This is a genomic window from Paenarthrobacter sp. NCHU4564 (assembly GCF_052156435.1).
Lineage (GTDB): Bacteria > Actinomycetota > Actinomycetes > Actinomycetales > Micrococcaceae > Arthrobacter.
In genome coordinates, this window is sequence record NZ_JBQLIS010000010.1 from 115,343 (window position 1) to 159,106 (window position 43,764).

General features: G+C 61.6%; 39 protein-coding genes (1 of these 39 running past the window's edge). 24 read left to right on the forward strand and 15 right to left on the reverse strand.

Annotated features, from left to right (window positions below):
- From ACSVIE_RS12230 to ACSVIE_RS12270, 9 genes are all read left to right on the forward strand, one after another.
- Window positions 1-1,773: the 3' portion of a PD-(D/E)XK nuclease family protein gene (locus ACSVIE_RS12230; protein ID WP_442424006.1), read on the forward strand. It extends 870 nt beyond the left edge of the window; only the last 1,773 of its 2,643 coding nucleotides appear in the window; its start codon lies off the left edge, out of view; the stop codon is at window positions 1,771-1,773.
- Window positions 1,770-4,961: a UvrD-helicase domain-containing protein gene (locus ACSVIE_RS12235; protein ID WP_442424007.1), complete on the forward strand. Its 3,192-nt coding sequence runs from the start codon at window positions 1,770-1,772 to the stop codon at window positions 4,959-4,961. The genes ACSVIE_RS12230 and ACSVIE_RS12235 overlap by 4 nt, the downstream gene beginning before the upstream one ends.
- Before the next feature lie 5 nt (window positions 4,962-4,966).
- Entirely contained in the window at window positions 4,967-6,655 is a 1,689-nt protein-coding gene (locus ACSVIE_RS12240) for an NERD domain-containing protein (RefSeq protein ID WP_442424008.1), read from the forward strand.
- A gap of 52 nt (window positions 6,656-6,707) precedes the next feature.
- On the forward strand, window positions 6,708-7,397 hold the full coding sequence (locus ACSVIE_RS12245) for a DUF6308 family protein (RefSeq protein ID WP_442424009.1): 690 nt from the start codon (window positions 6,708-6,710) through the stop codon (window positions 7,395-7,397).
- Window positions 7,398-7,487: 90 nt separating this feature from the next.
- Window positions 7,488-8,054 (forward strand): hypothetical protein, encoded by a 567-nt coding sequence (locus ACSVIE_RS12250; protein ID WP_442424010.1) that lies wholly within the window; start codon window positions 7,488-7,490, stop codon window positions 8,052-8,054.
- 68 nt (window positions 8,055-8,122) lie between these two features.
- Entirely contained in the window at window positions 8,123-9,289 is a 1,167-nt protein-coding gene (locus ACSVIE_RS12255) for an ATP/GTP-binding protein (protein ID WP_442424011.1), read from the forward strand.
- Window positions 9,286-9,654, forward strand: coding sequence for a hypothetical protein (locus ACSVIE_RS12260; RefSeq protein ID WP_442424012.1), 369 nt, complete (start codon window positions 9,286-9,288; stop codon window positions 9,652-9,654). The genes ACSVIE_RS12255 and ACSVIE_RS12260 overlap by 4 nt, the downstream gene beginning before the upstream one ends.
- A gap of 341 nt (window positions 9,655-9,995) precedes the next feature.
- Entirely contained in the window at window positions 9,996-10,691 is a 696-nt protein-coding gene (locus ACSVIE_RS12265; protein WP_442424013.1) for a hypothetical protein, read from the forward strand.
- A gap of 388 nt (window positions 10,692-11,079) precedes the next feature.
- Entirely contained in the window at window positions 11,080-12,252 is a 1,173-nt protein-coding gene (locus ACSVIE_RS12270; protein WP_442424014.1) for a serine hydrolase domain-containing protein, read from the forward strand.
- A 28-nt stretch (window positions 12,253-12,280) separates the two neighbouring features.
- On the opposite strand, the gene ACSVIE_RS12275 is transcribed toward ACSVIE_RS12270, so the two are convergent.
- Window positions 12,281-13,606, reverse strand: coding sequence for an NYN domain-containing protein (locus ACSVIE_RS12275; protein WP_442424015.1), 1,326 nt, complete (start codon window positions 13,604-13,606; stop codon window positions 12,281-12,283).
- Window positions 13,607-13,959: 353 nt separating this feature from the next.
- Here ACSVIE_RS12275 and ACSVIE_RS12280 point away from each other — a divergent pair, with 353 nt between their 5' ends.
- The 3 genes from ACSVIE_RS12280 to ACSVIE_RS12290 all read left to right on the forward strand — a co-directional run bounded on the left by ACSVIE_RS12280 (window position 13,960) and on the right by ACSVIE_RS12290 (window position 16,322).
- On the forward strand, window positions 13,960-15,147 hold the full coding sequence (locus ACSVIE_RS12280) for a TerC family protein (RefSeq protein ID WP_442424016.1): 1,188 nt from the start codon (window positions 13,960-13,962) through the stop codon (window positions 15,145-15,147).
- A gap of 106 nt (window positions 15,148-15,253) precedes the next feature.
- A complete protein-coding gene (locus ACSVIE_RS12285; RefSeq protein ID WP_442424017.1) occupies window positions 15,254-16,003 on the forward strand; it encodes a DUF1648 domain-containing protein in 750 nt (249 codons plus the stop codon).
- A gap of 82 nt (window positions 16,004-16,085) precedes the next feature.
- Window positions 16,086-16,322 carry a hypothetical protein gene (locus ACSVIE_RS12290; protein WP_442424018.1) on the forward strand — a complete coding sequence of 79 codons (237 nt, stop codon included), beginning with the start codon at window positions 16,086-16,088 and terminating at the stop codon, window positions 16,320-16,322.
- A gap of 17 nt (window positions 16,323-16,339) precedes the next feature.
- Here ACSVIE_RS12290 and ACSVIE_RS12295 read toward each other — a convergent pair whose 3' ends face one another.
- Both ACSVIE_RS12295 and ACSVIE_RS12300 read right to left on the reverse strand, forming a co-directional pair.
- Complete coding sequence (locus ACSVIE_RS12295) at window positions 16,340-17,056, reverse strand: hypothetical protein (RefSeq protein WP_426006331.1); 717 nt, start codon at window positions 17,054-17,056, stop codon at window positions 16,340-16,342.
- A 64-nt stretch (window positions 17,057-17,120) separates the two neighbouring features.
- Window positions 17,121-18,485, reverse strand: coding sequence for an MFS transporter (locus ACSVIE_RS12300; RefSeq protein ID WP_442424019.1), 1,365 nt, complete (start codon window positions 18,483-18,485; stop codon window positions 17,121-17,123).
- Window positions 18,486-18,655: 170 nt separating this feature from the next.
- Between ACSVIE_RS12300 and phnD the strand changes: the two genes are divergently transcribed.
- The 5 genes from phnD to ACSVIE_RS12325 are packed head-to-tail and all read left to right on the forward strand — an operon-like array spanning window position 18,656 to window position 22,560.
- A complete protein-coding gene (gene phnD, locus ACSVIE_RS12305; protein ID WP_442424020.1) occupies window positions 18,656-19,555 on the forward strand; it encodes a phosphate/phosphite/phosphonate ABC transporter substrate-binding protein in 900 nt (299 codons plus the stop codon).
- The gene (gene phnC / locus ACSVIE_RS12310; RefSeq protein WP_442424021.1) at window positions 19,552-20,361 is read left to right on the forward strand and encodes a phosphonate ABC transporter ATP-binding protein; all 810 of its coding nucleotides are present in this window, start codon (window positions 19,552-19,554) and stop codon (window positions 20,359-20,361) included. Before phnD ends, phnC begins: the two co-directional genes overlap by 4 nt.
- On the forward strand, window positions 20,330-21,178 hold the full coding sequence (phnE, locus tag ACSVIE_RS12315) for a phosphonate ABC transporter, permease protein PhnE (RefSeq protein ID WP_442424022.1): 849 nt from the start codon (window positions 20,330-20,332) through the stop codon (window positions 21,176-21,178). Before phnC ends, phnE begins: the two co-directional genes overlap by 32 nt.
- A 10-nt stretch (window positions 21,179-21,188) precedes the next feature.
- Window positions 21,189-21,956 carry a tyrosine-protein phosphatase gene (locus tag ACSVIE_RS12320; RefSeq protein ID WP_442424023.1) on the forward strand — a complete coding sequence of 256 codons (768 nt, stop codon included), beginning with the start codon at window positions 21,189-21,191 and terminating at the stop codon, window positions 21,954-21,956.
- A complete protein-coding gene (locus ACSVIE_RS12325; RefSeq protein ID WP_442424024.1) occupies window positions 21,949-22,560 on the forward strand; it encodes a TetR/AcrR family transcriptional regulator in 612 nt (203 codons plus the stop codon). The genes ACSVIE_RS12320 and ACSVIE_RS12325 overlap by 8 nt, the downstream gene beginning before the upstream one ends.
- 96 nt (window positions 22,561-22,656) lie before the next feature.
- On the opposite strand, the gene ACSVIE_RS12330 is transcribed toward ACSVIE_RS12325, so the two are convergent.
- The gene (locus tag ACSVIE_RS12330) at window positions 22,657-23,418 is read right to left on the reverse strand and encodes a hypothetical protein (RefSeq protein WP_442424025.1); all 762 of its coding nucleotides are present in this window, start codon (window positions 23,416-23,418) and stop codon (window positions 22,657-22,659) included.
- A gap of 497 nt (window positions 23,419-23,915) precedes the next feature.
- Here ACSVIE_RS12330 and ACSVIE_RS12335 point away from each other — a divergent pair, with 497 nt between their 5' ends.
- A complete protein-coding gene (locus ACSVIE_RS12335; RefSeq protein WP_442424026.1) occupies window positions 23,916-24,521 on the forward strand; it encodes a hypothetical protein in 606 nt (201 codons plus the stop codon).
- A 92-nt stretch (window positions 24,522-24,613) separates the two neighbouring features.
- Here the strand turns inward: ACSVIE_RS12335 and ACSVIE_RS12340 are convergent, their stop codons facing one another.
- Window positions 24,614-25,351: an ANTAR domain-containing protein gene (locus ACSVIE_RS12340; protein WP_426006328.1), complete on the reverse strand. Its 738-nt coding sequence runs from the start codon at window positions 25,349-25,351 to the stop codon at window positions 24,614-24,616.
- A gap of 259 nt (window positions 25,352-25,610) precedes the next feature.
- On the opposite strand from ACSVIE_RS12340, the gene ACSVIE_RS12345 reads away from it, so the two are divergent.
- On the forward strand, window positions 25,611-26,051 hold the full coding sequence (locus tag ACSVIE_RS12345; protein ID WP_426006326.1) for a hypothetical protein: 441 nt from the start codon (window positions 25,611-25,613) through the stop codon (window positions 26,049-26,051).
- A gap of 65 nt (window positions 26,052-26,116) precedes the next feature.
- On the opposite strand, the gene ACSVIE_RS12350 is transcribed toward ACSVIE_RS12345, so the two are convergent.
- The 4 genes from ACSVIE_RS12350 to ACSVIE_RS12365 are packed head-to-tail and all read right to left on the reverse strand — an operon-like array spanning window position 26,117 to window position 30,018.
- Entirely contained in the window at window positions 26,117-27,139 is a 1,023-nt protein-coding gene (locus ACSVIE_RS12350) for a LacI family DNA-binding transcriptional regulator (protein ID WP_442424027.1), read from the reverse strand.
- Between the two features lie 22 nt (window positions 27,140-27,161).
- Window positions 27,162-27,908, reverse strand: a complete 747-nt coding sequence (locus ACSVIE_RS12355) for a cupin domain-containing protein (protein ID WP_442424028.1) — start codon at window positions 27,906-27,908, stop codon at window positions 27,162-27,164.
- On the reverse strand, window positions 27,908-28,888 hold the full coding sequence (locus ACSVIE_RS12360) for a PmoA family protein (protein WP_442424029.1): 981 nt from the start codon (window positions 28,886-28,888) through the stop codon (window positions 27,908-27,910). The genes ACSVIE_RS12355 and ACSVIE_RS12360 overlap by 1 nt, the downstream gene beginning before the upstream one ends.
- 23 nt (window positions 28,889-28,911) lie before the next feature.
- Window positions 28,912-30,018 carry a Gfo/Idh/MocA family protein gene (locus ACSVIE_RS12365; RefSeq protein WP_442424030.1) on the reverse strand — a complete coding sequence of 369 codons (1,107 nt, stop codon included), beginning with the start codon at window positions 30,016-30,018 and terminating at the stop codon, window positions 28,912-28,914.
- Window positions 30,019-30,228: 210 nt separating this feature from the next.
- Here ACSVIE_RS12365 and ACSVIE_RS12370 point away from each other — a divergent pair, with 210 nt between their 5' ends.
- Complete coding sequence (locus ACSVIE_RS12370) at window positions 30,229-32,571, forward strand: glycoside hydrolase family 3 N-terminal domain-containing protein (RefSeq protein WP_442424031.1); 2,343 nt, start codon at window positions 30,229-30,231, stop codon at window positions 32,569-32,571.
- A 7-nt stretch (window positions 32,572-32,578) separates the two neighbouring features.
- On the opposite strand, the gene ACSVIE_RS12375 is transcribed toward ACSVIE_RS12370, so the two are convergent.
- Window positions 32,579-33,268, reverse strand: a complete 690-nt coding sequence (locus ACSVIE_RS12375; RefSeq protein WP_442424040.1) for a hypothetical protein — start codon at window positions 33,266-33,268, stop codon at window positions 32,579-32,581.
- A 184-nt stretch (window positions 33,269-33,452) separates the two neighbouring features.
- Between ACSVIE_RS12375 and ACSVIE_RS12380 the strand changes: the two genes are divergently transcribed.
- The 3 genes from ACSVIE_RS12380 (at window position 33,453) to ACSVIE_RS12390 (ending at window position 36,181) form a co-directional block, all read left to right on the forward strand.
- Window positions 33,453-34,208 (forward strand): SDR family oxidoreductase, encoded by a 756-nt coding sequence (locus tag ACSVIE_RS12380; RefSeq protein WP_442424032.1) that lies wholly within the window; start codon window positions 33,453-33,455, stop codon window positions 34,206-34,208.
- 35 nt (window positions 34,209-34,243) lie between these two features.
- Window positions 34,244-34,675: a VOC family protein gene (locus ACSVIE_RS12385; RefSeq protein WP_442424033.1), complete on the forward strand. Its 432-nt coding sequence runs from the start codon at window positions 34,244-34,246 to the stop codon at window positions 34,673-34,675.
- Window positions 34,676-34,843: 168 nt separating this feature from the next.
- Complete coding sequence (locus tag ACSVIE_RS12390; protein ID WP_442424034.1) at window positions 34,844-36,181, forward strand: amidohydrolase family protein; 1,338 nt, start codon at window positions 34,844-34,846, stop codon at window positions 36,179-36,181.
- Here ACSVIE_RS12390 and ACSVIE_RS12395 read toward each other — a convergent pair.
- The 5 genes from ACSVIE_RS12395 to ACSVIE_RS12415 are packed head-to-tail and all read right to left on the reverse strand — an operon-like array spanning window position 36,178 to window position 42,497.
- Window positions 36,178-36,873 carry a YesL family protein gene (locus ACSVIE_RS12395; protein WP_442424035.1) on the reverse strand — a complete coding sequence of 232 codons (696 nt, stop codon included), beginning with the start codon at window positions 36,871-36,873 and terminating at the stop codon, window positions 36,178-36,180. The genes ACSVIE_RS12390 and ACSVIE_RS12395 overlap by 4 nt on opposite strands.
- A 20-nt stretch (window positions 36,874-36,893) precedes the next feature.
- A complete protein-coding gene (locus ACSVIE_RS12400) occupies window positions 36,894-38,543 on the reverse strand; it encodes an ABC transporter substrate-binding protein (protein ID WP_442424036.1) in 1,650 nt (549 codons plus the stop codon).
- Between the two features lie 5 nt (window positions 38,544-38,548).
- The gene (locus ACSVIE_RS12405) at window positions 38,549-39,418 is read right to left on the reverse strand and encodes a carbohydrate ABC transporter permease (RefSeq protein WP_426007496.1); all 870 of its coding nucleotides are present in this window, start codon (window positions 39,416-39,418) and stop codon (window positions 38,549-38,551) included.
- 41 nt (window positions 39,419-39,459) lie between these two features.
- A complete protein-coding gene (locus tag ACSVIE_RS12410) occupies window positions 39,460-40,434 on the reverse strand; it encodes an ABC transporter permease (RefSeq protein WP_426006311.1) in 975 nt (324 codons plus the stop codon).
- Window positions 40,425-42,497 (reverse strand): beta-galactosidase, encoded by a 2,073-nt coding sequence (locus ACSVIE_RS12415; protein ID WP_442424037.1) that lies wholly within the window; start codon window positions 42,495-42,497, stop codon window positions 40,425-40,427. The genes ACSVIE_RS12410 and ACSVIE_RS12415 overlap by 10 nt, the downstream gene beginning before the upstream one ends.
- A 391-nt stretch (window positions 42,498-42,888) precedes the next feature.
- Between ACSVIE_RS12415 and ACSVIE_RS12420 the strand changes: the two genes are divergently transcribed.
- Window positions 42,889-43,641, forward strand: a complete 753-nt coding sequence (locus ACSVIE_RS12420) for an ArsR/SmtB family transcription factor (RefSeq protein ID WP_442424038.1) — start codon at window positions 42,889-42,891, stop codon at window positions 43,639-43,641.
- Window positions 43,642-43,764 lie beyond the last annotated feature (123 nt).

Here is a 43,764-nt window from a genome sequence, read left to right on the forward strand (position 1 = left end):
TACCTGCTTCAAGCGCTACAGAAGGCTCCGGGCGTCGGCAGCGAGGTGTGGCACGAAGCCTTGAAGAAAATCGCAGATCACAAAGATTTGGGTCCTTCGTGGGCCAGTGATCTCGACAATATGTTCAATGAGCACCTCATCAACGGCGACACAGCACCCGGAACCGTTCTGGTGGAAAAGGCCACATGGCTACTCGGACGGCTTCGTCGCCTTTCAAGGAGTAGGCCAGCGCTGCAAGGGACCGTGGAGCAGCTCCAGCAGATCGCTGGACTTCTATCCCCTCTCCCGGAAGTATCTCAGCGTGATGTGAGACGAATTGTTAGTTCCGTCATCACACCGAAGTCCAGCTCGATAGTCGCCCCAGAAGCGAGTCCATGGCTGCGCTTGACTCACCTCACGGAGCTTTCTGACGACGTCGAGTATGCCGTGTGGTGGGGTTTCAAGAACGCCGCTCTCACGCCCGGACGGCGGTGGGAAGCCCACGATGTATCAACACTGAAGAAGGTCGGAGTCAGTCTGCCTGCTCCAGAGGACACAGCGGCTCTTGCCATCCAGCAAACCACGGCGTCGGCTGCTCACTGTAAGAACCTCATTCTTGTCGAAGTCGAGCAGGCCCACGGCGCACGTACGGAGGGAACGGGTTTGCTCGAAGCCCTTGTTTCCGCGCAGCCCACAACAAGTCCAGAAGATGCAGCCAAGCCGCTGACGGACCGCGCCCGTGAGCTAAGATCCACGCCGGACCAGCTAACTACCGGTGGTGGGCTCTGGGATTTTGCAGGCCGCTCGGCTCAGCTCTTGGCCGCTCCAGAGCTGTCGCCCACTCCCCCCGCTGCAATCTACGACGTCGGCGCAAACCCGTCGTTGAAGCCGGACCAGTTGTCCTTCTCACAGCTCGCGAAGCTGCTGGGTTGTTCTTTCGCTTGGGTGATGGAGCGGAAGTCAAACCTGCAATCGACTAACGCGGCTGCGATTCCCACGGACAACACTCTGCTCGGGACCTTTGCCCATAAAGTGGTCGAGATTCTCCACAGCCAGCTCCGGGACACCGACAGGGCAATTCCAGACGATGCAGAAATCCAACGCTGTATCAATTCACTCATGCCTCAATATGCAGCCGAGTTGTTGCTGCCCGGCCATCAGCGCCGACGCGAAGCTATTGCGGAGATCCTGGTTGAATCTGTTCGCACCTTCTTCCGCCAGCTGTCCAAGGGCGGAATCACCCTTCAAGGGGTTGAACTTGGCTTCGAGAAGGATCTTGAACTAGTTGGTTCACAGGGCGAGTACCGGCTCGCCGTTAGTGGCAGTGCCGACGCTGTCGGCCTCGACAGCGAAGGGCGGACGGTTGTCATCGACCTGAAGTGGTCCAACAAAGAGAAGTACCGGCGCGAAGAAATAGCCAGTGGCACCGCTCTTCAACTTGCGCTCTACCAGTGGGCGCTGCATGAGGGTCCAGACACCGTCGATGATCCCACCGCTTATTACATGCTCAAGCAGGGGTCATTTATCTCGGCGGACTCACTATTCGGCCCATCGATTCAGAGAGCAGTCCAGCCAAACGCTCTTTGGGACAGCGCCAAGAAGGCCGTTGAATTCAGCATCGATGAAGTAGCACAGGGCCGCATCACGGCGACTCAGGTAGCCGACGACAAGCGCTCCGAAGGCGAACCGAGTCGCGAAAGGGCGTGGCAGGACAACGGTCTTCACCACATCAAACCGCCCTGCCGGTTTTGCGAGTTGGGAGTCCTGTGCGGCCTGAAAGGAGACTTTTCATGACTGTCCTCGGCAATGTGACGATGGTTTCGGCAAGCGCCGGGACAGGAAAAACGTATCATTTGACCTCGGAGATCACGGATCGCATCCAGTCCGGATTGAACGCCACTCAAATCATGGCAACAACTTTCACTAAGAAGGCTGCTGCAGAACTCCAGGAACGAATCAACTCCCGCTTGTTGGAACAGGCCGCCGCTGCCGACGATTCGCTCGCCCATTCACTACAACTTGCCGCCCAACAACTTCCCGCAAGTCTCATCGGCACCGTTAATAGTGTGTGTGGTCAACTGCTGCAGGAGTACGCAATAGATGCTGGTTTGTCGCCTGCACTTGAGGTCATCCCGGAAGAACAACTCACAAGCATTTTCCACCTAGCCGTTGATTCTGTTCTCGCTGACCACGCGAGCGGAATTCTGCCGATTGCCCGCCGTATGGGGACCCACGAAGACTCACCCTATGACTCGCAAACCTGGCAGGATACTGTCCGATCCATCGTCGACGCGGCACGGACCAACCTCCTCAGGTCTGATGATCTGGCGTTGTGCGCAGACCGGTCGTGGTCCGGCATGCGTGGACTCCTCGATGAACCTACCGAGGATGAACGTCCAGCTTGGCTGAGAGAGATGCGAGCTGGACGTGGAGAGCTAGAGGAATTGGCCAAGACAGGAATCGACGCCGAAGGCAAGCCGGCAAAAATCGATTCCGGGGTGTTCATCGATCAATATCCCAAGGTCCTTCAGAAGATCGACTCAGCAGTAACTGCAGACGAGACTCCTTGGGAGATATGGCGGGGCTTCGTAGCATCGAAGCCGGCCGCGCCCATCGCTAAAATCTTCCGAGAACTTCAAACTCGGATACGCGAAGATCTGTTGTCAAACCCCGCATTCCATGCCGACATTGAGCAGTACATTCGTAGGATATTTTCCTGCGCTGCCGCCTGCCTGGACACGTACGCGGAATTTAAGCGTCTTCACGGTCTGATGGACTTCGTCGACCAGGAAACCCTCGTTCTCGATTTGGCACGAAGCAGCGTTGCTTTTCGTTCGTCCTTCTCTCAAAGAATCAGCTTTCTTGTGGTGGACGAGTTCCAAGACACGAGTCCCCTCCAGCTTGAGCTTTTCCTCCAACTGAGCAGCTTGGTCAAAGAAGCCGTATGGGTCGGCGATCCCAAACAAGCAATCTACGAGTTCCGCGGCACGGATCCTTCCCTCATGCAAGCTGTGGTCGACCAGGTGCCAAGCAAGCGCCAGCTTTCAGAATCTTGGCGGTCGCACTCAGCCGTCATCGAATTGTCCAACGCAGTCTTTGTGCCCGTCTTCGGAACCCAAGAGCTGTCCGCCGACTCAGTTCGACTGGATATGCCGGCTGCGCATAAGGACTGGTCCAAGGGGAGCTTGGAAGCCTGGGTCCGCACGCAGAAGAACGACGGCGAGCGTCTTCTGGCGACAGCTGCCGGTGTAGCCGACCTCCTCAACCGTCGTAACGACTTGAAGCCCGCTGACATCGCCGTTCTGACGCGCTCCAACAAAGATGTTGACGCAATCTCGGCCGCGTTGGACGACTTGGGCATACGCGCCACGCGCAATCCGCGCCGCCTCAACGATGCCCGGGAAGTTCAGCTCGCACGTGCGGGAATGGCTTTCGTGGCTGACGAAAGAGACACCATTGCACTCGCGGAGTTAGTGGCCTTGCATCCTGGCCACCCTTCCAACCGAACCTGGCAGCAGGAACTGCTATCCGCCGTCGAACCTGAACCCATCCATTCCGAGTGGGCCCAACAGCCCCAGGTCCGTGCTCTTGCCCCTATTCGAGACCTAGCCGCGACGGCAACACCACTTGAGATTTACGAGGCCGTCATTGGCGCGCTCGGGCTGACTAATCTCATAAAGTCCTGGACGTCTCCCGAAACCCGTTTGCGGAATCTCTACGCCATGAGAGGCGCCATCGAAGAATACTACGAGCATTGCCTGGCCCTCCGGGCGCCAGGGACCCTACGAGGCTTCCTGACGTTCTTCGCTTCTGACGATCACCAGTCGGCGGACAACGCCGGCTCGGATGTGGTCAATGTAATGACGTATCACAAGGCAAAGGGGTTGGAATGGCCAGTAGTCGTCATGGAGGCTCTGGATAAAGACCTACGCTTCGCCGCCTTCGGCACGGCAGTCGAGCAGGACGGAGAGCTGGACCTCGAACATCCGCTACGGGATCGATGGATAAGGTTTTGGCCGAGTCCGTTCCCGTACAAAGCTTCGCCCCTGGACACCGCCGGCCAAACAAGCCAGGTCGCTGTGGATGCCGAGCTGAGGGAACGCAACAACATGAGCCGACTCATGTACGTAGGCATGACCCGCGCTAAAGAAACCACCATCCTGACCGCCGCGTCGAATCAGCCCCAGCTTCTCAACCTGATGGGTGTTCCGTCGCTGATGTCCTGGTCAGGAGAGGCCGAAGGTGGATTGCTGAACATTGCGGGAAGCCCTCCGCTTTCTGCTCGGATCATGTCGCTTGACGTGCAAGAAGCCGTGACCGAACAAGCATTGGGTCGGCCCCAGTTCACTGATCCAGAGGACCCACAGCCGCTGCCGGTTTTCTTGGCGTCACGACTCACAGCAAGCTCCGAACTGTCTTCTGGATATGAAGCAAAAGTCCTGTTGGCTTCGGAGCTCGGTCCCAGGCTGGCTGAACACGGGTCTGAAGAGTGGGGGGCAGTGGGTAGCGCTGTCCACGCATACTTGGGCACACAGTATTCTTCCCTTGATAACGGTGCACAGGTGCAACTTGCTGAGACGATCGTTAATCGCTGGGGCGTCCATCAGATCGTTAGCGCAGACCTATTGGTTGAATCCGGACAACGCCTACAAGCCTACTTGGACGCAGAGTACGCCGGGTGGAAGGTTCATCGGGAGGCCGCGATCGGTTGGAGAACCGAGAACCGTGTCATGGAGGGGTGGATCGATCTCTTGATCGAAGGACCTGAGGGATGTGTCCTCGTTGATCACAAGACTTATCCCGGGCGAGAAGCCGAGGAGCACATTCGGGAGTCTTACCTTGGGCAAATGGCGGCCTACAGACAGGCATTGGCAGCTGCCGGGAAAACAGTGATCAAGACACTGATCCACCTGCCAGCGCTGGGGCAAATATATGAAGTAATTCCCAGTCCGAGCTCAATTCACTTTGGGAATGAGGGCTGAAGTAGGTGCGCTGCATACCAGAAGAACCCCTGTTCAACGACGGTCAAAGCGCCGAGCGTTCTGTTTGGGAGGCTCTGAAACGAAGTCTTCCCGACGACGTCGTACTCGCTCACTCAGTTCAGGTGCGGGACGGCCGCGCTGAACATGAAATAGACATCCTGGTCCTCTGGCCCGGCGTTGGTATGGCTGCGATCGAGGTGAAGGGCGGCCGGGTCTCCGTGCAGAACGGCCAGTGGTACCAGTCGGACAGGGGCGGCAACCGCAAGATCCAAAGCCCTGTGGCCCAATCGCAAGGCTCTACGCACGGGTTCAAGAATTGGCTGGGGCGCCAGCTGGGAACCCCGCTGACAAGCCGTTTCGCCTACATGGTCGCGTTTCCCTACACTGCAGTGCCCATGAATTGGGAAATGGCTGGATGCCCACGTGCGCTGGTCCTGGATGAAATCCAGTGTCAAGCGCCGGCGGAACTCATCCGCGACGCAATCGAAAAAGAAGGAAGCGGCGCCACGTCTTTGGCTGCAGCCTTCCTCGAACGCATCGTCCGGCAACTCAGCGGGGATCTCGGAGGTGATTCAGTTGAGGACCCCAACTTCAGGGAAGACGAAGATGCGCAGGACTACCTCACTGAGCGGCAGGCGACTCTCCTTCAGGCGACGCGCTCATTGACCCGTGTGAGATTTACCGGAGGCGCCGGCAGCGGCAAAACCTGGTTGGCGGTGGAGAAGGCAAAGACCCTTAGCAAGCAGGGCAAACGTGTTGGGCTCTTTTGCTACAACAAGGGACTTGGTCAATACCTTCAAGACCGCGTCTCCAGTTGGCGGCAGGCGAAGCCAGCTTTCACCGGCGAATTTCACGAATATGTTCGTGGACTCGGCGTGCCCGACGGCACCGGGCAAGACTATTTCGACGTCGAAATGCCTCGCCTTCTGAAGGCATTGGCGGCCGAGATGAATCCTGACGAGCGACTGGACGCAGTCATCGTCGACGAGGCCCAGGACTTCGCGCCGCTGTGGTGGGAGGCTCTGCTGGCATGCACGGTGGATCCGGACAACAGCGAGGTGTATGCCTTCATGGACGACCGGCAGGACGTCTACCGGAGGTGGGGCGGAGCGACGGCGGACGTCACAATTGGTCCCACTGCCACGTTCGTTCCCATCCACGTCGACGAGAACTTACGCAACACCCGGAAGATCGCGGAAACGTTCAAACCCTTCGCTGGTGAACACTTCACGCCACGAGGCAGTACCGGTCTGCCAGTCCGGAGGGTCCAGTGCACGAGCGACTCAGCCCTTGACGTGGCCGGTGACTGTGTGGATGCCCTCATTGAGGAAGGCTGGGCGAACAACCAGATCGCGCTCCTTACCACGAAGGACCGGCATCCAGTTCATCTGGATTACTTCGAGCGCGGTGCCACCGAGGAGTACTGGCGAGAGTTTCACTCTGGTGAAGGCGAGTTCTACGGGCACGTTCTCGGGTTCAAGGGGTTGGAACGGTCGGTCATCGTGCTTTGCGTCAACGGCTTCAAAGACATGGACCGAGCGGCCGAGCAACTCTATGTTGGCCTATCCAGGGCACGGAGCTTGCTGGTTGTAGTTGGCGATTCGGCCGTGCTTGAAGAAGGTGGTGGGCGGGAGCTAAAGCACTCGTTGGCGCGGGCCCAGGCATGGGATCCGATTTCTGTCGCAGTTCAATAGCACGCTTTCGGGCAGGGCAATACTTCACCAGAGACTCACGAGAGGACACACGATGACGCTTCCGGACATTCTCAAGGCAGATCACACTGGCGAGGCTGCGGCACTCGTCAAGAAGTACTACACGAAGCTCTACCGTCATGATCTCCCGCAAACGGGAAGCCGTTTCGACGACTGGGCAGACGGCGGTGACCGAGCCGACGTTGCAAATTCTCTCACTGCCGACGACGTTCTTGCTGTGTCATTCCTATCCGTTCAGGTCCCTGCCACGGCGGCCATCGGCCTTCTTGAAACGTCCGCCCTAAAGGTGCAGGGGCTTCTGGAGCAGATTCCAACGGATCTCGATCTGGCGTCAGTTTCCTCCGAGGAGTACGCAGCTCTGCTTGGTCCGAACAGCCCAGCTAATGATCTTTGGCGCCTGTTGCGTGGGAGCGAAAGCTACCGTTGTGGCATCGGACCCACTACGGCCAGCAAGATCATGGCCAGAAAACGCCCTCGGCTCATCCCGATATTCGATTCAGTGGTGGGTCCGCTCATGGGCCATCCAAAGGCCAAAGGCCAATGGAAGACATGGCATTCAGTCCTAACCGATGGCTCAGGTCTACCCGCCCGGCTCCGAGCGATCAAGGAAGAGTCAGGAATCGATCAGGCCATCAGCGACCTCCGAACCATGGACGTGGTCCTTTGGATGCATGGCAAAGAATTGGGCATGGAGCCAGCCGATGATTCCTTTTCCGATGATTAGCTTGATGAAATTTTTGACACAAACACGAAAACTTGGATTGGCTTCAGTGGCAACCCTTTAGGCTCAACACAGGACACCTTCACTTTCACAATGGGGAATGGAAAAGATTTGGATCTTCTTAGCGGCGTGGGCCGTGAGTATTTTTATGCCCTCATCTGGGCTGTCACTGCCGCATTCATGGTGGCCGCAACAATCGCTCGACCCGCACGCTTTCACTCCACCGCACTGGCTGGCTCGCTGGTATTTGCAACTCTCAGCGGAGGGGCCGGCCTGTACGTCCTGAACCATTATTCTGATCCCCGGTGGTCACCCGAAGCCGCACGGTTGAGTGCACCTTCCCTTGCCGAGACACCACTGGTTGGGCAGTTCATGGGTCCTTTGGATTCAGCACTCAGCTCCATGGTCAACGGGGTCAATGATTTTCTTGCTTTCAAGGATGCACTCCCAGTAGCTCTGGACTTCTTTGCTAGCGCCGGATGGGCTCTGCTGGTGTCTTTTCCCCTAGGAATCATGGCCGCCATCGTCAACGTTGTCCTGGCTAAGCGCAGGGCGGCAGCCGTGGAAAGGTACCGCATAACCGTGGACCAGCTGAAGGCCGACGTTGAGAGGCTCAAGCTTCAAGTTCAGGCTGGTTCCCCCGAGACCGCTATCCATTGAGCGGGAGCTTCAGCACTACCTCGATTCGAACCATGAATCTTCATCCCACTAACTCCCCTAGGTTGAATATGAAACAGAGCAAGGTTGCTCGCGAGCAACATATCGCCGTCTTCGGTGAGAGCGGCAGTGGAAAGACTGTGCTCCTGTCCTCCTTCTACGGACTGGCCCTGGAACAGGAACTCGCCGGAACAGAGCGGTTCGACATCCTTGCTGCTGATAGCACTCAAGGTCGTAGGCTGCATCAAAATTACCTCGGGATGAAGAAGTCAGCCATACTCCCGATTGGCACCCACTTTTCGTCGACTTCTTACTCATTCACCATCAAACGCAAACCCGGCGTCTCCGCAAAGACCAGGAAAGTCGTTGCCGAGGAGCTTCGGCTGGTGTGGCACGACTATCCTGGGGAGTGGTTTGAAGACGAACCCAGCGGGCCCGAAGAGGAGGAGCGCCGCGTCAGCACGTTTCAGGCGCTTTTGAGCTCCGACGTAGCCATGGTACTCGTGGACGGGCAAAAGCTCCTTGACCACGAGGGCGAGGAAGAGCGCTACCTAAAGTCGCTCCTGACCAATATCAGTACCCAGCTGCTGAAACTGCGTGATGACGTGCTGCAGGATAACCAGCCTCTTGCCCGCTTTCCCCGGATCTGGCTCTTGGCTCTGTCCAAGGCAGATCTGCTGCCCTGTATGGATGTGGCCGGCTTCCGTGACCTCCTCGTAGAAAAGGTGGGAAGGGAAGTGAACAAGCTTCAAGAAGTGGTAAGTACATTCGTCGAGGCACCTGAAGCATTGTCTGTCGGTGAGGATTTCGTTCTGCTCTCTTCAGCAAAATTTGAGCCAGAAAAGATTGAAGTAACCAAGCGCGTGGGGCTGGACTTGATCCTTCCCATTGCCGCCATGCTTCCCCTGTCACGCTTCTTGCCATGGGCACGGGTCATGACGAAGGGAACCGGTGCAGCCAAGCACCTTGTCAACGCGGTATTGCCGCTGGTTGATGGGCTTGGCGGTCCTAAACTAAACGCTCTTATGTCCCGCCTGCCGGCTCCCGTCGCCGCAGCCGCGGCACTACTAAGTCCGGTTCTCTCACAACCTGCCTACGACCTTGCCGGTGGCAAGCTCGAAGACCTCCACATCCGGGCTAAGGAAAAACACGACTTCCTCGCGGAAACCTTGACTGGATTCCAAATGGAACTGGACCGTGGCGACGAGGAGAAGGTCCTGCTCCGAGGTCGCGTATGAAATCGGGAAGCAGCAACCAAGCCACAGAGCTGGCCTTCATCTGGGCTACTCGCGGTAAAACATGGGGCTTTCGATTCCTCCGCACTGCGGGTCAACCAAATCCGTTGGAACTGTATGAGAAGGCGTTCCAAGGCGAGATGGATGCTCCAGAGACCTTCCAAACCAACGCCGATACGATCGCTATCCGAGTCCCAGATCCTGAGGGACGCCGTGACGCAGCCGGTCGCGTGATCCCCCACGAGTTCGTCTTGTTCAAGCCACTTCCTCGTGAAGTCATTTCGGCAGAAGAAGCTTTTCAATTGGTCTGGCCTGAGGTTAAGGAAGATTTTGCACGCGACTGGGACCAGCCAAAACCTAAGCGCTAATCGCTCGCGAACACGAGCGACGCGTCGCCATAACTCTCGCCGGAAAAGTGGTTTGGGTCGTCGAACGGGCCCAGCAACATATGTGTGGGCCGGTACCACGGCTGCCCAGCCTAAATTGTCCGTGCGGAGACCTAGCATGCGGAACAACAAGGTCAACCGAAATCGAATGGGGAAATATGCCTGTCTATCTTGAAGAGCTTGCTCTGAGCGTTGCCAGATGCAATGAAGTGGCTGCGGCAAACGATCCACACTTCGGTGAAAAGCACCCCTGCCACAAGATCGTCAGGTCCCAGGATCGGCATCCTGGCCCCTTTCAGGTGCCCGAAGCCTGGGCAGGAAATTTGGCACAGGCTCGCGTCGTCTTCCTGTCCTCAAACCCTGCCATCAGCGCAGGAGACCCTACAGCGAAACTGCCTGCGAAAAGATTCGCAGAGAAATACCCCACCACGGAATGGCCTGACGCCGAGATCGCCAACTTCATGATCAACCGCTTCAGCCCGGAGCACGTCTGGGTCAGCGACAGACGGCATCGCAAAGTAGATGAGGCGCAGTTGGCCGGTGGACCGGTTTGGGGATCAAAGGAGCGCTACTGGGGCTGGATTGAAAAGCAAACGAATGCCCTCCTGGGTAGCGACGTTCCTTGGTTCGAGGGCGCGGTTATGACCGAGGTTGTGCATTGCAAATCAGGAAACGAGCAAGGCGTCCACGAAGCCGCTGCGCTCTGTTCCACCAAGCACATGGGACGGATCCTGGAAGCGACTCCGGCCAAGCTCGTTGTCGTCGTAGGCGGAAAGGCCGCAAGTGCGCTTCGTGCTGCCTATCCATCGGCCCTTGAGGACAAGCCGCTGTTCGGAAAGCAAGGCGCGAATGGTCTTCCGGATCCTCAGCAGAACATCTTCGAACTCCACATCGGCGGGCAACGCAGGCTCGTGTGCTTCATCAAGCATCCAAGTGCTTTCGGCGGATCAGCCCATCTCACGAGTACCTACCCCACCGACTTTGACCGACTCCAGGCGGCAGCCGCTGCCCGGAGCTGATTGCTACAGGGAATCCAGCGTTCAGGGCGCCTCCGCAAAAAGGGGCCTGAGCCTCACGGAAGTCAAGTCACATCCGTCGACTTCGAAGGGGTGTGGGACCCGCCACCAGCGTGGTCCCACACTCCTCACCGACACGCCTCCCCAACCCCACCGGCATGATCCCCGCTACGACCACCGAAGAATCCGACACCACCCAAGCTGGACACGCCGATGGGCCGTCATGCCCTCGAGGGCATGGGCAATGGCTGGCCTGGCCTGATCGCGCTAATCGATCATTTGCTGGCCAGCGCCAACTAAGTCACTACGTAAAGGAGCCGGATCTTCTCGAGATAGACGCACAATCCGAAGCCCACTGGTATTTCCCCCGCCCTAGGCGTACAACAACGCTATGGGCCATTGGTCGAAGACACCGGCTCGGGTGGTTCCCCTCATCCTCGCGCTCCTGCTCACGGGCTGCACAGGAGACCTTTCCGCACCTGCGCCCACCGCGGTTGCGTCCAGTGCACCGACCGACTCGCTGGAAACCACGCTCAAAGGGTTCATCCAGAGTGGCGTTAGCGCCGTCGTCGTGCAGGCACGGTGGCCGGGCGGTGAGTGGTCCAAGGCCTTCGGGCGGAGGGACCCTAACGAGGGTGAGCCGGCACAGCCAGGCGACCGCTTCTCCATAGGCAGCGTGACCAAGTCGATCGTCGCCGTTGCCGTGCTGCAGCTTGTTGACGAAGGTTCCATAGGCCTCGATGACCCGGTCAACGGCCTTCTGATTAGCTTTCAGCAAACGCTGAGGCCGCCGTCGGACATTACTGTGCGCCAGTTACTGAACCATACTTCGGGAATGCCCGATTTTGTGGCGGCTTTGGAACGCGGAGCGTCACACCGGGACGTGGTGCGCACCAGAGTCAGCATGCAGCGGGCACTCGAACTGGCCGCCACCGAGCCTTGGGACTTGAGGAGCGTGGGCCTCTTCGCGTACTCCAACAGCAACTACATCGCGCTGGGCCAACTGGTCGAGAAGCTTCGTGCCCGGCCTCTCGGGGAGGTTCTGGATGAGAAAATCTTCCAGCCGCTGGGACTGGAACAGACAAGCCTGGGCGAGCCTGACCGGAATGTCCCGGACAACTTGAGAGCCTACATCACGGTCGACACAGAGCAGATCGAGGTGACCCAACCAGAAGTAGTTGTTGGGTCACCAGCGGGCGGCGTGGTGTCTACAACCGAGGACGTCAACGATTTCTACCGTGGCCTGCTGACCGGCAAGTTGCTCTCTTCAGCGTCGCTCGAACGTATGAAAACCGAACTGTCTGGAGACTATGGCCTGGGGATAGTCCGGTTCCCGGACGCGTGCGGTTCTTCGACCTACCGGTATGGTCACCCCGGCTCGATCTACGGCTACCTGACAGTGGCGCTCGCGAGCGATGACGGCAGCCGCCAAGTCACGCTCGGGATGGCCCTGCCTACCATGTCGGCACAAAATCCGGACCCGGTTACGAACCGGCGTACTGACCAATATCGATCCCAGTTGGAATTGGCTGCCCAGAGAGCCCTCGACCAGATGTGTGGCTGACAGAGCTGGGCCTATAAGTCTCTCGCTGCTACCCAGCTTGTCGGGCTTTCTTCAGCAGACCACCGCTGGTCCACGCCCGGAGTTTCGCGACTTCACCCTTATCCAGTTGGAGTCCGGCCACACGGCACATGCCTTCGACGTGCCCGGTCCACGCCTCTGCCAGCTGCGTTTCAGTCAGTTCAGCACTCAGCGCACCCTTGGCATAGGTTAAACCCTGGATCACGTAATTAACTGAGGATCGCGCCACCGGAACATCCGCTGCCAGACATTCATCGCGAACCAATTTCGCCAGCTCGCTGCGAACCGTGGTCTCGTTCAACTTAGCGGCGAGGGAGACCAAGACTTGCCTGTACTGGGCCGACGACAACGCTGGAATGTCCGTGACCCGAGCAATTTGTTTCTCGAATGCTTCCGTAGATTCTGTTTCCGAGGGCAAATCCGTCTGGGAGAAGCGCTCCGAATCCCACACCCATCCCGGGGCTGGAACAGGTGCGAATTCAATTCGGTCGTCTACACGGGTTATCCACGCACCAAACTTGCCGTGTCCGTCCCAGTCAGTGGACAACGACGAGTCGGCCGTCAGCGCACGCTGCGCCACCACGGCAGCCTTGATCGGTCCCGCTGCGGTAGTGACGTAGTCACGGACGACAGCAGCGGCAGTGGAAATCGCCGGGGATTTCTTGGCAGCCGTGCTTGCTTTCTTTGCCGGCAAGCGATTCTGGGCGACAGCGATTGCGGAGTTGTCAGCCCCGCTCAGGAGAGCTAGGAAGTCGTGCGACTGGATGATCGTGTCAGCCATTTGCCGGTAGGCCGCCGCGACGGGACCCGCTACGATTACAGTCGTCCGGCGGTCAGCCGCCCGGAACCGTTGGACCAGGGAAGTGAAGTCAGCATCATCCGAAGCGATGAAGAACTCCTCGATGTGGGCGACCCCGGCGAGCACATCCACCGCATCCAGGACCAAGTTGATGTCGGTGCTGCTCTTGCCTTGTTGCGTCAGGGATGGGCAGTCAATGACCCTAAAGCCCGCGCGGGTCCAGAATGTCCGATATTTGGCATAAACAGTCGGATTGAGATAGCAGTTGCGAATAAGGAACCGGACGTTTTTCCCACCTGATTCATCGGCCTCAGTGATGGCATCAAGCCATTGCCCTGGATCCGTGGCGAAACGCTCCGCAGCACCGGGATCCAACGCTTTGAGACCGATATAGACGTTGTCGAAATCAACGAATATTGCAGCACGAACCCTGCCTCCCTGGTTGGCGGAACCCTGTGAAGATGCGGTCATTGATCCAGTATGCGGTCCACTTTGCTCCGTGGTCAGCAACGACGGAATGGCGTCGCTGACTTTCATAGCAGGCCTTGGAGGTGCGCTGCTGGGTGGTGCCCATTATTGGGCGGCAACTTGAACCCCCGTGTCGGAGCTCTCTGGACAACAGTGACCAGTATCGTGGGGGCAATTTCGCTGTCGTCCGCGTTCTGGGGACGCATAGTCGGGAGGATTGGCGGCTTGAGCATGTGGTCGTCGCGGGAGTAGTGGGCGTCAGCGCGGGGCTGCAGTTGCAGTGATGGGGTTGTTTGTTCAGGCCATTATCCCGGCCCGACCGGGCTCCGATCCGACAGCGGGCCACCCAACCCGGTAAGTTGGTGGAAAGAGTTTTGACCCTCGGTGAGTAACACGCCCCGGCCTCACGAAAGCAGGATCACATGACCGTCTCCCCCCTTATTTGGGGTATCACCATCGTCGTTATTCTTGGGCTGCTGGCCTTCGACTACTTCTTCCACATCCGCAAGGCGCACGTTCCGTCGCTGAAGGAAGCCGCCATTTGGTCCTCCATCTACGTGGGGTTGGCCGTGGTGTTCGGCATCCTGGTGCTGGTTTTCGGCGGGGCCCAGATGGGCTCGGAGTACTTCGCCGGCTACATCACGGAGAAGGCCCTGTCCGTGGACAACCTCTTCGTGTTCCTGATCATCATGGCGAGCTTCCGGGTGCCGCGTGAAGACCAGCAGAAGGTGCTGCTGTTCGGCATCGTGTTCTCCCTGATTGCCCGGACCGGCTTCATCTTCCTGGGTGCTGCGCTGATCAACTCGTTCGCGTGGGTGTTCTACATCTTCGGCCTGATTCTGCTGCTCACGGCAGGCAACCTGCTCAAGCCCGACGGCCATGGTGACGATCAAGCGAACAACTTCATGATCCGGCTCGCCAAAAGGCTCTTCCACACTACGGATAAGTACGACGGCGACAAGCTCTTCACCGTGGTCAACGGCAAGCGTGCCCTGACTCCCATGCTCCTGGTGATGGTGGCTATCGGTGGCACGGACATCCTGTTCGCCCTCGACTCCATCCCGGCGATCTTCGGCCTCACGCAGAACGTATTCATCGTGTTCACTGCAACGGCGTTTTCGCTCATGGGCCTGCGCCAGCTGTACTTCCTGATCGACGGCCTGCTGGACCGCCTCATCTACCTCTCCTACGGCCTGGCCGCGATCCTGGCGTTCATCGGCGTCAAGCTCATCCTCCACGCCCTGCACGAGAACAACCTGCCGTTCGTCAACGGTGGCGAGCACGTCAACGTCATCGAGATCTCCACCGGACTCTCACTCAGCGTGATCTGCGGAACCCTGATCATCACCGTGGTGCTGTCCCTGCTCAGCCCCGCCGGCAAGGCCCAGACCGCCATCAACAACGCACGCCGGCACGCCGTCAACTACCTCGACCTGGACTACACGGCCGATGCCGCAGAACGCGAGCGCATCTACCGTGCCCTGACAGCCGAAGAAGCACAGATCGTCCAGATGCCTCTGAAGTACCGGAACAAGGCCAAGGACGTGGACCTGATCCGCGAGCAGGTGGCGGAGGCCCACCGCCAGCACGAGGAGTTCCTGCGGCGGTAGTCACCTCCCCGGAAAAGGCGGGCGGCGTCCTGTTCCCAGTGGACAGGACGCCGCCCTTCTTTCTGGAAGTTCTCAATGGGCATGCTGCCGGGCTAGGCTGACGATCGTGACTGCTGATGTGGGGGCTCAAATCAATCACCGCCGCGGCCGCTTCTGGCTGCCGCACCTCATAGCGCTCGTGATCATGGCGTTCTGCTTTGTCTTTGGAGCCCTGACCTTTGAGTCGCTCCCCGATACTGTCGCCACCCATTGGGGACCAAGCGGACGCCCCGATGCCTGGGCCCCGAAATCCTTCGAGGCTGTGTTCTCTGCGTTGATGATGGGCGCGGGTCTTTGCGTCCTCCTGTCTCTGGTCACGGCCTTGGTGCCAAAGATGGTCCACGTGGACGACGACGCCAGCGTGTGGGAGCGATATCGCAGAGAAGGAACGATCCGCGGCACTGTGGCGGTTCTGGGCGGCACCTCCGTTCTGATCGCCGCCATCATCGGATTTCTTTCCGTTGCCGGGTGGACGACTCCGGACCATGTTCCCTGGTGGCCTGCGGCTGTAGTCACCGGGCTGTTCCTTGTGGTGATTCCGGTTTCCTATGCGGCGGCTGCACGTTGGGCCCGGCGGACGGCCTCGGCTCACGGAATTCATCCCACAGCAGCAGAGGAGCAGGAAGAAAAGCTGTGGATCGCGGGCGTCCTTTACAACGATCCAAACGACCCACATCTACTGGTCGCCAAACGCGCCGGAACAGGGGTTGGCTTGACGGTGAACGTGGGCAACACCAGAGGACGCGTCGCTGTCGCCGTTTTCCTGGGCCTTTTTGTGGTCCTTCCCGTCATTCTCGGCGTCGTCGCCGCGCTTTAGGGCCAGACCCAAAACCCCGCGTCACGATCCCCACCCTCACCCCACTCATCTGACAAGACCCAGGCAGATAGAGGGATGACTCATGACCGGAACACAAGAAACCGCGGACCCATCGGTGGGGTGGGTGCTGGCCAGTGACTGGACCAAGATCAAGGGCAGGAACGTAGAGGTTTACGATCACGGCGAGCTGATTGACCAAGGCACAGTGGAAAGCGTCGCCCCGGATGGGAACCTGCTGTGGCTCGGGTTCCACGGGAATACGCCGCGGCGGATCGTGGAGCGGCTCCGGGAGACGTGCGTGCGGATCCTGCCGGACTAGTACGTCCGCGCCCGGAGCTATCCCAGCAGGCTGCCGTGGTGCCCTGGCAACGCGGCCACGCTCATCACGGTCTTCCCGCGGCCCTTTCCCCGGATCGCATCAACGCGCCGCACACAGCGTTCCACGGCGGCACGGCCTGCCGCGCTCCCGTCCAGGAGAATGTAGATCCGTGACTCGTGGAGGGTTGCTTTCCCCCGCACGGGTGTCAGCTCCGTTTTCAGGATCTGGCCAATGTCGGCGAGCACGTCCCAGCCGAGAGGGTACGAGTCCCACTCCAGGGCAAGCGTCGCCAACTCCGCGCCGCCCTGCTGGGTCAGCCCATACAGGGACAGGTCCAAGAGCAACTGTTCAAAGTGCGCCAGCGTGGGCAGGCCGGTCCTGGGGTCTACGCAGGCAATCGGCTGGATGCGTTCGCTTTCGAAGGTCCACCCTTCCACGAGGTCGCGCATGGTTTCTTCACAGACGGGCAGCTCGGCAGCGCTGAAGAAGGCGCTCATGTCCACCATGGTTTCCTTGACGCCAACGCCATGGTACGCCCGGGCCGCACCCAAAAGGCGTGCGGCTTCGGGGAGCGCGCGTGCCGCCTGACAGGCCCGGATCACGCCGTCAACTTCGGGGACAAGCCAGTCGCCGGGGTACCGCCAACCAGCTTGCTTGCTGTGTTCCTGCCACCGGTCGCGCAAGAGCACGGGATTACCGCTGCCGCCGCCGGAGATGTGAAGAGGGTTACTCATACCGATACAGTGCCTGACCTCAGGAATCGTGACGCGTTTTTCGAGGAAACTCCCAGCGAGGTTTCTACGCCTCCGCAGGCTTGCGCCAGAGAACGGACAAGACAATCACCAACGCACTCAAACCCAGCATAACCAGCACCATGAGACCCCAGTTGGCCTGGTTCACCCCGGGCCCATAGAACACCCCGATCAGCACGGTGGCCGTGATGGCTCCCAAGTACCGGCAGGTCTGGAAAATACCGGCGGCCACACCCCGTTCCTCGGGACGGGCGGAGACATACAAGCCCTGGTTCGACGCCGTGCTCACCGCCCCGTACGGAACACCCATGACTGCAGTGAGCACCAGCACCAGCGGAGGCCACAGCGAGAGTGTCAGCAACCCCAGCGCCGCCGAAGCACCAGCCAGCACCAGCACCCCGGTGATGAGGACGGACCGCACGCCGAACCGCTCAATCAGGCGAACCGTCAGCGGCGTCACCAAAACCGACATGGATGCAAGGGGCAGCATGAGCAGGCCTACCAGACCGGCGTCGTAATTCCCTGCTTCCTGGAGCAACTGCGGAAGGCCGAAGAACGCAAAATAGTAGACACCGCTAAACACCACAAACACCAGGTACACCAGCAGCAGCGGCCGGTTGCGGCCCAGCAGGCGGAGGTCCAGGAACGGCGGCTTGAAGCGGAGCTCCCGCCACGCGAAAAGAGCACCGACCACCAATGCGGCGCCCAACAGGTACCAGCGATACCCCGGCAGCACGTTGAGCAGCGCCATCATGGCGAGCATCAGTGACACCACAAAGGCGAGGATGCCGGGGATGTCCGAATCGCGGATGAGGGTGCCCAGTGAGCCGGTCTCCCGTCCGACGTCGGCGGGTGCGGTCCGCTGCACGATCAGCAGGGCGAGCAGCGCCAGCGGCACATTGATGACGAACAACGCCTGCCAGTCGAACAAGCTCACCAGCAACCCGCCCACCACAGGGCCGACAGCGGCCGCAGATGTGTTGGCCATCTGGATCCGGCCCAGCGGCCGCGTGGACGGAACCTTGGCCAGCCGGCTCAGTTCGGTGACCATGACGACGGCGGACGGGTACGCCGTCGCGGTTCCCACCGCCATGAGGGCCCGGGCCACGCAGACCAGCGCAAAGTTGTCCAGGAATGGCGCGACCGCACATGTCACCGCCACGAGCGCCATACCGAAAGTGAACAACCGGCGCGGGCCGAAGCGGTCGGCGAGCCTCCCCATCAACGGCTGCCCGGCGGCGGACGCAAGGTAGAAGGCCGTAATGACCCACGTAACCGTGGCGACGTCGAGCGAGAAGTCCTCCCGCAGCACCACCAAAGCCACGGCAATCATGGACGAATTCAGTGGATTCAGCGCGGTGCCGATGCTGAGGGCAGCGATGGCCAGGCCGGGGCGGGATGTGTTGCTCACCTACCCAAGTCTGCTCCATGGTTGCCTCGGGTCACGAACGCGAGCCACCACGACCCGCCCCAACTCTTAACCTTCCGGCAATTTGGAGGACGGGAGTCTCGTAATTCGGATTCAGATACCGGTGGTTTCGTAATTCCTGTCACCCCCAACCCATGACGGAAGGCACCACCATGCACGCACGTGCAGGCATCATCCCCACTTCACTCCTCGGCCTCGTGGCCCTCACCGGCGCACTGGCAGGCTGCTCCGGCGACGCCAACGCGGCCGGCAGCCAGGACAAGAACGAGCTTGTCTTCGCCACTCCCCCGGGCACCGACGACCCCAAAGAACAGGCCATCTTCACCGACCTCGCCGCCATGGTGGGCGAGGCCTCCGGCCGCGAAGTCACCAACCTGCAGCCGGCCGACTACCTCGGCGTGGTGGAAGCAGTCCGCAACGGCTCCGTGGACGTAGCCATCCTCAGCCAGTTCTCCGCGGCACTGGCCTACAAGACCGAGAGCGTCGACCCCCTCCTGGTGTGGGGCGCGAGCACGGAGCCGGCCAGCTTCTGCCTGGCCCGCAAGGACAGCGGCATCCAGTCGCCTGCCGATGTGAAGGGCAAACAGGTTGCCTTCATCGACCCGGGCTCCACCACCGGCTACTTCATGCCCAAGTCCGTGTTCGCCAAGGCCGGACTGGTGGACGGCACCGATTACAAGAGCACCTTCGCCGGTTCCCACGACTCCGCCGTCCTGGCCATGGCCAACGGAAACGTGGACGTCGCCTGCACGGCCCGCCAGCTGTACCCCACCTTCGTGGAGAAGGGCGTCATCAAGGAGGACCAGGTCAGCATCATCGCCAAGTCCGACCCCATTCCCGTGGGCATCTCCGTGGTAGTCCGCAAGGACCTGGACAACGAAGCCCGTGAAGCCCTCAAAGCCAAGCTCCCCGAACTGATGGCAGGCAACGCGGCCATCGCCAAAACCCTTGGACTTTCCGGTGAACCGGTCAAGGACCCGGAGTTCAGCACCTACGCTCCGCTGGTTGACGTCGCCGAGTCCATCGGCGTGGACCTCGAGGACCTCCGATGAGCGTCGCTGCCCTGGTGGAAACCACGACGCCGGCACCCGGCTTGGGCGCGACGCCCACCATCCGTGCGCGGAAGTTGCGGGTCCAATACGGAGAGCAGGTGGCGCTCTCCAGCGTCGACTTGGACGTGTACCCGGGCGAAGTGGTGGCCCTGCTGGGTCACTCCGGCTCGGGAAAGTCCACCTTCATGAAAACCCTCACGGGAATCGCGCCCTTCACCGCGGACACCCTGGAGGTGGCCGGTCGAGCAGTAGCCGGACTCCCGGCGAGCGGCCTTCGGGAGCTGCGGTCCGACGTCGGGTATGTCTTCCAGCACTTCAACCTGGTACCGCGGTTGAGCGCCCTGACCAATGTATTGACCGGTGGCCTGCACTCGGCCGGTCCCCTCAACATCCTGGGCACATTCACCAGGGAACAGCGGGAACGCGCACTGGAACTGCTGGACCGGGTGGGCCTGGCGCACAAGGCCAAGCAACCGTGCCGGAGCCTCAGCGGCGGTGAGCAGCAGCGCGTGGCCATCGCCCGGGCGCTGATGCAGCAACCCCGCCTCATCCTGGCCGACGAGCCAGTGGCTTCACTCGACCCCCGCCTGGCAGGAAACATCCTGGGCCTCCTGCGCGACATCGCCCGCGAAGGGCAGATTCCGGTAGTGGTCAGCCTGCACGTGGTGGGTCTTGCCCGCCGTTATGCCGACCGCGTGATCGGCCTCCACTCGGGTGAACTCGTCTTCGCCGGCCCCGCTACCCACATCACCGAAAAGGAGGTGCACCAGATTTATGGAACAGACACTGAGCTCCTCGAAAACTGAGGCCAAGTCCATCAACACCACCCTTCCCGAGGCCGACCGCCTCTGTCTCTCCCGCCCGTTCAGCCTCCCTACAGCCCGCGGCGCCACGCTGTGGGTGGTCGTCGCCGTCGTGCTTGTGTGGGCAGGCATGGGCGCCGGGTTCAACCCGGACAAGCTGCTCACCGGCGTGCCCAACATGGGCAACTTCCTGGGCCGGCTGTTCCCGCCCACGTTCGACAAGTTCGATGTCATCATCAAGCTCCTGGTGGAGACGCTCCAGATGGCGCTGATCGGTACGGTCCTTGGGGCGCTGGCTTCGCTGCTGCTGAGCTTCGGTGCGGCCAGCAACATCGCCCCGCGCTGGGTGTACACGTCATGCCGGGCGGTCCTGAACGTGCTGAGGTCCATCCCCGAGCTCATCTTCGCCCTGATGTTTGTCTCTGCTGTGGGACTGGGGCCGTTCGCGGGCATCCTCGCGATTGTCCTCGGATCGGTGGGTTCCATCGGTAAGGTGTACGCCGAGGCCATGGAGTCCGTACAGCCCGGTCCGGTGGAGGCACTGACCGCGGTGGGCGCCAACAAGCGCCAGATCATCAGCTACGCGGTGCTCCCCCAGGCCGCTCCCCTGCTGGTCAGTTACACACTGCTGCTTTTCGAAGGAAACGTCCGCGGCGCCACCATCCTGGGGCTTGTGGGCGCCGGAGGCATCGGCCTGGAACTCACCACCGCCATGCGCATGTACGACTATGGACACCTGTGCGCCATCATCATCAGCATCGTCGTCCTGGTCACCATCATCGACCGCGTCAGCGCCTTCATCCGCGCCAAACTCAGCTAGGAACTCCACTGTGAAAACCCTTGACCTTGCCCCTGTCAACCTGCGCGACCTCGGCGGACTGCCGGTGGCCGGCGGTGTGACCCGCCCCGGCGTGCTGCTGCGCAGCGACGACGTCTCCGTGATGCCCGCCGATTTCGCCCGGCAAATGATCGACGACGGCGTGACCTCAGTGATCGACCTCCGCTCCCCTGAGGAGGCGCTGCTGACCGGACGCGGACCGCTGACCGTGCCCGGCGTGAACTACCACCACCTTGCCCTCACGGCCTCCGTCTCCACCCCGGAGGACGTCAGTGCCGAGCTCATGTCGGCCAACACCACACCGTCCCAGGTGGGCACGTGGTACGCCAATCTCGTGGAGTCCCAGGCCAAGCAGCTGGTTGTGGGGCTGACGCTCGTGGCCATGGCCGACGGCGCCACCGTCTTCCACTGCGCAGCCGGCAAGGATCGTACGGGAGTATTCGCCGCCGTCGTGCTTTCCGCCCTGGGCGCGGACGCCGAAACGATCTCGGCCGACTACGCCGTTACGGCCACCCGGCTGCCGCAGCTGTTCCCTCGGCTCCGGGCCATCATGGGCGGTCTCATGCCCGAACGCGCACTGGATGAAGCTGCCGTCGCGGGCATGGGAGCCATGATGGGGGCACACGCAGAATCCATGGAAGCCATGCAGCAGGTGCTGGTCGCGCGGCATGGAAGCGTGCTGGAGCCGGTGCTCCGTGCGGGCCTGTCCGATGCCGTAATCGATCGGCTTCGGGAACGATTGGTGGTGGCCGGTGACTGATACGGTCGCTGTCGCCGAGCGCCGTCCGGGCCGGCCGCGGGATACGTCCCTGGAGTCGACTGTCCTGTCCGCCACCGTCGAGCTGCTTCTGGAAAGGGACACCCGGGACGTCACCATCTCGGCCATCACGGAGCGATCCGGGGTCAGCCGCGCCGCCCTGTACCGGAGGTGGAGCAGCCGCGAGGAACTCCTGGCCGCGGCCCTGGACAGTGTCCGGACCGCTGTGGGCTTGAAGCGCGGAGATACCAGCCTGGACACCATCCTGGCGTCCTACGAGGAAGCATCGCTGGAGGTGGACAGCCGGGTAGGCGCCCTGGTGAAGAAGCGCGTTGCCATGGGCCTGGAATACGACCAGCTCCGCGCCTTGTCCTGGGACCGGCACGTGTCCCGCCGCCGCGAGCCTGTTGCCGAAGAGATCCGGCGCGGCATCCAATCCGGCGAACTGTCCCCGGACGTTGACGTGGAGGCCATGATCGACCTCATCAACGGCGTGTACTACTACCAGATGGTGGTGCGTGGTCCCGAACCGTCCCCTGAGGCTACCCGCGAACGCTTGCGCAACGCCGTGAAGCTCGTGTGGGAGGGTGCGCTGCGACGGAGCTAGGTTTCTGCTGGACCATCGCTAGAGCACTGTGCGGTTCTACCAAGTTGCCAGGGTTCCGCTGCATGTGGCCTCATATGATCCAGCAGGATTAGCTACCTACTGGAGTGCCCAGTAGGTTCGCCGCTGATCCCGAAAAGACCAGTCGTTCTCTAGAAAGATTTTTCCACCTTCAATAGCTCCAGGCGGTACATCCATGCACACCTGATAGGTTGCAGAACCCCCAGCTTCCAAAGTAGGTACATCCATCTCGCCGTTTGTGAGGGAGGCACCGCAGTCGTTGCCGTCATATTGGCGGGCATCAGATCCCACAAAGGTTGGCGACAGGTCAAGCCAGGGGGTGCCCTCCCTCGCCCCCACATATGTGACCGCTATATCCACAAGAACGTACTGCCCTTCCGGAGGGTCGTTATACCTGTTATTCGCCAAGACATCGGCATTGGCATTCAGCTTCACCCCGGTAACTGCGGCTCTGTACTCCCTGCCAAGGAGCGCGACAGTCCCGATTGGATGAGGATGAGATGCAGACCCAGCAGAGACGGATGGTGTGGGAGTCACGCTCGGGGTGGGGCTCGCAGATACGGAGCCAGAGGGGGAAGGCGCAGGGCTTAGAGATGCTGAGCCCCCGGGTTCATTTGCCTTCGCGCTGTCGCTGGGGCTTGAGCCGTAGGAGGAGAAGGTGACAATTGACCCAATAAAGGCACCCCCTCCAATCACGACGGCAGCAATAGCAAGACTCTTCAACGACTGTTCAAGGCGTTTTCCGTTACCCAGGGCGATCACGCCAAGAACAGGGGCCGCCAAGCCCATGAGCAGGGCCAAAATATTGAGAATCGGGATCCAGCAGATCACAAGTGCCACGGCCGCCAGCACAATTGCTGTGACTACCAAAGCTCTGCCGTGTTCGGAAGACCCATGAACCCTACTTGGAACATCAATCCAAAACTGATGGCCGGGGGGCGCCGGACCCCATGCTGGATCGGGGTGCCATCCATCGTGGGGCTGCCAGCCCGGAGGTGGAGTTGGCCAATTCTCGGGTGAGTTGTAGATCTTCAATTTGCCCCTTTAACCTGACTATCAGAGCCCCCCATTCAGGCCCTGCCAAGAGCATATCGGCCTTTAACCGCAAGTCCCCAAAGTTTCACCAGGTAACTACTCCGAGGACTATTGAGTGCTCACTATCACTCCGGCTCCGGGAACTCAACATTTTGATAACTGATGCGGATAAGCCTGCTCTTGGCACGAATCTTTGCTTACACTGAGATCGCCGTTGTTTATGGGGGAAACGAGCTTGACTTTTCCTCTTGAACGCCAGAAAACGGCTACATGACTCGCATCGCATCAGCAAGAGGTAAAACATGAGCGAACCGTATTCCCCTCCCATTGCCCCTGGTCCTGCAGACCACAACTACACCCAGCAATTGAAAGCCAACGGTTTTGGTGTCACTGCACTCGTTCTGGGCATTGTTGCTGCCGTTTTTTCCATCATCCCGATTCTGGGCTTCGTTGCCTTCATCCTGGGGCCCTTGGCCATCATCTTTGGCATCATCGGCCTGACTCGAAAGTTCACCAAGAAGGGAACGTCAATCACTGGGCTCATTTTGGGTGCGATAGCCGTGATTGTTGCGATCATCGTAACTGCCATCGTTGCCGCCGCAGCCAACAGTGTCAGCGAATCCTTGAATGAGGAACACAAGGTCGAATACGTCGTGACCACGACCGGGCCGGCACAGGTGACCTACTGGAATGGGTCCGGCTCTTCAAACGAGGACATCACCGCGGAATGGAAAAAGGAACTTGTGACCACGGGCTATGACTTCACAACGCTCTCGGTGAGTGGCGACTACACCGCCGAGGCTTCCGTCTCGTGTGAAATTCTTATAGATGGCGTTAGCGTATCCAAGAACACAGGTTCGGGCACGGGCGCCCGGGCTTCTTGCTCTGGCTCCAGTGCCAGCAAATAATTCCGACAGGAAACAAACAAGAGCGCCCCGGCAAATTGCCGGGGCGCTCTTGTTTCATTTTACCGGCCTATCATCCCTGTATCGGGAACCGCCTACTCCTCGAAGTGCGTGGTCACTTTCCCGGAGGACACAGCCGCAATGATCGACTGGGCCAGGTGGCGCAGCTTGATGTTGCGGTTGCTGGAGGCGGTCCGGAGGATGGTGAACGCTTCCTCCTGGCTGCAATGGTTCTGCGCCATGATGGCCCCCACTGCCAGGTCAATGACCGTGCGGGACTGCATGGCAGCTGTGAGGTCGTTCTTGGCGTCGCTGAGCTGGGCGATCTTGAGGGCGAGGCGCAGGGACTTGGAAGCGTGCGAGGCAAAGACCTCTGCACGTTCCACGTCCGTGGGGCTGAACGCGTTGGGCCGCTCTGAGTAGAGGTTCAGCGCGGCACGGGTGTCGCCCTCCACCATCAGGGGGACCGTGAGGACCGACCGCAGCCCCTGGTCGGCGGCTGCCTCCACGTACTCAGGCCAGCGGTCTTCGCGGAGGAGGTCCGGCACCATCATGGACGATAGCTCATCCATGGCGGTGAGGCACGGGCCATCGAGGGTGTTCTGGAGTTCATCCAGCACCCGGGCCCGATCGTCACTGCTGGCTGCCGTGGCCGACTTCTTCCGGCGCTGGACGGTGATGCCACAGTAGACGGGAGACTTGGGGTTGGAGAGGCTCTCTGCGGAGAACTGGGCGAGGTCGCTGAGAAAGGCCTCGACGTCTTCGCTGCCCAGGACGAGATCCAGAAAATATCCGTTCTGGAGAGCTTCCTGCTCAGGGCGGGGGTTGACCATGTGTGACGTTCCTACTGACTGAAAAGCGTCCCCAGCAGACAGCAAAGGAGCGAATTTGCCGCCCTCTGCAAAACGGTCTGAAAACACCTTATCGCCCAACGTTCACCGGTACAAAGTGCGGCACGACCTGCGGTTTCATGAACCTCACACGCTGCGATCTGTCAACTCACCGAGGGTGTCACTCCGGACAGAAAGTAAGTAGGCTTACTTTAACAGGCGGGTCCGACACGCGGACCGGTTCTCGGAAAGGAGACATCTGATGGGCGTAGGAGACAGCATCCGCAATGCAGCCGAAAACGCAATGGAAGATCTGGCAGGAACCTCCGACCCGGTGAACAAGGGACGGGTGCCGGAACCGAACGAGAAAGAGGACGATATCCACGTCCATTCCTCCCTCAGCGAAGGGTCCAACGCCAACGACTCCGACACCCCGGAGGAACAGGCCCGGCGGACATCCGGCCACGCCGCATCGGCAGGACCTTCCACCGGCGGCACGGATACCGGAGACACCTTCGCGGGCGACGGCGGCGTGCACACCGACAGCGACGTGAACCAGGACCGAGAAGGGGATGCGAACGTGCCGGCAGCTTCCGGTGACGTCCCCGGCCCGGCAGGCCTTCCCGACGGCGACCCGGACGCCTTGCGCGCGGACCCCTCAGAGGGCGGCGAAGACCCCTCCACCAGCATGGGCCGCGGGTAGCACTCCCGGGCGAGGCTGGATATCGGCTGAGCGGGGGCCGCGACGGACCTGAAGCGCGACGGACCCTAAGAAGGCACCGCCGCCGTGGACCCCCGCTCCACCAATTCCGTGCCAAGTTCGATCCGCTTCGGTAGCTCTTCATCCCCCTCCAAATGCCGGAGCAGCGCACGCATGGCCGTCTCAGCCATCTGGACCACGGGCTGGCGGATGGTGGTCAGTCCGGGCTCGATCCACTCCGCGGCGGGGATGTCGTCGAAGCCGATGATGGACAGGTCCTCCGGGATCCGCAGGCCGGCCGAGCGCGCGGCCCGATAGGCACCCAGGGCCTGGGCGTCGTTGCCGGTGAAGATCGCGGTGGGCCTGTTCTTCAGCGCCAGGAGGGCGCGGGTCCCCTTCTCCCCCGACTCGATGGAGAAGTCACCGGGCACCATCAGGCTCGAATCCACATCCACCCGGGCCCGACGAAGCGCAGCCAAATACCCGTCCTCGCGGGCACCACTGCACTGCAGGTCCTCACGTCCGCCGATCATGCCGATGCGCGTGTGTCCCTGCTTGAGCAAATGCTCCGTGGCTGAAAAGGCTCCATCCCAGTTGGCCGCCCCCACGGTCATCAACTCCGGACCGGGCTGCCCCACGGGATCGATCAGGATAACGGGGATGCCCAGCGACTTGATGCGCTGGATCTGCTTGGGGTCCAGTTCATAAACCGCCAGCAGCACGCCGTCGGACTTCCGCTCTGCAAGGTTCGCCAACCAGGGCCGGATGCGCGAGCCATCCAGGGACAGGCTGCTCACCACGGTGCCGTAGCCGGCTTCCTGGGCAACGCGCTCCACGCCCTCGATGATCTCGCAGGCCCACTCGGACCCCATGCCCGGGAAGACCAGGTCGATCAGCCCGGCCCGTTTCCTGCGCTTGGCCGGCCGCCGGGCGTAGTCGCGCTTGGCAATAATGTCTTCCACTTTGGCACGCGTTGCTGCCGCTACATGGGCATGGCCGTTGAGGACCTTGGACACCGTGGGCACGGACACCCCGGCCTCGCGCGCAATCTCGCCGATGGTTGCCCGTCCCGCGTCCTGCTTGGTTGCCATGAAGCCCCTTTCAGCCGGGGAATCACCTCCCGGCAACAACAGTTTCGGAAAGTTCCCATGCCTGAATCCGACCGCACATGCCGTAAATTCTGCGGGTTTTCCGTTCGCCCATCGTAGTCCTCGCCTCCTGCATGTAGAAAGTTTCCGCTGCGTCCAAGGCTGCCAACTGCTCGGCAGTGGCGCCTGCCTGCCTCGACGCACCGCCAGCCAGGTATCCACGCCAAGCGTCCGTTCGCCCACGCACCAGCCGCGCGGCCGCGGCATGGAAGTCGGCGAGCTCCGCGACTCCGGCCTCCAGCACGGCGGCTTTGAGGTCGAAATACCCTTCCAACGCCAGATCACGACGACGGCGCGCGGCCGCCTCAGCGGTGACGTCACCGCCGTCGGCGTTCTGTGACGGAAGCTGCGCCGCGCGGGCGTAAGCGTCGGAGTCCATCAGATACTCAGGCGGAAATGTCATGACAGCATCGCCGTTTTCGGGCAGGCCGGCGTTCTGCATGACCACCAGGACGCGCAGGTCACCGGAGTCGTTGATGGCGCGGTGAACCGTCCCGGGCGTAAACCACACCACCGCTCCGGGTTCCAACGGCGTGGAGGTGAACCCCCGTGAGTCCAGCGTCTCCAAGCGGCCGTTCCCCTGCTGCACCACGTAAGCCTCCGTTGATGCGGTGTGGAGGTGCGGCGATCCTCCCGCGGCTCCGTCGGCTCCCGGCCAGTCATAGATGCTCACCTCGGAAACTGCGGTGGCGCCCGGAAAGGTGCTGCACACTAGGCCCACGCCTCCAAAGCAACCCGCCCGGCTTCGGCGAGCGCCGCAGCCGAGTCGGCGTCCACGCTGCCGTCCGCAATCACGACGGCGTACCTGTACCTGAGCGGCTCGCCCACCTTGAGCGGGACTTCTTCGCTGAAGAACGGCGCCGAGCCGAGGCAGGCGAACATGGACGAGCGTGCGAACCATTGGTTGGAGGCGCCGGGGTTGGCTTGGTCCTCGACGAAGAGGATGGAGGACTTCCGGCAGGTGTCGTCGTGCTGGCCTGTGAATGCGATCCACGGTGACCGGGTACCCATGAATTCGTCCGCTCCGGAGCCTGTCTCCGAGCGGAATTCGCCGCCCGTGAAGGAACGGGGACCGCGCCAGAACAGCCCGCCGTAACCTGCGTTGTCGCGGCCTTCGGTGGTGGGGCTGCCGATGGTGATTTCAGTACCGGAAACATTCTCCATGGTGGTGTCGAAGAGCAGCACCCATTCCTCGCCTGAGGGCAGGAGCTGGATGGCGAAGCTCCGTTGTTCTGAAATGAGGGGCTTTCCGGGCGGAGCGGGTTCGAAGGATGTGCCGGGTTCCGCAGGCTGTGCCGTCCACACCAGGGATTCAGTGGCGGTGATCCCTTGCGGCGTTTCCTGGATGCGGGCGAACGCTTCGTGGTTCATGGCACCGTTGTTGTCCAGGTTCGCGTAGCCGGTGCTGCGGGTGTAGGTGGCGCCGCCCCAGAAGTTGTGCTCGCCCACGTTGGGAAGTGCCCACGACAAGCCTTTGTGCCAAACGTGGTCCCACGGTCGGTAAATGGTGACTTCGTCTCCCCCCAGGGTGGTGAGCGGATGGAAGAAGGGCCGGGGGCTTTCGTACTGGTCGTCCGCGGGCCGGTAGACATACGTGGCGAGATGCCGTCCGTCGAAACCGAAGGTCAACGAACGTCCGTCATCGAAGTAGCCGATGGTAGTTGTCGGGTCGGTCTGGGCTGCAGTTGTCATGGGAAGGTTCTCCTGATGATGGATTAGACGCGTGCTGTGGCGGCGAGGACGCTGGTGCCGAGTCCCTCGCCGTCCATGCCGCCATAGAAGGGATGTCCGGGAACGATGTCGCCGCGCCTGACGGGCTGGCCGGTGAAGGCTGAGGCGTAAATGGCGGCAGCGAACTCCAGTGTTTGCCGCGCTGAGGCCGCTCCGGCCGGGAGCGGCAATCCGGCGTCGAGCGCGTCATACATGGCCAGGAACTGGGCGGAGTGGCCGCTGCCCCGGTCGAGCGGTTGGGCGTTCCATGCCGTGGAGACGGGTTCCTCGTGGCCGGGCGCGGCGGTGATGGTCCAGTTGTCGGGGCTGTAGCCATAGAGGTGGCTGAGTTCAACGGTGGCGAATTCGCAGTCGATGCGGATATCGGACGTCTCCCGCGGGGACAGCAGTGAGTTGATCACGGTGGCCACTGCTCCGTTCCCAAAGCGGACCAGGGCTGCCGAGACGTCTTCGGTGGATGTTGCCCGTGCCTGCCGGGACGCGAGGGCTGTCACCTCTTCCCATGGGCCCAGGAGATGCAGCAGGAGGTCGAACTGGTGGATGCCGTGGCCCATGGTGGGTCCGCCTCCTTCGGCTTTCCACGTTCCGCGCCAGGGAAGATCGAAGTACTCGTCCGGCCTGTACCAGAGCGTGTCGCAGCGGGCCACCAAGGGACGCCCGAAGTCAGCTCCGCCAATCAGCGTGCGGGCCGCGGCAGAAGCGTCGCCAAAGCGGTGCTGGAACACACAGGAGAACTGGGCGCCACCGCGCGCTTGGGCCGTGGTCAGGCGGTCGAAGTCGGCCAGGCTGAGGGCCGGTGGCTTTTCCGACAGGACATGGGCGCCGGCTTCGAGGCACTCGATGGCCTGGTCGATGTGCAGCATCGGCGGAGTGCAGAGGTGGACGATGTCCGGCTTGGCCTCAGCAAGCAGCTCGCCCAATTGTGTGTAGCGACCGGGGATACCGTGCTCGTCGGCAAAGGACTGGAGCCGGTGGTCGTCCACGTCGCATGCTGCAACCACGTGGGCGCGCCCTTCGGCGCGGGCCAGGTTGGCGGCATGGACGGCAGCGATACCGCCCGTTCCGACGATGGCAACTCTGTAGGTGTTCATGGGAATCTTTCTGCTGAGAGGTCGGAAAGTTTCTGGTTTGGGGACGCGCCCGGAAAGCTCACGCACACAACAGCGGTGACCCCAGGGGCGCGGAGGATCGCTGGCATGTCGGTTGATGCATCTGTAGCCAGTCAACACTTTTGGCTCTGGAAAGTAAACACAACTTTCTGATAGTTTCTAAAAACTTCCTCCCAACCCAAGGAGCACCCAGTGACCAGCGGCGCCGCCGAAAAGCAAGCACTTGCCCGCATCCCCGCCCAGGACGTGGTGGAACATCTCATCCGTGAAATGACGCTCGAAGAAAAGCTCGCCCAATTGGTCGGCGTCTGGGTCAATGCTTCAACGGACGGTGACTCTGTGGCCCCGCTGCAGAACCACATGGCCGGTGACTCAAGAACGTGGGACGAGGTGATCGCCAAGGGCCTGGGCCAGATCACCCGGATGTACGGCACTGTTCCTCTGGAACCCTCCGAGGGCGCGCGACGACTTGCCGCCGCCCAGGAGCAGATCGTTGCTGCGTCCCGGTTCGGCATTCCGGCACAGGTCCACGAAGAATGCCTTGCCGGCTTGGCGGCTTGGAAGGCGACAGCGTTCCCGGTGCCCCTTGCCTGGGGTGCCACATTCAACCCCGAACTGGTGCGGCTTATGGCGTCCCGGATTGGACGGTCCATGCGCTCCCTCGGTGTCCACCAGGGCCTGGCTCCCGTGCTGGATGTGGTCCGTGACCTCCGGTGGGGCCGCGTGGAGGAGACCATCGGCGAGGACCCCTACCTGGTAGGCACCGTGGCCACTGCCTACGTTCAGGGCCTTGAGTCCACGGGCATCGTGGCGACACTCAAGCACTTTGTCGGCTACTCCGCTTCCCGGGCAGGCCGGAACCACGCGCCGGTCTCCATGGGACCGCGCGAGCTCGCCGACGTGATGCTCCCGCCGTTCGAGATGGCCATCCGGCATGGCGCGCCCCGTTCGGTGATGCACGCTTATACCGACGTCGACGGCGTACCTGCCGCCGCGAACCGCGCACTTCTGACGGGGCTGCTTCGTGAGGAGTGGGGCTTCACCGGGACTGTCGTTGCCGACTACTTCGGGGTCGCCTTCCTGGACGTCACCCATGGTGTGGCCGCAGACTCCGGCGACGCTGCCGCGCTGGCCTTGACGGCCGGCGTCGACGTTGAACTTCCAACCGTGAACTGTTTCGGTGGGCCTCTGCTGGCCAAGGTGCGTGAGGGAGTTGTGGACCAAACCACCGTGGACGAAGCCCTGCGAAGGGTGCTGCGGCAGAAAGCCGAGCTGGGGCTTTTGTCCCCGGACTTCCGTGCAGAACCACCCGCCCTGTCCGGACCCGTTGACCTGGATCCTGCAGAAGACCGGGAACTGGCGCGGGAGTTGGCGGCGCAGTCGTTGGTCCTGCTGAGCAACCGGTCCTTCAAGGGACAGCCAGCATTGCCGCTAACCCCCTCCGGCCCGGTGGCCGTTGTTGGCCCCTTGGCTGATGACCCCTTCGCCATGCTCGGGTGCTACTCGTTCGATGCCCACGTGGGTGCATCGCACCCCGACGTACCCATGGGAATCTCCGTCCCCTCGGTGGCAGCTGTGGCAGCCGGCCGGTATGACTCTGTTGCGGTGTCGGTAACCGGAAACTGCGAGTCGGCCACCGGGGAACAGATCGCGGACGCCTGTGCCGCCGCGGCTTCTGCGGACACGTGCGTGATCGTGGTCGGCGACAACGCCGGTTTGTTCGGCCGGGGCACGTCAGGCGAAGGCAACGACGCCGCCGGCCTGCAGCTTCCCGGCGACCAGCACGAGATGCTGGACCGCATTCTGGCGGTGTGCGGCGAAACGGGAACCCGGTCAGTGATCGTGGTCCTCAGCGGCCGGCCCTATGCCTTGGGCGACTTCGTGGATCGCGCCGACGCAATCGTTCAGGGCTTTTTTCCTGGCGAAGAAGGTGCCGCCGCCGTCTGGGACGTGCTGACCGGCGTCGTGAATCCGTCCGGCAAGCTGCCCGTCTCCGTGCCACGCTCCCCCGGCGGCCAGCCCGGCACTTACCTGCATTCGAAGTTGGCCGGCGCCACAGAAGTCAGTGCCTTGGATCCGTCCCCGCTGTTCGTTTTTGGTCACGGCCTCTCCTACACGACCTTTGACCTCTCGGACCATGGTTGCAGCGCCCCCACCATGTCCACGGAGGGAACGCTCACGCTGTCCTGCCGCGTGACCAACACGGGGTCCCTGCCAGGAGCGGAAATCGTGCAGCTCTACCTGGAAGATCCGGTGGGCGAGGTCGTCCGTCCGGTGCGCGAGTTGATCGGTTATGCCCGCATCGAACTGGACGCCGGAGCCTCCGCCATCGTCGAATTCGAGGTACACGCAGACCGTACGTCCTTCACGGGCCTGGATCTGGACCGCGTGGTGACCCCGGGGTTTGTGAAGCTGCACGTCGGGACATCCAGCAGCCACTACGCCGCCACCCACGAGGTCATCCTGGACGGCGCGCGCCGGGTGGTTGGCTTTGACCGTCAGATGCTGACGCCGGCCAGGGTCCGGATGGACTGACTCCGGCTCAGGCCATCCGGGCGTCAGCTTCCGGGTCGCGGCGGGAACTGAGCATGCCGGCGATCTTCTCCTCCAGCGCTGCCACGGTCGCTTCCGGGAGGACGATCAATCCGTCGAGTTCCTTGCGGGCCCGTTTGTAGGCCGTCTGCCGCTCCGCCGGGGTAGCGGCAACGTCCTCGGCGATCCGCAGCAGCTTCCTTGCCGTTGCCAGCCGTTGGCGTTCGGGCCCGGTGAAGTTGCCGTCCTTGATCCGCCGTGCTTCGCGCTCGGCTATGTCAAAGGCAATCTCGTAGCTGTGGACGGCCGCCCGGTATTCCGCCAGCCTGGCCGCCGTGGTGATGTCCGCGGCAGCGGAAGGCCGGACTCCGTCGGCTTCCTTCTTCGCCCGGAGGAACGCTACGGTCAGGGGTTCGCGGACATCCGTCATCAGCGGGAAATCGATGAGCTTTCCGACGTCGAGTTCGTAGTCCAGCCACTTGTGGTTGACGGCATCATGGGCCGCCATAAGCGCTGCGACTTCCGACTGGTTGGCCTGCTCCGCGATGGCCTGCTGGTTCTTGAGCTTGTACAACTCCACCTTGCGGCGGTGGCGCCGTTCGCTGGCCCTTGACCATGACTTGGCCCAGCCGCCGGCCACCCCGCCAAAGACGAACACGAGCCACCAGTAATTACCGACAAAGTCGAAGAAGGGTTCCACAGAGCCATCCTCCCACCGCCGCGGACCGGGCCTCAACGGTGGACCGGTGAAGGTTCGGCGTTCATGGGCTCCGAAGCTCGGCCCCAGCATGACGAATCCTTAGCCTCGGCATATTTTGCCATTAGCGATCCTTTTGACTGGGTATGCTCGTCCGGACCGTTAGTGCTATCCGGAAGGACCTGCCGTGACCACCACGAATGACCACAACGACGTGGCCTCCACCCGCCCCCTGAACATCGTCGTCGCGGGATCCACCAGCGCCGCCGGCCAGGCCGTGGTGACCGCGCTGCTCAAGGCCGGCGCCAAGGTCGCCGCCGTGGATCTCGATGCTGCGAGGCTTGAGGTCCTGGCCGCGTCCCACCCCGGCGTTGCCACCTACACCTGCAACCTGGCGAACCCGGAATCAGTGGCGAAGCTTGCCGCCTCGGTACACAACGACCTCGGCCCCGTGGACGGACTGATTCACCTCGTGGGCGGCTGGAGGGGTGGCGATGGCATCACGGGCCAGAAGGACGAGGACTGGGACGTCCTGCACACCAGCATCATGACCACCCTCCGGAACACCTCGCGCACCTTTTACCCCGACCTTGAAGCCTCACCGCGCGGCAGGTTGGCGATCGTATCGGCCACTACGGCAGCCAAACCCACGGCTTCCGGCGCCGGCTACTCGGCCATCAAGGCTGCATCCGAGGCATGGGTCCTCGGCGTGGCCGACGGCTTCAATGCCGCACAGTCCGGCCACAAAACCGAGCCCAGGGAGCAGACCTCCGCGGCAGTGGTGTTCGTAGTCAAGGCCCTGCTGGATGACGCCATGAAAGACGCTGCACCGCACCGCAAGTTCCCGGGCTACACGCACGTCAACGAACTCGCCGAACACATAGCAGCCCTCTTCACCGCCCCGGCCGCGGACCTGAACGGGACCCGGCAGCACCTGGGCTAGCTGCGCTGTCGCACCCTGTAGCTAGCATGGCTGTCATGGACCAGCGACTGCACTTCATCACCTTTGCCACGCCTGATCTGGACCGGGCCCGCGCCTTCTATCAGGACGGGCTCGGTTGGGATCCACTGATGGACGTTCCGGGCGAGATCATCTTCTTCCAGGTGGCCCCCGGACAAGTACTCGGGCTCTTCGATGCCGACAAGTTCAATCAGGACCTGGGCGGCTCGGCGGCAACCACCGGCGTCAGCGGCGTGACGCTTTCACACAACGTTGGCAGCGAGGCAGCGGTGGCCAGCACCATCGAGCAATTGAAAGCCGCTGGCGGCACCGTCCTCAAACCGGCCCAGGCGGGCGACTTCGGAGGCATCTTCCACGGCCACGTCAAGGACCCCAACGGCATCGTCTGGGAAATTGCGTTCAACCCGGGCTGGCGGATCGACGACGCCGGCACGGTGGTTTTCGGATAAGCACTGCCTTGAGATAAGTCGGGCTTGTGGCATACCAAGAGCATTCTGAGGCTGGCTTAGTGGCTCTATCCTTGCGCAATACCCTGCTGCTAGGGCATTCTGGAATACCAAAAGTTGACGTCTGCCCTGCGGCAGCGCGTCGGCATCCCCTTGCCCAGGAGTACAACGATGTGCCTTCACGACCACACCTCAGCACCTACGCCGAAGGGCGAACTGCCTCGCCGCGGAATCCTCGCCGGAGCCGCCGCGCTGGCCGGAATCTCGGTAGCAGGAATCGCCAGCCAACTCGCAACAGCCCCTGCAGCCAAGGCTGACAACCCCAATTCCGGCCCCAACTACCCCGGCCAGCCGCTCACTGTTCAGGCGGTCATCATCGAGGGCGGAACGGTTGTCGACCCCAAGACCGGCGACGCCGTGGCCGACGGTGTCGTGGTTCTCGACGGCGGTAAGGTGACCGCAGTCGGAAGCCGGGATGAGACGCGCAAGGCTGTTGCCGCCGTCGTGAACCGCGCCCGCGTGCTGAACGCCTCCGGCCGGTGGGTCCTGCCGGGGTTGGTGGATGCCCACGTCCATGCAAATGCGCTGGCAGACGCCCGCCTCCTCCTCCAAGGTGGTGCCACCAGCGTCCGCAGCGGTTCGAGCACGTTCTACCAGGACATTGCCCTGGCCGCCCTGCCGTCGTGGGCACCGGGCGTTTCACCCCGCATGACCCCCGCCGGCCTCTTCATTTCACCGGATCAAGGCGACTCGCTTCTGGCCGATCCGGACCTATCTCCCCTGGCCACCATCAGCGGCGGCATCACCGAAACGCAGGATCTGGCCTACCTCACCCGGGTCAACATCAAGCGCGGGGCAAAGGTCATCAAGACCCGGGCCAATCCGCGCGCAGGCCTGCCCGAACAGGACCCCCGCGAGCTGGTCTATGACGTGGAGCAGATCGGCGCGATCGTGAAGGCCGCCAAGGGCGCCGGCGTCCTGTGCCATGCCTACAGTGCGGAGGGTATCGACGGCGCTGTCCGGGCCGGGGTGAAAAGCATCGAGCACGGCGTTTTCGTATCGGAGCAAACCATCCAGGAGATGGCCCGGCGGGGCACCTTCTTCACCCCCACTATGGATGCCATCACCAGCATGGCCGGGTCCAGCAACCCCGTCCTGGCTGCCCGCGGCAAGGAATACACCCCGATCCTCCAGGCCGCCGTGCGCGCTGCGAAAGATGCCGGCGTCACGATCGTTGCCGGTACCGACTCCTTTGGCACCGACGTCACCCCGATCGGCACAGAGGCGCGGCTCCTGGCCGAAGCAGGCCTGTCACCCCTTGAGGCACTGCAGGCGGCCACAACCAACGCGGCCCGCTTGCTTGGCCGCGGTGACGAGGTGGGCAGGCTGGTTCGCGGCTCAGTTGCCGACGTTGTAGTGGTGGACGCGGACCCGTTGACGGACGGCACCGCCCTGGAGAAGGTCAGCACTGTCATCGCGCAGGGAGCCGTGGTCAGGACGAACCTCTAACTGGCCGGTTGGGGCTCCCGTGCGGTGGTAAACCGGCTCTCAACGAGCCTGAGCAATGGGCGCGAGTTCAAGCACAGGAGATACACCACCAAGCCAACAACAAACAGCATCAGCCAGGCTGTGGTGGACAGCAGCACAAAACCGGTGACGAAGAGTATGCCTGCGTTCCCCAGGGACACGCGTTTGTGGGCACCGAGGCTGTAGACGGCAAGCCGGTGGATGTCCACGGTCCGGAAGGTGAAACGGGACAGCAGCAGGAAGGCATGGGCTGCCGCCGTGCCCACCAGGATGCCGAGTCCCAGGAGGCCCGCCCGGGCAGCAACCGTTTCAGGGTTGCTGCCCGGCAGGCTGAGGAGGTTGGCACAGATGACAGCAAGGACGCCCAGGTAAGGCAACCCCACCACCAGCGCCTGTCCGAAATTGTTCCGGTAAGACCCCAGGAAGTCCCGGAACACCCCTGTGTCCTCTCCGGCAATAAGGCGGTTGAAGGCGTAGCAGGCAGCAACAACCGACGGCCCGGTCAGGAGCAGCGGCAGCAGGGCGAAGGGCCCGATCACGCCGACGAGCAACGGCGACACAACCAGGAGGATGTTGGTGGCCACCAACAGGCCGCCGACGATCATCACGCCCTGGACGGTACCGGCGGCCTTGAACAGGGCACCGGTTCCGAACTCTGCTTTCCTTGCTGTCATCAGCTGCTCCTGTCTGGAAACTACTTCTTGTCCGCGTAGGCCTTGTACGCCTTGTTGGCGAGATCTACGTATTTGGCCATGCCCTTGCTGTCCAGTTCCTTGACGTAAGCATCGAACTCGCCCATGCCCCGCTGACCAGTGATGAACTTGAGTGCGTTCTGCTTGACGTGGTCCTTGAGCGGGGTGAGTGCCAGCGTCGCTTGTTCGCGGTCCACATCATTGAACGGAACCGGCGGCGCAACGGGACGGGGAGTCTTGGCCTTCATGGCGTCCTGGAAGGCGAGTTCTTCGTCATTGAACGTCGAATGCAGCAGTTCCGTAGGCCCGCCGTAGGCGAAGTTACCGCCGGAGAAGCCGTAGTCCACCCGCAGGTCCTTGGTCCCGGCGGGGTTGAGGCCCTGGAAGTTGATGTCGGCTGCCAGCTTCCGCTTGCCACCTTCCTTGGTGAAGGTGGTGCCCTCCACGCCCCATTTGCTGAACTCCTGCCCGGCATCGCTGTAGAACAACCAGTCGATGTACTGGATCAGCGCAACAAACGACTCCTTGTCCTTCACGGACGAATTCAGCATGATGCCGTTCTCCAGGCGTGTTCCGCCAATGATGTCCCCCTCCGGTCCCCCCGGAACCGTGATCTTTCCAATCTCGAAGTTGCCCTTGCCCAGAGACTGTTCCATGGACGTGCGGTAGGTGATGACGTTCTGCGAATTGGCGCTGATGACGAACGACTTTCCGGAGACGAACTTCTGAATGGCGGCGTCGTCGGTCTGCGTAAAGCTCTCCGGATCCATCAGACCTTCAGACACCAGGGAGTTGAAGTACGCGACCAGGTCTTTGAACTTCTCCGATCCGGCGGCGAAGCCGAATTCCTTCTTGTCCTGGTCGAACAGGAGCCCGTCAACCAGGCCCCATCCCGCGACCGTTCCAAAGGTCGGTGCTGCGAAATTCAGGACGCTGTCACCTTTGAAACGATCGGAGAACGGGATGACGTCCGGGTAGGCCTTCTTGAGTGAGCGGAGTACTTCGCGGAACTCATCCCAGGTCTTGGGCTCGGACAGGCCTTCCTTTTTCAGGATGTCCTTGCGGAAACACAGCGAGTAGTCAGGCCACAGCTCCTCGTGCAGGCCGGGAAGCACGTAGTACTTGCCGTCTTCCTGGGTAAGGGCCTCGATTTCCGGTTCGAGCTTCCACTTCTTGACCTTGTCCTGGAAGTGCGGCATCAGGTCCACGTAATCACTGACGGGCAGCACGGCACCGGCGGACACGAAGGCCGATTCCTGTCCCGGGTAGGTCTTGGCGATGATTTCCGGCGCGCTGCCGGAGCTGATGAGGAGGCTGCGCTTCTGTTCGTAATCGCTGTTGGGAACGATGGTGGGTTCAAGAGTGACGTTGTTGTCCTTGGCCATCTTGGTGAAGAGCAGCCAGTCCTTCTTGTAGGGGTAGGTCGGCTGGTCCGAGAACAGGAACGTGAACGTCAAAGGCTGCGTCGCCTTGAACGTGTCTCCGACGCCGAAGCTGTCCATGGCGCCCGTCCGGTTCTTCGAGGTATCCACTTTTTCCGTGGTGTCCGCATCGCATGCGGTCATGACCAGACCGATCGTGACCACGGACGCCAGGCCCAGGAAGTCCCTCCTGCGGAACTCTCGTTTGGTGATCATTGGGTGTCCTTTCATAAGGGTTATTCCTTGACGGAGCCGAGCATCACGCCCGAGAAGAAGTACTTCTGGACGAAGGGATAGACACAAAGGATGGGGATGACGGTCAGCACGATCGTGACCGACTGGATGTTGGCCGCGATCTGCCCAACGTTCTCTGCCGTGCCGCCTGCCGATCCGGCCGTGGTGACCCCGGCAATCATGTTGCGGAGGTAGATGGTGACCGGGAACAGGTCCGGGTTGTCAAGGTAAAGGAACGCCTGGAACCAGGAGTTCCAGTTGGCCACCGCATAGAAGAGGACCATGGTGGCAACAATCGCCTTGCTCAGCGGAAGGACCACCCGGAACAGGATCCCGTACTGGGTCAAGCCATCAATGGAAGCCGCCTCTTCCAGTTCGCGGGGCATGTTCTCGAAGAAGGACTTCATGATGAGCAGGTTGAAGACGCTGATGGCATTCGGCAGCACGACGGCCCACAGGGTGTCCCTCATTCCCAGGGAACTGATGAGCACATAGTTGGGAATGAGGCCGCCGTTGAAGAACATGGTGAACACCGCCAGCCCGATGAACAGGCTTCGGCCCTTCAAGTCCTTCTTGGCGATCGCATAGGCAAATGAGGTGGTCAGGACCATGGAGATGGCGGTGGCCACCACGGTGTACAGCACGGTGTTGCCGTAGTTGGTCCAGAAGGCGGAGTCCGCCAGGATCAGCTTGTAGGTCTCGGTGTTGAAGCCCAGGGGGAACAGGTTGACCTGCCCGGCATTGATGAAGCCTTCACTCGAGAAGGACTGGGCAATGATGTTAAGGAAGGGATAGACGGTCAGAAAGACCACCAGCAGCAGGAACACCAGGTTGAAAGCCCGGAACACCCGCATGCCGGTGGACACTTTCATGTCCGAAAGGAGCACACCGCGTTCGGCTCGTGAAGTTTTGCTCACCAGAGGCTCGTTCCTGCGACGCGCTTGGAGATCGCGTTCGCTGAGAGGATCAGCGTGAGGCCGATGACGGATTCAAACATTCCGATCGCAGCCGCGTAGCTGAAGTTGCTGGATTCCAGGCCCACCCGGTACAGGTAGGTGGAGATGACGTCGGAGGTCGCGTAGTTCAGCGGGTTGTAGATCAGGAGGATCTTTTCGAAGCCCACCGCCATGAACGTGCCGATGTTGAGGATCAGCAGGGTAATGATCGTCGGGCGAATCGCCGGCAAGGTGACGTGCCAGGTCTGTTGCCATCGGTTGGCCCCATCGATTCTGGCGGCCTCGTATAAGGACTCATCCACCCGGGTCAGTGCGGCCAGGTACAGAATGGCGCCCCATCCCATGGTCTGCCACACCTCGGAACTGATGTACATGGGCCTGAACCAGGTGGGGTCCTGCGTGAAGTTCACGGTGTTGCCGAACAACGCCTCCGAAATCTGGTTGACGGTTCCCGTCAATGAGAAGTTCTGGAGGATCATGCCGGCGATGATCACCACGGACATGAAATGCGGCAAGTACGCCACGGTCTGGACGAACTTCTTGAACTTCTGCGAGCGCAGCTCGTTGAGCATCAGGGCAAAGATGATCGGCATCGGGAAGCAGAACACCAATGTAAGGACGCCCAGGATGATGGTGTTCTGGAACGCCTGCCAGAAGCTGGGATCGTTGATGAAGAGGGTGATGTATTTGAAGCCCACCCACTTCTCGCCGAAGATGTTGCCGCCGGGCTGGAACTGGCGGAATGCGATCACGTTCCCGGCCATTGGCAGGTACCGGAAAACCAGGAAGTAGGCCAGTGGTAGCGCTAACAGTGTGTACAAACGCCAATCGCGTTTGAACGCCAGCTTCCAGCTTCCGGGTTTGTCACGCCGCTTCTGCTGCGGCTTGTCCTCTACGGCCCCGGAAGGAGGAGCGTCCATTCTCAGTGCCATGCTCCCACTCCTTCCGCCAGCACCAGGACGCCGTTGGCTTCCAGCTCAACCGGGCCCTTAACCGCGCGTCCGCTGAGGAGGTCCGTACCGCCGTCGAGCACGTCCACCCGGGCCGGCGCGTCATTGTGGTTGAGCACCATAAGGAAGCTGCGGCGGGTGCCCTCAGCGTTGATAGCGTCACGACGGCGGGCCTGGACTCCGGCGGGTGCGTCCAGTACCGGTTCCACGCCTGAGGCCTGGAGTTCCTCATCGAGCAACTGCCGGAGCAGGTCGTCGTCCACGCGTGCTGACAGATACAGGGCAGTCCCCCGGCCAAAGGAGTTGCGCGTGACGGCCGGAGACCCCGCGAGCCGGCCCGAGGCGTAGCTGGCCACGACGTCCGCTGTTACGGCATGCAAGTGTTCGGTCCAGTAGCCTGCGGATGACGTTCCACGGTCGGCCGTCACGAGCTTTACGCGTTCATCCTCGCCGGCAAGGGGATGCATCTCCTCGCTCCATGCACCCAGGACGTTCCGTAGCGCGCCGGGATACCCACCCAAGCGGATCGTGTTGTTTTCGTCCACGATGCCGGACAGGTAGGAGACCACCAGCCGGCCACCGCCCGTGACATAGTCCTCGACCCCAGCGGCCGCCTCATCGGTGAGGAGGTACGACGCCGGCATGATGACCAGGCCGTACTGGGAAAGGTCGCTGGTGGCGTTGACGAAATCAACGGTCACGTTTGATTCGAAGAGCGGACGGTAGAAGCGAAGAACTTCGGTGGCGTAGTTCAAATCGGAGCGGGGTGAGTTCCCCAACTCAAGGGCCCACCAGCAGTCCCAATCGAAGACGATTGCCACCCTTGCCGCGGACCGGGTGCCCGTAAGGCCGGCCAGTGACTTCAGTTCCTGGCCCAGTTGGCACACCTCGCGGAAGATCCGGGTGTTGGGACCGGCGTGGTTGACCATGGCCGAGTGGTAGCGTTCCGTGCCACCCCGGGCCTGGCGCCACTGGAAGAAGAGGATCGAATCAGCGCCCTGGGCTATGGCCTGATAGGAGCCCAGCCGCATCTTTCCCGGAAGCTTGGATACGTTGATGGACCACTGGCTCACCGCGCCCGTAGCCTGTTCCATGACCAACCACGGCTGGCCGTGGCGCAGTGAACGCATGAGGTCGAAGTTGAGCGCAGCTGCGATATGTGCGTCGTCTTCGCGGGGATCGGGGTAGATGTCCAGCGCGGCGGCGTCTTCTTCCGCTGCCCATGCCCAGTAGTCATTGGTTTTGTAGAACCGCATGAAGTTGGTGACGATCGGCAGGTCCGGGCTGTGCTTGCGGAGGATGTCGCGTTCAGCCTTGAAGTGCTCCAGCATGCTGTCCGAGGTGAAGCGGTGGAAGTCCAGGCGCCGCGAGGGATTGGACCATGTTCGCGGCTGGGCGGGCACCCGGACCTGTTCCCAGGCGGTGTAGAGCTGCCCCCACACCGCGGTGCTCCAGGCCTCGTTTAGCGCCTCCAAGGACTCGTATTTACGCTGCAGCCATTCACGGAACGCTTTCTCCGCCCAGGGGCCGTAGGACGCCGGACCGTATTCATTGCCGACATGCCACATCCGGAGCGCAGGGTGGCCGGAATAGCGCTCGCCCATCTTGTCCGCCAAGGTCAGGGACTTCTCCCGGTAAACGGGGTGGGAGACATCAAAGTGCTGGCGTGACCCGAAACCGAAGATACTGCCGTCCGCGCGTTCGGGCATGATGTCCGGGTGCTGTTCAACGAGCCAGGCGGGCGGGACGGCGTCCGGGGTGGCGAGGTCCACGCCGATTCCGTGCTCATGCATCAGGTCCATGACCTCGTCGAGCCATTCGAAATCGAACACGCCGTGGCTGGTCTCCAACCGGCTCCATGAAAAGACCGCGAGGGTCACGAGGTTTACGCCGGCTTCCTGCATGAGCCTGGCATCTTCCTGCCAGACCTCGCGGGGCCATTGTTCGGGGTTGTAGTCGCCGCCGTAGGCAATGCCGCCGAGGCGTTCGTGCAGGCGTTTCAAGCGCTCTTCCGCGCTCTGTAATTCCGCTGGGTGGATGGTCATCTTTGTCCTTCGCTCGGCCTTCGTCGCCCCAAAAGCTTCAGTGCGACGCGCATCACAGGGAGAAACTATCGTAAAGTTTTGGCAATAACAACAGTTCAATATCGGAAACTTGCGAGTAACTTAGCGGCCCTTAATCGGCGCTGGCGTAGGACTTTCCGGCGATGGGTTGGCGTTGGGGCCGGGATGAATCGCAAAATTCCCACAGAATGTGGCTGTTTCTTTCTGCGATAATTCAGAAACTTTCCGGCTGCCGGGCCGTACTCGCGAGTTCGCGGGAAGCCTTCGAATGGGCCCGGAAAGGAACAGCGACCTCGGCGCATTCCCGCGATTGTGCGGAGAAGCTCAGGATAATCCGTTGACACGTGACTAAATGGTCACCTATTCTGAACCCATGGACGCCGTGTTTAAAGCACTGGCAGACCCCACCCGGAGGGAACTGCTCGATGAGTTGTTCCGCGAGGACGGGCAGACCCTCAGTGCCCTCGGAGCCCGGTTCGAGATGACCCGTTTCGGCATCGCAAAGCACCTCAAGCTGCTGGAAGATGCAGGCCTGGTGGTCACCCGCCGTCGGGGGCGTGAAAAGCTGCACTTCCTGAACCCGGTCCCCATCCGGCTCATCCACGATCGCTGGGTGAGCAAATATGCAGAACCATGGGCCGCTGCCCTCAGCGACCTGAAATCCAGATTGGAAAGTCCCATGGAAAAGATCTTCGAAATCTACATCAAGACCACGCCGGAGCGGCTCTGGGAAGCCATCACCACCAGTGAGATCCGGAGCAAGTACCAGTTCGGGAACACGTTCACCTCGGACTGGACGCCCGGTGGGAAGTTTGAGATGCGGAACGTCAAGGCTGATGAACCGCTCGGCGAAGGCGAGAACATCGAGGTCGATCCGCCCCGCCGGCTTGTCCAGACCATGCGCGCGTTGTGGGGCGAGGACGTCAAGGCCGAGGGAACCTCGCGGATCACGTGGGAGATTGAACCCGTGGGCGATTCGTGCCACCTCACCGTGACGCACGACCAGCTGCGCGAGGGCGCCAATGACCAACTCTACGGCGGCTGGCCCATGATCCTCTCCGGCCTGAAGACGTGGCTGGAGACCGGCGAAACGCTCACCACGCCGGGCTCGCTCATGTACGCCTAGGGGAACCCAACTAGTACGAAAGTAGTGGTGGGTTAGGCTGCGGTGACCGGGGTGATGGTGACGTTGTAGCCGAGGTTGTTGAGTTGTTTGATGGCGTTGTTCTTGGCTCTGGTTGGGTTGATC

Excerpts from the sequence above, each read along its gene's own strand:
- ACSVIE_RS12260 (WP_442424012.1), top strand. The coding sequence starts at position 9,286 with ATGAAATCGGGAAGCAGCAACCAAGCCACAGAGCTGGCCTTCATCTGG.
- phnD (WP_442424020.1), top strand. The coding sequence starts at position 18,656 with ATGCACGCACGTGCAGGCATCATCCCCACTTCACTCCTCGGCCTCGTG.
- ACSVIE_RS12365 (WP_442424030.1), bottom strand. The coding sequence starts at position 30,018 with ATGAACACCTACAGAGTTGCCATCGTCGGAACGGGCGGTATCGCTGCC.
- ACSVIE_RS12385 (WP_442424033.1), top strand. The coding sequence starts at position 34,244 with ATGGACCAGCGACTGCACTTCATCACCTTTGCCACGCCTGATCTGGAC.
- ACSVIE_RS12415 (WP_442424037.1), bottom strand. The coding sequence starts at position 42,497 with ATGACCATCCACCCAGCGGAATTACAGAGCGCGGAAGAGCGCTTGAAA.
- ACSVIE_RS12345 (WP_426006326.1), top strand. The coding sequence starts at position 25,611 with ATGGGCGTAGGAGACAGCATCCGCAATGCAGCCGAAAACGCAATGGAA.
- ACSVIE_RS12400 (WP_442424036.1), bottom strand. The coding sequence starts at position 38,543 with ATGAAAGGACACCCAATGATCACCAAACGAGAGTTCCGCAGGAGGGAC.
- ACSVIE_RS12340 (WP_426006328.1), bottom strand. The coding sequence starts at position 25,351 with ATGGTCAACCCCCGCCCTGAGCAGGAAGCTCTCCAGAACGGATATTTT.
- ACSVIE_RS12235 (WP_442424007.1), top strand. The coding sequence starts at position 1,770 with ATGACTGTCCTCGGCAATGTGACGATGGTTTCGGCAAGCGCCGGGACA.
- ACSVIE_RS12335 (WP_442424026.1), top strand. The coding sequence starts at position 23,916 with ATGAGCGAACCGTATTCCCCTCCCATTGCCCCTGGTCCTGCAGACCAC.
- ACSVIE_RS12405 (WP_426007496.1), bottom strand. The coding sequence starts at position 39,418 with ATGAAAGTGTCCACCGGCATGCGGGTGTTCCGGGCTTTCAACCTGGTG.
- ACSVIE_RS12390 (WP_442424034.1), top strand. The coding sequence starts at position 34,844 with ATGTGCCTTCACGACCACACCTCAGCACCTACGCCGAAGGGCGAACTG.
- ACSVIE_RS12290 (WP_442424018.1), top strand. The coding sequence starts at position 16,086 with ATGACCGGAACACAAGAAACCGCGGACCCATCGGTGGGGTGGGTGCTG.
- ACSVIE_RS12360 (WP_442424029.1), bottom strand. The coding sequence starts at position 28,888 with ATGACAACTGCAGCCCAGACCGACCCGACAACTACCATCGGCTACTTC.
- ACSVIE_RS12395 (WP_442424035.1), bottom strand. The coding sequence starts at position 36,873 with ATGACAGCAAGGAAAGCAGAGTTCGGAACCGGTGCCCTGTTCAAGGCC.
- ACSVIE_RS12280 (WP_442424016.1), top strand. The coding sequence starts at position 13,960 with ATGACCGTCTCCCCCCTTATTTGGGGTATCACCATCGTCGTTATTCTT.
- ACSVIE_RS12270 (WP_442424014.1), top strand. The coding sequence starts at position 11,080 with ATGGGCCATTGGTCGAAGACACCGGCTCGGGTGGTTCCCCTCATCCTC.
- phnE (WP_442424022.1), top strand. The coding sequence starts at position 20,330 with ATGGAACAGACACTGAGCTCCTCGAAAACTGAGGCCAAGTCCATCAAC.
- ACSVIE_RS12295 (WP_426006331.1), bottom strand. The coding sequence starts at position 17,056 with ATGAGTAACCCTCTTCACATCTCCGGCGGCGGCAGCGGTAATCCCGTG.
- ACSVIE_RS12410 (WP_426006311.1), bottom strand. The coding sequence starts at position 40,434 with ATGGCACTGAGAATGGACGCTCCTCCTTCCGGGGCCGTAGAGGACAAG.
- ACSVIE_RS12245 (WP_442424009.1), top strand. The coding sequence starts at position 6,708 with ATGACGCTTCCGGACATTCTCAAGGCAGATCACACTGGCGAGGCTGCG.
- ACSVIE_RS12420 (WP_442424038.1), top strand. The coding sequence starts at position 42,889 with ATGGACGCCGTGTTTAAAGCACTGGCAGACCCCACCCGGAGGGAACTG.
- ACSVIE_RS12350 (WP_442424027.1), bottom strand. The coding sequence starts at position 27,139 with ATGGCAACCAAGCAGGACGCGGGACGGGCAACCATCGGCGAGATTGCG.
- ACSVIE_RS12275 (WP_442424015.1), bottom strand. The coding sequence starts at position 13,606 with ATGAAAGTCAGCGACGCCATTCCGTCGTTGCTGACCACGGAGCAAAGT.
- ACSVIE_RS12250 (WP_442424010.1), top strand. The coding sequence starts at position 7,488 with ATGGGGAATGGAAAAGATTTGGATCTTCTTAGCGGCGTGGGCCGTGAG.
- ACSVIE_RS12255 (WP_442424011.1), top strand. The coding sequence starts at position 8,123 with ATGAAACAGAGCAAGGTTGCTCGCGAGCAACATATCGCCGTCTTCGGT.
- phnC (WP_442424021.1), top strand. The coding sequence starts at position 19,552 with ATGAGCGTCGCTGCCCTGGTGGAAACCACGACGCCGGCACCCGGCTTG.